This is a genomic window from Mycetocola reblochoni REB411 (genome assembly GCF_900163835.1).
Lineage (GTDB): Bacteria > Actinomycetota > Actinomycetes > Actinomycetales > Microbacteriaceae > Mycetocola_B > Mycetocola_B reblochoni.
On sequence record NZ_FUKR01000051.1, the window covers coordinates 1 to 49155 of the forward strand.

The following is a 49155-nucleotide window of genomic DNA, read 5'->3' on the forward strand; positions in this document are numbered from 1 at the left end:
AGCCGTCCTCCACGCCTGCCTCACCTGGGCGACCCTATTAGGAGACACGCCCTAGCCGACGACGCCGCTGACGTCGGGAGCACCGAGACTGATAGTCGGTGCTGAGACCAAGCTGGCAGGATGAATACAATGAGGAGCCAGCGCGTGCGGATATCACGGCGGAGAACACGACGGCAGGTGATCGTCTGGACATCTGTCGCGGTGGTCATCGCGGTCTGCGCCGCGGTGCTGCCCTATCTTGAGATTCGCGGTGTTGCCGCGATTCCCGTGGCTCAGGCGCTCGTGCCCCTCGGAGCTCTCCTTCTCCTCCTGCTCGCGATCGCCTCGTTGATCTTTCGGGTGTGGGCCGCAGCGTTGGTGTTGATCATCGGCGCCGCGATCAGCGGCGTCCCGACCCTCACCCCGATTCACGTTGGAGAGGCCTGCGGGAGCGACGCACGAGTGACGGTGCTGTCGTTCAACGCGAAGCTTGCCGGTGCTGATCCTGCTGCACTAGCGGCACTCATCCGTACGACTGAGCCTGATGCCGTCATGTTGCTTGAGGCGGACGAGACGCTCGTTGACGCCGTGCTCACCGAAGAGGAACTCGCTGACGTCCTGCCCTATCGCACTCGCGAAGTCACCCCCGGACCGGCGAATGGAAGCGTGCTTCTTTCTGCAAACCCCCTGTCGGGGGAAGAGGACATCCCTGGGAGTGAGTTCGATCAGGTCAGCGCCGTTGCCACCCTGCCAGGGGCCGGCGCTGTGCGGCTCGCCGCCGTCCACCCGCCACCGCCCGTGTGGCAACCCAACGGCTGGCGTTCCGGTATCGACGACATCACCACGTGGGTACAGCAGACCCGGGACGACCGCCTCATCATCGCGGGCGACTTCAACGCCTCGCTCGCGCACCCGGCGCTTCGACGGTTGGCGTCAGATTTGCGCAGCGCCGCCGAAGCCGCAGGTGCCATCCCTTGGCCCACCTGGCCCGAACAGAAGCCCATTCCCGCTTTCACGGCGATCGATCATATCTTCGCGAGAGGCGCCACCCCGACCCACTGGGACAGCTTCTATGTCGAAGGCAGCGATCACCGTGCCGTCATCGCCACCTGGAATCTCTGCGCAATAGCTAAGTAACGTCACCTGATTGAGTTCCGGAGACGATCCGCGGTAGGGCGCTGGCGGTTCCGAGCGGCACTGGGGCCGGGTGAGAATCCGCGAGATACGCCCGCTTGGAAACAAACCCGCCGGAAATGTCTGCCAGAACTAGGTTCCGACAATCGTTTGCGGCAAGGTATTCCGGGTGATCCTTGGAACGACGCCGTAAACGATCGTTTCCGGTGGCAACTCTGTCCTGCTCGGCTCAGGCACGGTCGGGTCAGTGGAGAAATTGGCGATGCCCGGCGGACGGACCGTGGTCGCATCGTCGGGCATCTGCTCTCAGCTCAAATGTGATGGACACGCACGTCACTGTGGGCGCCCTACTGGAGAGGTGAGAACCACGCTACGTGCCGGCGAGTGCCCGTGGCTACCCCGGGGTGGAATTCCGCTTCGCCTCGTCGGCGTATTGGTGAGACGCGGCAGCACACTCTCGATCGCTGTGACGATCTGGAGCCTCAGAGGGATGGGAGGATGGTGGCATGACCCCGTCCCGTAGGCCAGCCGTTCTGCGCGGCTTCGCGGCGGCATCTCTGGCGACGTTCGCCGCGCTGGCGGGTCACGTTGCGGGTGGCGGACAGATGCCGGGACCGCTGGGCATCCTGGTGCCCTGGATCTTCTCGTTCATGGTCTGCGTGCTCCTGGCGGGACGAAAGCTCTCGGTGATCCGATTGAGCATCTCCGTTACCATCAGTCAGCTTCTGTTCCATGTGCTGTTCGTTCTAGGCACGATCGAGCCATCGGGGACCGCGGTCGGTCACGTGCACGGTGCTCCTCTCGTCTTGCCCGGCGGCTCCGGTGTGACGGAGGCCGTTGTGGCGGACGGCACGATGTGGGTCGGACATTTGCTGGCTGCGATCGTCACGGTTCTCGTCGCGCATCGTGGTGAGCGGATGCTGCTTGCCCTGCGTGAGCTCGCGATTCAGGTTGTTCGCTGGGTGCGTCGTCGAGTGGATGCTGCGTTGGGATCGCCCGCGCTGCTCTACGTTCGAGACCTCGGATTCACGGTCGACATCTGCCGTCCTCTTGCGTCAAGAATGCTGGCGACGCTTCGGGGCCGGGCTCCGCCTGCGGCTCACGCGATCTGATCCCCACCGGCTCCCGTCTGTCGCCGGTGTGTTCCCGCTCGGGTGCATCTGCGCGCTCCGGGCATTGTGAACGACCGTTGGCGTCGCCTGTCGGCGCCTGACGAGAGGCTTCCTCATGTCTGCACTGCGCCGTATCGGTGCGGGGCTGGCGTTGGCCCTGATCGCCGTCCTGGCGACCGCGGCACCGGCGTCCGCCCACGACCAACTGACCTCCAGCACACCCGCGGAGGACGAGGTTCTGGCGGCCGCTCCCGCGGAGGTCGTCATGACGTTCTCCGGCGATCTGATCGTCCTCGACGCATCGATGACAGGCGCGGTCGTCATGGTCGTCGATGCATCCGGTCACGACTGGGCGTCGGGAGAGATCGACGTCCAGGGCAACAGGATGACCGCGCAGCTCGAGCCGGGCATGCCTGTCGCGGGTTATCAGGTGCGGTGGCAGGTCGTCTCCGAGGACGGGCATCCGATCTCAGGCGTAATCCCGTTCACGATCGGCGACGCTGCTCCGATGGTCACGGCCGGGAACAGTGACGGTGCCGCGGACAGTGACGAAGTCACCACAGCGGGAGATCAGATCGCAGACGACTCGAGCAGCCCCGTTCGGGTGCTGCTCATCGGGGCGGGCGGCGCAGCGATCGCTGCGGCCGGCTTCGCCCTTTATCGATTCCTTCGTCGTCCCAAGGCGACAGCCGTACCGCCGGAGTCCGGCGATGACGCGGCAGAAACTCTGTGAAAGGCACTACACGATGAACACTTCCAAGACCCTCCCTCGCGCCGCGGCACTGCTCGCTGTCTCGCTTCTCGCACTGACCGGCTGCGCGTCTACGGCCGCTCCGGCGTCCGACGACTCGAAGCCCGCCGGCGATGTCGTGACGATCGAGGACGCGTGGGTGAAGTCCGCTCCGGACGGCATGTCCGCAGCGTTCGGGATGCTCGAGAACACCGGTGATGCGGATGTGACGGTCGTCTCCGTCGAATCCAATGTCTCCCCGATGATGGAGTTGCACGAGACGGTGGAGAACGAAGCCGGTGAGATGGTGATGCGTGAGATCGAGGGGGGATTCGTCATCCCCGCCGGGGGTGAGCTGGCGCTCGAGCCGGGTGCGAACCACATCATGCTGATGGGCCTCGAAAACCCGCTCGTCGCCGGGGATGAAGCGACCTTCACTCTGACGTTCTCCGACGACTCAACCTATGAATTCACCGCTCCGGTGAAGGACTACTCGGGTGCGAACGAGAACTACGAGGAGAGCGATGACGAAGGCATGGATCACTGATGCCCGCGCCCGCTGAGGGCGCGCCCACCGGTCCCGGTCGGTCGACCCGGCGACAGTTACTCCTCGGAGGGGCTGTTGCCGGGATCGGCGCGGCCGCAGCGATCGGCGCGGACTATGCGCTCAACCGCTCCAACACTGAGGAGAACACCGCACCCTCGACGCCTATGAACGGCGATGAGAAGGTCCCCTTCTTCGGAGCGCACCAAGCCGGCATCGACACCGCCGCACAAGCACACGGGGTCTTCGTCGGGCTGGATCTGAACGACGGTGTCGACGCGTCAGCCTTGGTTCGTCTCATGCGGATTCTCACCGACGATGCGGCACGGCTCACCCAGGGAACACCGGCGCTGGCCGACTCCGAACCGGAACTCGCACTGTCTCCCGCTCGCCTGACCGTGACCTTCGGGTTCGGCCCCGGGCTCGTCGCCCGAGCCGACAGCGCGGGGCCGGGGTGGCTCGCCCCGCTCCCCGCGTTCGGGATCGACCGGCTGCAGCCGGAGTTCTCCGACGGTGACCTGCTGCTGCAGGTCAACGGAGACGACCCTCTCACGGTGGCGCACGCGGCCCGCATGCTCCTGAAAGATGCACGCGGATTCGCGACGATCCGCTGGACCCAGCAGGGATTCCGGCGCGCCTATGGCACTGAGCGCCCCGGGACGACGATGCGGAACCTCTTCGGGCAAGTCGACGGGACGACCAACCCGGAACCGGGGACGAAGGACTTCGACCAGGTCGTCTGGGCGGAGGACGGATGGCTCGCCGGCGGCACTGGGGCCGTGATCCGACGCATCCGGATGGACCTGGACAAGTGGGACCGCCTCGACCGGAGCGGACGCGACGCGTCCGTCGGACGAAGCATCGCCAACGGGGCGCCGCTGACGGGAACCAAGGAATTCGACGAGCCGGACTTAGAGGCGAAGACCGCCATCGGGTTCCCGGTGATCCCGCAGTTCGCCCACATCCGTCGCGCGCGCGGTGATGACAGTGAACGCATCTTCCGCCGCGCCTACAACTATGACGAACGCCCCTTGGGCGCAGAGGTCTCCGAATCGGGGCTCATCTTCGTCTCCTACCAAGCCGACATCGAACGCCAGTTCATCCCGATGCAGCGAAGGCTCGACGAGCTCGACCTGCTCAACGAATGGACCGTGCCCATCGGCTCGGCCGTCTTCGCGATCCCGCCCGGATGCGCCGAAGACGGCTTCATCGGCGACTCCCTCCTCTCCTGAAAGCACCAACATGACTCTCACGGCATCCGAAACGACCCCGCACGACCCCCCCTCGCCACCATCCTCGCGACGACGAGGATGGTTCGCCCCTCTGCTGCTCCGACTGCACTTCTATGCCGGCATCCTCGTCGGGCCGTTCATCCTCATCGCCGCCATCAGCGGCGCGCTCTACGCCCTCACCCCGCAGCTCGAGCAGGCCGTCTACGCCGAGCAGCTCCACGCACCCAAGACGGAAACGACGCTCACCCTGGCAGCGCAGATCGAAGCTGCCGACGCCTACCGAGGGGATTCCTCCGGGCTGTTCGCTGTGCGCCCCGCGCCTGAGCCGGGCGACACGACCCGGATCATGTACGCCGAAGACGGCCTCGGACCGAGCGAATCCCGGGCCGTTTTCGTTGACCCCGGCACCGGCGAGATCCGCGGCGACCTCGTCGTGTACGGCACCAGCGGCTCCACGCCGCTGCGCACCTGGATCAGTAACCTGCACCGCAACCTCCACCTCGGAGACGCCGGACGCCTCTACAGCGAACTCGCCGCCTCCTGGCTCGGGATCGTCGCCATCGCCGGGCTCGCGCTCTGGATCATCCGCATCCGCAAAGCGCGAGCGAAGAAGGACTTCGTTCGCCCGAACCGCACCCACAAGGGCTACCGCGGCCTCTTCGGATGGCACACCAGCATCGGCATCTGGGTGATCCTCGGCGCCCTCTTCCTCTCTGCCACCGGCATCACCTGGTCACAGCACGCCGGCACCAACGTCAGCAACATGCGCGCCGCCCTCAACTGGGGCACTCCCTCCATCAACACCACCCTCGGAGGCGAAACACCAGCAGCCGACGATCACGCGCACCACCACGGTGCGGAGTCCGCACCGACCGGTGCCGCCAACCCCGCCACCTTCGATGCCATCCTCGCCATCGCACAACGAGAGAACGTAAATACCGGACAGGTCGAGATCAAACCCCCAGCCGAACCGGGCACTGCCTGGACGATCCGAGAGATCAAGAGCAGCTTCCCCACAGAAGGCGACTCCCTCGCAATCGACGGCACCACCATGCAAGTCATCGACCGGATCGACTTCGCAGAACTCTCCCTACCCGCGAAACTCGCCAGCTGGGGCATCAACATCCACATGGGAGTCATGTTCGGACTCGCCAACCAGATCGTCCTGTTCCTCATCGCCCTAGGGCTCGCCGCGATGGTTGTCCTCGGCTACCTAATGTGGTGGAAACGCCGCCCGACACGGGACACCAGCAGGATCGTGGGCACCGCCCCTCGCCGGGCGCTTGCGCGTGCACCGTGGTGGGGCATCGCGGCGACTGCCGCTGCAGCCGCGCTCATCGGCTGGTGGCTGCCTCTGGTCGGCTGGACGCTCCTCGGCTTCGTGATCATCGACGCCCTCGTCGGCCTGGCCGCGTCACCGCGCTTGCGAGCGAAGTAGCCGGACCCGCGTCTCTGCTCGCACGGCATCGACGTGCGAGCAGAGACGGTGTTCGCTGCCCGCTCGTCAACGACGCTGCACCTACTGGTGCACGTGGGCCCGCTGCCCGTCCCGGTCGAAGATCATGATGAGCTCGGCCTGCCCACCCATCGCGCTGATGGCGTGCGGGGTCATGGTCGAGAACTCCGCCGCCTCGCCACGGGCGACCTCGATGCGGCGCTCTCCCAGGAACAGCAGCACTCGACCTTCGAGTACGAGGAACCAATCGAAGCCCGGGTGCACCCGCTGCGCGGGCGGAGCGCGCTCAGGTTCAGGTTCGAGTCGCATCTTCACGGCCAGAGTCCTGCCGTCGCTGCGGCTCAGCGGCCAGGTCGTGCGGGTGCCGGAGCGGTGCTGCGCCGGTCGGATCACGACATCGCCGTCGTCATCGGCGGCGAAGAGCGCATCGAGGCTCACCCGCAGGGCGTTCGCGAGCGGTACGAGCACATCGATGCTGAGAGCGCGCTTGCCCGTCTCGATGCGGCTGATCGTCGAGGCGCTGAGCTGGGTGAGTTCTGCTATCTCGTCGAGCGAGTAGCCGAGGGTGGTGCGGATGCTGCGGAGCCGGCTGCGGGCTGCGCGCTCGACGTCGTCGCTGTGCACATCTCCAGCGTGGCACTATCTTGCGAATCCTGCAAGGCTTCTGGCGCTATCCGCATGCCCAGTCTACGCTCGGACCCATGAGCCACCATCACGCCACCCCTCCCTCTCTGACTCGCCACTGCGATGTCGCCGTCATCGGCGGCTCGGCCGCGGGGCTCGCCGGCGCCTTGCTGCTCGTCCGCCAGCGGCGCTCGGTGATCGTGGTCGACGACGGCAGTCCGCGCAACGCCCCCGCCGCGCACATGCACGGCTACCTCGGTCGCGAGGGCGCGGCGCCCGCCGAGCTGCAGGCGGTCGGCCGCGACGAGGTACGCGCATACGGGGGCGAGGTGTTGGACGGCCGGGTCCTCTCCGTACAGCGAGAGAAGACCGGGTTCCGCGTCGAGCTGTCCGGCGGCCATGCGCTGATCGCCCGGCGGGTGCTCGTGGCCACGGGCCTTGTCGACGAGCTGCCGCCATCGACGGCCTGCGCGAGCGCTGGGGTCGTGAGGTCTTCCACTGCCCGTTCTGCCATGGCTGGGAGGTGCGCGACCAGCGGGTCGTGCAGATAGTCACCTCCGCGATGGGCCTGCACCCGACGCCCCTGATGCGTCACCTGTGCGAAGAGCTCACGGTTGTACTGCACAACGCTCCCGGAGTGGATGCTGAGGCGGTTCGCGCTCTGCGCGAGTCCGGCGTGACCGTGATCGACGGCTCCGTCGGGCGGGTCATCGATCACGACGGCGCGCTGCTCGTCGAGCTCGCCGATGGCACCGCTCTGCCCGCCGACGCCATCCTCACCGGCTCGCGGGTGCATCCGCGCCTCGAAGCGCTCGAGCCGCTGGGCCTCGAGGTGGCAGCGCATCCGGCCGGTATCGGCGAGGTGCTCGTCGTCGACCCCACCGGTCGGACCAGCGTCGATGGCGTCTTCGCCGCGGGCAACGTGAGCGATGGCGGCGCGCAGGTGCTCCAGGCTGCGGCGAACGGCAGCCTGATCGGCGCCCAGATCGCCTTCAGCCTCGCCGGCGAGGACCTCCAGGCGGGGGCCCGCCCCTCCGGCGTGCAGGTCGAGTGGGATGCACGCTACGGCGACGGCGAGCCGATCTGGAGCGGCGCTCCGAACGGCTCCCTGGTGGTCGAGGCGGAGGGCATGCCGCCCGGTCGCGTACTCGACGTCGGCGCGGGCGAGGGCGGCGACGCGATCTGGTTCGCGGAGCGCGGCTGGACCGTGACCGCCGTCGACGTCTCTGCTCGTGCGCTCGCACGTCTGGGCGCCGAGGCTGAGCGGCGCGGCGTCGAGGTGCGGTCTCTCGTGCGGGATGCGAACGACCTCGTACCCTATGGCACCGATCGCTACGACCTGGTGTCGCTGCAGTACGGCTCGTTCCCGCGCACGCCCGAGCAGCGCGGGCTTCGCAGCCTGCTGGAGGCCGTCGCCGTGGGGGGAACGCTGCTGGTGGTCGGGCACGAACCCACCTGGACCCGCGAGACGGTCGATGTTGCCGCACAGACCCGCATGTACGACCCCGAAGCCTTCGTGGGAATCGACGAGATCGCGGCGACGCTGGTCGCAGACCCGGTGTGGCGGATCGAGCTGCATGAGACGCGCGATCGTCCTGCAGGGGCCTCCAGCGGTCATCACGTGCAAGACGTCGTCTTCCGCGCCGTACGCGTGAGCGACACGGACGCCGCGAGCTAGATCAGGCGGCCGCGTTCCAACCGGACGACGCGGTCGGCGAGCGCCACTGCAGCGTCGTCGTGAGTGACGGTGCACACGGCGACACCGCGCGCGGCCTCCTCACGCAAGATCAGTTGCATGCGCGCTGCGCTCTCCCGGTCGAGCCCGGCAGCCGCCTCGTCCAGGAGCAGGATGTCGGGTTCGCGCACGATCCCCTGCGCGAGGAACACGCGCTGGCGCTGTCCACCCGACAGCTCGGCGAGGGGGCGGGCGGCGAGTTCGCTCATGCCGACGCGCTCCAGGGCACGCTGGGTCGCTCGACGCGCGTCGGCTCTGGTCGCGCGGGCGCCATGCTTCCACGTGCCCATGCGCACCACATCGGATGCCGTGACGGGCAACGAGTCCGGCGCGGCCGGGCGCTGTACGACGAGCGCGAGATCTCCGTCGCGACGCACTCCGCCTCGTCGAGGCACCCTCACCCCGGCGAGGATCTCGATCAGGGTCGACTTGCCGGAGCCGTTGCTGCCCGCCAAAGCGACCACCTCGCCTGGCTGCACCTCGAGGTCGACGGAATGTAGCACGTCGTCGTCGGCGTAGCCGAAGCAGATGTCACGCGCTGACAGGGCGGGGAGCGAAGCCATCTCCCCATGGTAGCAATTGATAATCATTCTCATTCTCATGTAGGGTCGCTTCTCGTGCCCTCCCTCCTCGAGCCCTTCACCGTCGAGTTCTTCGTTCGCGCCCTCAGCGGCGGAGTGCTCGTCGCCGTCATCTGCGGCGTCGTGGGCACCTGGGTCGTGATCAGGGGCATGGCGTTCCTCGGCGAGGCGATCGGCCACGGGATGCTGCCCGGCGTCGCTCTCGCCACCGTGCTCGGCGCACCCGTGCTGCTCGGGGCGGCGCTGAGCGCCGCCGCCATGAGCGCGGCGATCGGTCTGCTGCAGCGCCGCGGCCGACTCTCCTATGACACCAGCATCGGCCTGCTCTTCGTCGCCATGCTCGCGCTCGGCGTGATAATCGTCTCGCACTCGCGCAGCTTCGCCACCGACGCCACCGCCCTGCTGTTCGGCGACATCCTCGCCATCCGGCCCGACGACATCGCGGTGCTGGCGATCGCCATGATCGTCACGGTCGGCGTCTCGGCCGGCTTCCATCGATCGTTCGTGGCCACTGCCTTCGACGTGCGCATCGCCCGCACCCTCGGTCTCCGCCCTCAGCTCGCGCACGTGGTGCTCGTCGCGCTCGTGACGCTCGCCGTCGTGGCATCGTTTCAGGCGGTCGGCACCCTCCTGGTCGTCGGCCTGCTGCTCGCGCCCGCCGTCGCGGCGCGCGCGTGGACGACCCGCATCCCCACCACCATGGTCGTCGCGGCCGTCTTCGGCGCTGCGGCGGTGATGGTCGGTCTGCTCGCGTCGTGGCACTTCGCCACCGCCGCCGGCGCATCGATCGCCGCCGCGGCGGTGCTGCTCGCGGCCGTCTCAGCGATCACCCGCTCCGTGCTCACCCGCGCCTCCCGACGGCGCCACCCCGTCGACCACCGCGACGTCGGCTTCCCGAAATCTGGTCCCGTCGCGCTCCCCGAAAGGAACCGATGAACTCCCGCGCCCTGCTGCTCCTCCCCGCGGCTCTGACGATCGCCGCACTCAGCGCCTGCACCCCCGCTCCGGGCGCCGCACCGTCGACACCCCCGGAGTCCGGAGACGGTCACGGCGCGATCGCGGGCGCCGCGGAGGTCGCCGAGCCGCCGCTCGGCCTGCTCTCGCTCGATGCCGAGGGAAACGCCGCGGTGCTCGATCTGCTCAGCGACGAGACCGCCGACCTCGGCGCCACCGCCGCACCACCCGCGGCCCTCGTTAGCGACGGACGCTACGGCTTCGTCACCACGGCCGAGGGTGTGGAGGTCATCGACTCGGGCCGGTGGAGCTGGGACCACGGAGACCACTTCCATTACTACCTCGCCGAGCCCGGCATTCTCGGCACCGTCGCAGGCGAGGGCCCCGTGACCGTCACGTCCGGCGCGCTGTCGACCGCTGGCACCACGGGGGTCTTCTTCGCCGGCTCCGGCGAAGCCGTCCTGCTCGACAACAAGGCGCTCTCCGAGGGTCGGATAGAGGAACTGCTCCGCGTCGAGACGGGGGCGGATGCCGGACTCGTCGCCCCGGTCGGCGATGGCGCACTCGTGACCGAGGGCGACGCGCTCGTCTACCACGACGACGACGGCAGCCCGGCCGGCACCCCGGTCGAGTGCGTCGACCCCGCGGGTGCGATCACGACCCGGGTGGGCCTCGTCGTCGGCTGCGCCGACGGCGCGGTGCTTGCGACCTGGCAGAACGGCGAGCTCGCCACCGAGCGCATCCCTTACCCGGCCGAGGCGTCCGATCGCGCCCTCTCATTCGACGGACGCAAGGGCCGCCCGACTGTCGCTTCCGTGGCCGGGACCACCGGATTCTGGTTGCTCGACTCCCGCGAGCGCACCTGGACACTGGTGTCGACCGAGCGGCCGCTCGCTCGCGTGGTCGCGGTGGACGACGCCGAGGGTCATGTCGTCGCGATCGACGTGGACGGTCGCGTCGTCGTGTATCTCGCCGACGGCGGCACCCTCGTCGGCGCCACTGAGCCGATACTCGCCGAGGGCGGCAGCGCCTCGTCGCTCGTCGTCGACGAGCAGCGCGCCTACGTGAGCGACCCGGGAGCGGGACTCGTGCACGAGATCGATTACGCCGACGGCGCCCGAATCGCTCGATCGCTCGAGACCCCGACAGCGCCGACGTTCGTCACGGAGGTCGGACGATGAGGATGCTCCGCACGTGCGCCCTGCTCTCCGCGACCGTCGTGCTCGGCGTCGGGGTCGCCGGATGCACCGGTTCCGCGGAGGCGGATCGACCGCAGATCGTCGTCACGACGAACATCCTCGGCGATGTGGTCGAGAACGTCGTCGGCGACGCCGCCGAGGTCACGACCCTGATGAAGCCGAACGCCGATCCGCACTCGTTCGAGATCTCCGCACAGGAGGCGGCACGGATGGACGCCGCCGACCTGCTCGTGACGAACGGCCTCGGGCTCGAAGAGGGTCTGCAGCAGCACATCGATCGCACGTCCTCTGCGGGTGTGCCCACCCTCATCGCAGGCGACGTGATCGAGGTACTCCCCTACACCTCGGAGGATGCCGCCGGCGCCGACGACCCGCACTTCTGGACGGATCCCTCCCGCATGGTCGACGTGGTGGATGCTCTCGAAGACGCCCTGGCTGACATCGACGGGATCGACGTCGAGCAGATCCGCGACAACTCCGCCGCCTACCGCGGCGACCTCGCCGAGCTCGACGAGGAGATGTCCGCGTCCTTCGCCGCAATCCCCGCCGACCGACGGGCGCTCGTGACGAATCACCATGTCTTCGGCTACCTCGCAGATCGCTTCGACTTCCGGCTCGTCGGCACCGTCATCCCCGGCGGCACGACGCTCGCGGCTCCGAGCGCTGCCGACCTGCGCGATCTCACCGACGCGATCGACGAGGCGGGGGTCCCCACGATCTTCGCCGAGTCGTCGCAGCCCGACCGGCTCATCCAGGTGCTGGCATCGGAGGCCGGCATCGAGGTCGACGTCGTCGAGCTGTTCACCGAGTCCCTCACCGAACCGGGCGAGGGCGCCGATACCTACCTGACGATGATGCGCGCCAACACCGAGCGCATCGCCGACGGGCTGACCCCATGACAGGACCCCGACCGGGGCCCGACACGAGAGGAAACAAAATGAAGCGACACATGAGAATGAGTGCCGCTGTGGCGGCACTGGCGGGCGTCTCGCTGCTCGCCACCGCCTGCGCAGGCGGCGCGGGGAGTTCCGCGCCCGCCGATGAGGAGTCGCCGGCCGCCGCGACCGAGACGGGCCGCGTCGCGATCTCCTACCCCGGTGGGATCGCCGTGCTCGATCCGGAGACACTCGAGGTCGTCGACGAGTTCGAGACCGAGGAATTCACGCGCCTCAACGCCTTCGGCGACGGCCGCACGATCGCCGTCACCACGTCCGAGGGCTTCCAGATGCTCGACACCGGCGAAGCCGTCCTCACCGACGCGCTGTTCGAGGGGACCACGCCCGGTCACGTCGTCATCCACGGCGAGAACACGGTGCTGTTCGACGACCGCACCGGCACCACCACGATCGTGCCGACCGACGGCTTCGCCGACGGCTACGACGCGCTGCCTGAGACCACGACCTACACCGCAGACGCCCCGCATCACGGGGTCTCTATCGTGCTGGAGAACGGCTCGCTGATCACCACCGTCGGCGACGAGACCGCTCGCACCGGCGCCAAGGCTCTGCACCCGCACGAAGACCACTGGGACGAGGCCGCGGCGAGCGCCGAATGCCCCGGCATCCACGGCGAGGGCACGGCAGCCGACGAGGCCGTGATCTTCGGCTGCGAGAACGGCGCCCTGCTGTTCAAGGACGAGGCGTTCACCAAGCTCGCGGCACCGGATGCCTACGGACGCATGGGCAACGCGTTCGTCTCGGAGACCAGCCCGATCGTCGTCGGCGACTACAAGAACGACCCCGACGCCGAGGGCTACCTGCTGAACGCGGTGGCGCTGATCGACACCGCGGCCGAGACCCTGGAGGTCGTGGAGCTCCCCGCCGAGGTCCAGTACACGTTCCGCGACATCGCCCGCGGCCCCGAGGATCTCGCGTACATCCTGTCGACCGACGGCCACATCCACGTGCTCGACCCCGCGACCGGTGAGCTGACCGAGTCGTACCCGGTCATCGACCCGTGGAAGGGCCCGGCCGAATGGCAGGACGCCCACCCCGCGATCAAGGTCGACGGCGAAATCGCCTACGTGACCGAGCCCGCCGCGAACAGCGTGCACGCGGTCGACCTGACCACCGGCGAGGTCATCGCCTCGGTCGAGCTCGACTACACGCCGAACGAACTCGCGGTCGCGATCGGTTGATCGACGGTATTCGCACGGGAGCGGGCAGGGCGTCGTCAGTGACGCCCTGCCCGCTTCGTTCATCCCCGGTCTTCTCCCTGGAGGCCGGACCCCGTCAGCTGCGCAGCGAGCCCGGTGATGGTGGTGTCGACGACGAAGCGATAGTAGGCCTCGCGCTGTGTGACAGCCGCATCCCCTCCGCGGAGGAACGGATCGATGAGGGTGCGGGTGAGCAGCTGCAGCCCTGGACTACCCTCCGACGCATCACGGAACTCGGCCATCATCGACGCATGGTCGCGGGGTCCGTCCTCTTCGTGCAGCAGACGGTCGTCGCCGATCGTGATCGTGAGCAAGGCCGTGTTCAGCAGCGTCGCGTATGCGAGACCCGCCTGATCGCCGAAGCCGGCGCGCAGAAGAGCGGCGATCCCACGGTCGAGGATCGGCAGCGCCGCAGGGAACGTCGGGCCATGCATGAGCAGCCACTTCGCCACCCCCGGGTGCGCCGCGACGATCGGGTACGCCGCGAAGAGCAGGTTCCGGAAGTACTCGTCCCACGGCAGGTCGGCCGAGGGCGCCCCGAGTCCGTCGAGCACTCGCTCGACCACGCGCCGGGCGATGAGGTCTTTTCCCCCGACGTGGTGGTAGATGACGGATGCTGTGACGTCGAGACGCCGCGCAAGGTCACGTATCGACCAGCCGAGGAGGTGCGAGTGCTCGGTGAGCTCGAGCGCGGTATCGACGACGAGCTCCGGGGTGAGCCCCACGTGAAATGGTGCGTCGTTCGTCATCCGTTCCTCCCTCGGCGATCTCCAGTCTCGACGATCGATCCGTCGAAAGCGATTGTGGTAAGGCTTACCTAACTAGTATCCTGCACAGGATTAGAACACTGTTCTAATCCTGTGCGATAATCATTCTCAATAACCAGTCCGCGGATCCAGGAGACGAAATGCAGGCCCCGTTCACGCGTTCGACACCGAAACCACCGTCCCCCGAAGCGGGTGTGCTCTCATCCGTCCGCGGAAGCCTCGCCGGCATCGTGGTCCTGAGCGTGATCGGCGCGGCTGGCAGCGTGGTGCCTTTCATCGCGATCGTCGAGCTCGCGAGAGCGCTGATGCCGGCGATCGACGGAGCCCCTGTGGACGCAGCCCGTGTGTGGCTGATCGTGTCGATCGCGATCGCCGCGCTCATCGTGAGCGTGGGCACTGCGTTCCTCTCCGGCGTCGTCGGTCACTTCGCCGATGCCGAGATGCAGCACTCGCTGCGTCAGCGGATCATCCGCCACCTGCAGCGCCTCCCGTTGGGATGGTTCGATCGACGCAGCTCCGGCGCCGTGCGCAAGCTGGTCGAGAACGACGTGGTCGCCCTCCACCAGCTGGTCGCCCACTCGATCCAGGACGTCTTGACGGCGATCACCGTTCCTGTGATCAGCCTCGTGTACCTCTTCATCGTCGAGTGGCGGATGGCGCTGGCGGCACTGGTCCCGCTCGTCGCGATCCTGCTGGTCTACCCGTTGATGATGCGGGGAGCGGGCGAGAAGTACCGTCAGTACGACCAGGCCACGCAGGCGCTGTCCGGCGCGACGGTCGAGTTCGTCCAGGGCATCGCTGTGGTCAAGCGCTTCGGGCAGGTCGGACGCAGCCACCGCCGGTACAGTGATGCGACACGCGAGTACGTACGGTTCGTCGGGGAATGGACGCGAGAGACCGCCGTGAGCTTCACGATCGTGGAACTGCTCGCTTCTCCCATCGTGGTCCTGGCCTGGCTCCTCGCCGCCGCGGTCTGGCTGGTCGGGAATGCGGGTGTTGCCCCGGTCGACATCCTCCCCGGCATCCTTCTCGGCCTCGGCCTCACCGCTCCGCTGATGAAGCTCGGCGCGTCGGGGCAGTTCCTGCGCAACGCGACGAAGGCGCGGCAGTCCCTCTCGGAATTCTTCGGGCTGGCTCCTGTGTCCGCCCCCGACCGGCCCGAGACTCCGGAGGGCCACAGTGTCGCGCTCGACGACGTGTCGTTCGGGTACCTCGACTCGCACCGCGTGCTCGAGGACATCTCCCTCGCCTGCGCGCCGGGCACCGTCACCGCACTCGTCGGAGCCTCCGGATCGGGCAAGTCGACCCTGGCCAAGCTGGTGCCGCGCTTCTACGACGTCGACGAGGGATCCATGACCATCGGCGGGACGGACGTACGACGCATCCCTTCGAACGAGTTGTACCGCCGGGTCGGCTTCGTGTTCCAGGACGTGCAGCTGTTGCGGGCGAGCCTGCGCGACAACATCCGGCTCACTCGCCCCGACGCAACCGATGCCGAGGTCGAGGCCGCCGCCCGTGCCGCGCAGATCCATGACCGGATCCTGCAGTTCGCGCGAGGGTACGACGCCGTCGTCGGGGAGGACGCGAACCTGTCCGGCGGCGAAGCGCAGCGGGTCACCATCGCCAGATCCTTGCTGGCTGACGCGCCCATCCTGGTGCTCGACGAGGCCACGGCCTTCGCCGATCCCGATTCCGAGGCCTCGATCCAGCGCGCTCTGAGTACGCTCGCCGCCTCACGCACGGTCCTCGTGATCGCCCACCGCCTGCACACGATCGTCCGAGCCGATCAGATCCTCGTGCTCGACAACGGTCACATCGTCGAACGTGGCACTCACGAAGAGCTGGTCGCCTCCGACGGCCGATTCGCCGCCATGTGGTCCGACTACCAGAGGAACCATGCCCGCTCTCTCCCGGAAGGAGCCGGCGCGTGATCCGTCGTCTGCTGCACTACTGCTCGCCCCGCGCGCGGCGTCTCGTGATCGCCGAACTCGCGTGCGTCGTGATCGCGGCCGTTCTTCAGGGGATCGCCTTCCTGCTGCTCGTCCCTCTGCTGAGGTCGCTGTTCACCGGTGAGGTCGAAGCGGCGTCCGGCTGGTTGCTCGTCGTCCTCGCCTCAGCCGTCGGATACGTCATCGCCTCCTGGTTCGCGAGCCAGATCGGCATGAAGGCGGCGACGTCCGTGCTCGACTCCCTCCTCGAGCGCCTCGGCGAGAGCGTCGTCTCACTCCCGGTCTCGTGGTACTCCACCGACCGCACCGGACTCATCACGGGGCTCGCCACACAAGGCGCGATGTTCGTCTCGACCATGCCGTATGCGATTCTGCGTCAGATCCTCGCCGGATTCATCGCTCCCGGAACCGTACTGATCGGCATGTACGCCTTCGACTGGCGCCTCGCCCTCTCGATGACGGTGATGGTTCCCATCATCGCCCTCGGCTATCGCTGGCTCAGTCGGGGGATCGGGCGCGGCGACAGAGCGCATTCGATCGCCGTCGCCGAGTCGTCGAATCGCGTCGTCGAGTTCGCGCGCGCTCAGCCGGCGTTGCGCACGGCCGGTGAGGGATCGATCGCCGACCGGCTCGTCAGTCAGGCACTCGATCGCCAGCATCAGGAGTACCGCGGTCTGCTGATCACCGGTGGCTCGGCGATCGCTCTGTTCGCCGGCCTCGTCCAGCTCTCGCTCACCGTGCTGCTCGTCGTCGGGGCGTTCCTCGCGATCGGCGGGACCGTCGACATCGCGACCCTCATCGCGCTGCTCGTGCTCGGTGTGCGTTTCAACGAACCGCTCGTCACAGCCGGCGATCTGGGCGGGGGTGTCGCCGTCGCCCGGACGACCATCGACCGTCTCGATGAGTTCGCCCGCACGGCCCGGCTTCCGGAACCCGCGGAGCCCGCGGAGCCCGCAGGCTTCGCCGTCGAGTTCCGCGATGTGACCTTCGGCTACGGCGCCGACCCCGTGCTGCGCGACCTGTCGTTCACTGCTCCATCCGGCGGCATGACAGCGATCGTCGGTCCATCGGGTTCGGGCAAGACCACCATCACCAAGCTCGTCGCGCGCTTCTACGACCCCGAGCAGGGAACGGTGCTGATCGGTGGAGTCCCTGTGCCCGACCTCGGCACCGCAGTCGTGGAAGCGGCGGTGGCCCCCGTCTTCCAAGACGTCTATCTCTTCGACGACACCATTGTGAACAACGTCTGGATCGGCAACCCCGACCTCAGCAGGGATGAGGTGATCGCGGCGGCCACCCGCGCACGTGTCGACGAGATCGTCGCACGCCTTCCCGGCGGATGGGACGCGCGCGTCGGCGAAGGCGGGTCGAATCTGTCCGGCGGAGAGCGCCAGCGGGTGTCCATCGCCCGCGCACTGCTGAAGAACGCGCCGATCGTGCTGCTCGATGAGGCGACCTCGGCGCTCGACATCGGCAACGAGATCGCCATCGGCGACGCGATCGACCAGATCCGCGCCGATCGCACCCTCATCGTCGTCGCGCACCGACTGCAGACCATCATGACCGCCGACCGCATCGTCATGCTCGACGGGGACGGCGGCATCCGCGAATCCGGAACGCACGCCGAACTTCTCGCGAGTGGCGGGGCGTACTCCCGCTACTGGCGCGAGCGCGTCGACGCGGCCGGCTGGCAGCTCTCCTCCACCGACTGACTTCTTCCACCTGAACTCCCCCACCCGAATCCGAGAGGAACCACCATGTCCGATACTGCCCCCGCGCCCGCAACCGCCGCGCCGACTCCCCCGAAGCGCTCACTGCGCTTCAGCCCCCGCGACATCATCAACGTCGCGATCTTCGCCGTCATCTACTTCATCGTCGTGTTCGCCGTCGCGATGCTCGGCGTCATCAGCCCATTCGTGATGATCGTGACGTTGCCGCTCACTCCGATCGTCGCCGGCATCCCCTACATGCTGTTCCTCACCCGTGTACGCCACGCGGGCATGGTGGCGCTGATGGGTGTCGCGCTCGCGGCCCTCGATCTCGTGATCGGCCACCCGTGGCAGTCGGCGCTCATCATCATCGTGCTCTCGCTCATCGGCGAGGCCATCATGGCTGCCGGAAAGTACCGCAGCACGTGGGCTGCGATCTGGACCTACACGGTGTTCTCCGCGTGGTTCATCGGCCCGTGGGTGCCGTTCCTCCTGGACCCTGCCGGATACATCGCGAGCTACGGCCTCGAGGCCTATGGCGAGGAGTACGCACAGTCGTTCCGTGAGCTCGTGACGGTGCCGACGATCCTGCTCATGGTGCTGTCGACCGTGGTCTGCGGCTTCCTCGGCGGACTCCTCGGCTCGCGGCTGCTCTCCAAGCACTTCCGCAAGGCCGGCCTGGCGTGACCCCGATCGACGTCGACGGCACCCGCCGCGCGAGCGCGCTCGCCGTCGGCGTCGAGGCGCCACCTCGCCCACGCGGCCTCGACCCGCGTGCGGCCATCGTGCTCATCGTCGCCACGAGCGTGGTGATCATGCAGGTCGACGGAGTGCGATGGATGCCGGCGGCGCTGGTGCTGGTCATCGCACTGACCATGTGGGAGGGGGCGTGGCGCCGCCTCGTCTCTGAGCTCGTGACCGTCGCCGTGCTCGCCGCGTTCGCGTTCTGGCTGCCGGTCGTCTGGCAGCATCCCGTTTCGGCGACCCTCGGCGTCGGCGCGGCCTACATGCTGAGATTCGTCCTCGTCGCCGCCGTCGCGGCACACCTCGTCGCCACGACGACGCCGACGCGCATGAGCGCCGCGCTGCGCGCGTGGCACGTGCCCCGGCCCGTCGCGGTGATGCTCGGCGTCATGCTGCGCTTCTTCCCGGTCGTCGCGAACGAAGCGCGCGCCGTACTCGACGCCATGAGACTGCGCGGTCTCGTCGGCGCGCGCGGCGTCACGCGGCATCCGCTGCGGGCGGTCGAGCGATTCGTCGTCCCGATGATCGCCGCAAGCCTGCGCGGGAGCGAGGATCTGTCGGCCGCGGCGATCCTGCGAGGTCTCGGCTCGCACCGCGTGCCGGTGCCGCTCGTACCGCCCCGCTTCGGCGCGGGTGACCTGCTCGTCCTCCTGCTCGTCGTCGCCCTTGTCACGGCCACGCTGCTCCTGAAGGGCCTGTGATGACCGACATCATCCGCATCGAAGACGTGACCTGGACCTACCCGCACGCCGATGAGCCTTCGCTGCGAGGCCTCGACTTGTCGATCGGCGAGGGCGAAGTCGTCGTGCTGTGCGGTGCCTCGGGCTCAGGCAAGTCCACGGCACTCCGGCTGCTCAACGGTCTCGTGCCGCAATTCCACGACGAGGGCGTGTTGACCGGCGCAGTCACGGTCGCGGGTCTCGTGACGACCGCTGTCGAACTCGACGCGCTCGGCGCCGTCACGGGAACGGTGTTGCAGCACCCGCGCCGGCAGTTCTTCACCGACTCCGCCCGTGACGAAGTGGCGTTCGCGATGGAGAACCTCGGATTCGAGCGCGAACACACCCGCTCGCGTGTTGACGCGACGCTCGCCGAGCTCTCCCTCTACGTCCCACTCGGGCAGTCGCTGCAACGACTGTCGGGCGGCCAGCAGCAGCAGATCGCGATCGCATCGGCCGCGGCGCACGAGCCGCGAATACTGCTCCTCGACGAACCGTCGTCGAACCTGTCGGTCGATGCCATCGCGAGGCTCACCGCGACGCTCATAGCGCTCAAAGCCGCCGGAATGACGATCGTCGTCGCCGAGCATCGCCTGCGCTACCTGCAGGACGTGCTCGACCGCGTGGTCGTCATGCGAGGCGGCGAGATCGACGTCGTCTGGACGGCCGATGAGTTCCGCGAGATCCCCGACGAGACCCTCGCGGCCGAGGGTCTGCGCGGCGTCGTGAGGCCGACGACGCTGCCCGAGATCGCCGCGGCAGGAGCGAGTGCGGCATCACCCGCCGCGTCGGTGCCCCCTGCGGCACTCGTGCTCGACGGCGTCCGCTGCACGCTCGGCGGCCGTAGGGTGATCGACCTCGACCGCGCCGCATTCGCGTCGGGAGAGGTGACGGCCATTCGCGGCACGAACGGGGCGGGGAAATCGACCCTCGCCCGCATCATCACCGGCCTGCAGCGCAGTGTCGGGAGTGTGCGCCTTGACGGCGTCACGCTCTCCCCGCGCGCGCGACAGCGATCGAGCGCCGTGGTCATGCAGGACGTGCAGCGCCAGCTGTTCACGGAAACCGTGTCGGCGGAGATCGCCCTTGCGGGCACCGATTCGCCCGTGACCGACTCCGACGCGGTTCTCGCTTCGCTCGATCTCGACCATCTCGCCGATCGTCACCCGCTGTCGATGTCCGGAGGTCAGCAGCAACGACTCGTCGTCGCGGCCGTGCGCGTCGCACGCCGGCGAATCGTCGTGTTCGACGAGCCGTCGTCCGGCGTCGACCGTCGGCATCTCCAGTCGATCGCCGAACAGATCCGGCGTGTCGCCGCGGACGGCGCCGTGGTCCTGCTCATCAGCCACGACGAGGATCTGGTCGCCCTTGCCGCCGACCGCCAGCTCTCCCTCGTGAACCCGTCCTCAGCGACCGTCCCGGCAGCGGCGCACGAATCCGTGAAGGAGTCGACATGACAGCGTCACCGGCCGCTCAGCAGACCATCCAGGCTACCCAGATCCCGCTCGTTCTGGGCTCGGTGCTCCTCGTCTACCTCGCGCAGATGACCCTCAATCCGATCATCGCGCCATTGTCGCGCGAGGTGGGTCTGGCGGAATGGCAGATCGGAGCCACGATCAGCACCGCGGCGGTGATGGTCGTGATCACCAGCCAGGCATGGGGGCGTCGCTCGCAGTCGCGGGGACGCAAGCCCGTGCTGGTGTCCGCCTTCGCTCTCGCGACGCTCACGATGCTGCTGTTCAGCGTCGTCGCCTGGGCCGGGATGGCAGGCATGATCACCGGCACCGCCCTGTTCGTCCTTTTCCTGCTGCTCCGAGGCATCGGCTTCGGCGCAGCGATCGCCGCGGTCCCGCCGACGGCGCAGGCCTACATCGCCGACGACGCCCCGGATGAGAAATCCAGGGTCAAGGGCATGGCCGGAGTCGGCGCCGTGCAGGGAGTGGCGATGGTGGGCGGCTCCGTGCTCGGTGGCGTCCTCTCAGCCTTCGGTCTGCTCACGCCCCTGCTCGTGATCCCCGTACTCCTCGGGGCCGGCATGTTGCTGCTCATCCTCCGGCTTCGCCGTGAGCCGCGTCACGACCTGGTCGCCTCGCCGGTGCGTGTGCGCCCGACAGACCGGCGCGTGTGGCCGTTCCTGGTGGCGGGGTTCGGAATGTTCACGTCGCTCGGATTCATCCAGGTGATCGTCGGCTTCATCGTGCAGGACCGCCTCGGCCTCGATGCATCACTCACCGGAGTCGTCACCGGTGGCGCGCTGTTCGCCGCAGGGGCGGGGATGATCGTCGCCCAGGCGGTCATCGTGCCGCTTAGCGGCTGGTCGCCGGCGACGCTCCTGCGCGTCGGGGGGGGCGACGGCGGTGTTCGGGTTCCTGCTGCTGATCGTCGATGCCGGGGCGGTGCTGCTGTTCGGGTCCATTCTGCTGATCGGCCTCGGCATGGGACTGGCGATGCCCGGCTTCACCGCCGGGCCGACCCTGCTCGTCGATCGCGACGAGCAGGGCGGCCTCGCCGGCCTCATCAGCGCCACGACGGGGCTGACGTTCGTGGTCGCACCCACGGCGGCGACTGCGCTCTACGGCGTCTGGCCCCTTCTGCCCGTCATCATCGGCGCCGGGATCATGGCGGCGATCACGGTGTTCGTGTTCACGCATCCGCGATTCCGGTCTCAGCCATCGTCCGGGTTACGAGACTCCGGTTCGAACTCCTGAGAACGGACGGTCGGTCGCCTCAGTGCTCGTCGTAGTGCGCGCCGTGCGGCGCGTGCTTGTGACCGTCGTGCACGTAGTCGACGTGGTCGCCGTGATCGACGGGCTCGTGACCGCAATCGGCCCCGTGCTCGTGCTCGGCGATCGAGTGCTCGGCGACCGACTCGTGCTCGTCGTAGTGGTCGCCGTGCGCGGCGTGGTGGTGGGTGCCGTGCACGTAGTCGACGTGGTCGCCGTGCTCGACGGCCTCGTGACCGCAGTCGGCCCCGTGCTCGTGCTCGGCGATCGAGTGCTCGGCGTGGATCTCGGTGGTGGTCATGGTCGCTCCTCGGTTGCGATGAGGTCGCCGGGCTCGGCGACGCGCGGTTCACGGACGTGAGCGAGGGCGTCGGCCACCACGTGTGACACGTGCAGGTCGGCGAGGTGGTAGACGATCTCCTTGCCGGAGCGGCTCGTCTTCACCAGCCCCGCCTGACGCAGCGAGCGCAGGTGCTGCGACGTCAGCGGCTGGGACATGCCCATCGCCTCCGCCAGCGCACTCACGGTGCGGGATTGCTCTTCGATGCGTCGCAGCAGCCCCAATCGTGAGGCGCTGCTGAGCACCTTGAACAGCTCCGCCGCTTCGACCAGGCCGGGCTCCTCGTTCACGTATCCACCCCATCACACATATAAATGCTTTGCAATGTGATTATACAATCGCGAACCGTTCTCAGCCGCGGGCGCGCGCGACTCACTCCGTTTCCGGGCCTGCTCTCCTGATGACCGCGACACCGCTATCGAGCACGTCGAGCCGCAGGACCGTGCCGCGCAACTCCTCCGCGATGTCGTCGGCCGACAATCTCTCCCAGCGGCCGACGGATGTCTCGGCCCGAAGCCGCACGCCGCCCGACCAGACCTCGTACCGGGAACGGAAGACGCCCTCGGCATCGGCGGCGACGTACACCGCCCGATATTCATACTGTCCCACCCGTCGGCGGACGGTGACATCACGCGGCGCGTCCGGAGCGGGATCGACTCGTTCCTGCGTCGTGACGAGGCACCCGCCGCTCGCCGTGAGATGCTCGCCCAGCCACCCAAAGAGCTCGCGCCGGTCGTCGCGAATCACATGCCCGAGCATGTGGGCGCACACCACGCCGTCGATGCCGCCGGGCAGCATCGACAACCCCTCGGGGATCGCGCCGGCGACGACCGTCACACGATCTCGCAGGCTCGGGTCATCACTCACCCGCGCGAGCAGCACGGCGCGCCCGACGAGTCCGGGCTCGACCGCCCAGACCCGAGCCCGCGACTCCGCGGCGATCACGCGGGTTCCTACCCCGCTTCCGGCGCCGAGCTCGACGATCACCCCTCCGGCGCCTAGAGCGCCGAACACCGATCGCACGGTCGGACGCAGACGCTCCCACGTATCGTCCATGAACAGATCATGAAACTCAGCGAGCTGCTCGTAGACTGTCTCGTCCGCCGGCGGCGACTCGTCGCTGTCATCGGTCACGGATCCTTCTCCCTTCATGGTGACGCGGTCGCCGCCGCATAGTGCCCGGCGACGTCGGCGACGCGGTTGTTGTAGTCGATCGACGGATTGTAGGCGTGTACGGCGGCTATCCAGGCGGACGGGTCGGTGAGGTCGCCGCCGGCGAAGCACAGGTAGCGCGCGGCGGCGAGCGCGCTGTCGTCGATGTTCTGCGGGTCGCTCACCCGGTCGCCGTTGCCGTCGGCGCCCCATTGCGACCATGTCTCGGGGATGAACTGCATCGGTCCGACTGCGCGGTCCCAGATCGTGTCGCCATCGAGTTCTCCGCCGTCGGTGTCGCGGATCGCCAGACTCGATTCTCCGGTCAGCGCGATGCCGATGATGTCGGGGCGGGCGATGCCGTCCGCCCCGATCTCGGAGCCGTGGATCGTGCCGTGCTCCGACTCGACGAAGCCGATGCCCGCGAGTGTGTTCCAGCCGATCCCGCATTTCGGGCTCTCCTCCGACGCTCTGATCGCCGCCCCAGCATAGGCGCGCAGCGGCCTCTCGGGTATCCCCGTGCGCGAGGAGAGGTCGTTCACCCAATCGCTGTCGGGGAGCTCGCTGATCGGGCGCGAGCGAGATGCGGTGCCGGGCGTCGTGACCGGCTCGACGGTCTCACGCGGGCCGGAGCACGGGTGGCCGAGGGTGCAGGTGCCGTCGACGTCTCCGCCGGTGGTGCGAGTGCGGCGACCGCGACCGCCGTACCGGAGACGAGGAGGCCGACGACGATGCTCAGCGCCGGGACCCAGACCCATCCGTCGAGCCGTCGACGACGCGGCGGCGTGCGCCACCGATGCTGCTCGGCTCGCTCGCCGTCGCTCAGCAGAAGGCCGAACTCGTCATCGTCCGAGCCTCGTCGGTCATTCATCGGGGCTCGATCCCAGAACTTCCCGCGCATCCAGACGCAGGCGGCGCAGGTACCACGCGGTCATCCCGCTCACTCCGCCGACGACGAGCATCCCCCCTGCCGCGAGCGCGATGACGATGGCGGTGTCGTCGGCGTCGTCCCCCTCGTTCACAAGCGAAGCCTCCTGGTCATCGTCGTCACCGCGCGCCGTCCGTCCGTCGAGTTCGTCGAGCGATGCCTCCTCGTTCTCTTTCGCGGCCTCTGCCTGCGCCGCCGCGACGGCCTGCGCCAGGGCATATCAATCAGTGCTCACGGCGAGGTGGTTGGTCTCGTCGGTCCGAACGGCAGCGGCAAATCCACCATCCTGCGCACCGTGTACCGGATGCTGCGACCCGCCACAGGCAGCGTTCGCGCCTCAGGCAATGACGTATGGGCGACGAGCGCACGCAACGCTGCACGGGTTCTTGCCGCTGTCATACAGGCTGCACCCAGCGATCTCGAACTCACCGTCGCCGAGTGGTCGCTACGGGCCAGGTCGCTCACGGAAGGATGCTCGGCGGCGACCGCCCGGAAATTGCATGGTTCGCATGCATTAGGTCCCGGCTCTTGTTAGTCGCCGACAACTTCGTCAGGGGTGTACGCGGGGTTTATGAGAGGCTCATCCAAAACGGGCGCGCCTGACGATAACGTACGTTCCCGATCGCTTTTCTGTTATGTCGAACGTTGATGCACCTACAGATAGGGACGGACAGCTAGCCTGTCGCGCCGGCGGACGCGTCCAGTTGGAATGGGTGAATAGGAACTGCTCAGAGAGGCTCTGAACCAGCGCCGAAGGGCCGACGTGTTCAGGCTCCCGAGGGTTGAGCCCGAGTCCGCCGGCGGCTGAGCGGACCGCAGGGGTGGTATCTCGATGCATCAGGCAGGCGGCGTGACGAGCACAAGAGTTGCCGGATCTACGTCATCGCGGACACGCAGTTCGGGCAGCTCCGATCCGTCGAGGGCAGCCGCCAGCATCCGAACCTTCGCCTGCTCGAGTGCGGATGCGAGGGACTGCGCCGAGGCGATGGCCGAGTAGAACGCGGACGCGAACACGATCGCGGATGTGTCATCGATACTGTCTGACATTCCGATCACTGCCGGCACCGTCTGCAGCATGTCATCGGCACCCGCGAGACTTTCGCAGGCGTTCAGCACGAGCAGGCGCGGCGGCTCATCGGTCGCGCCGAGCACGCGCGCGAGGAGTTCGAAGGTGACGTCGGCGCCGTCTTCATCGCCCGCGTCGTTCTCCATGAGTAGGCCATGCGGGCCCGCATGGCCGGAGAAGTGGACGATGTGCGGTCGATGGTCGTTCAGCCCGTCGAGGAGGTCGTTGACTGTCGCGGCTGGCGCATGGTCGACTTGCACGAGATCACGGTACTTGGAGCCGCGCAGTGCCTGTCGCACTTGGCGAACTTCCTGGTCGACGCGAAGCCAGGTACCGAAGCGTTGCTCGGTACCGTCTGGAGTGGTGATCGTCTCCTCCGTCGCCTCCGGGTTGGCCGTGATGTACAGCACCCGCAGCTTTTCCGGCTCAGGTGGTCGCACTTCGACATAGCGGATCTGCACGGGAGGGGTCGCGAGGCGGGCGATCTCGCGCGCGTGGGTTCGCTCTTCTTGTCGGCGACGCGAGTCGACCTGCTTCTGCTTGCTCTCTGCTGAGCGACGTTCGCTGTTGTCAGCAGACCGGAGTGATGTGGTCTTTGTGGCGATCGACTTGTCAACCGAGGCGAGGTCCTTTCGCGCCTTCGCGATCTTGGACTCCGCTGCTGCGCCCTTCTTATCCTCACGCTCGGCAGCGGAAAGTGAGGTCCGAATCGTTGACGCGCTCTTCGACCGGGCGGCTTGCTCGCGCTTCTTTCGCGCGCTTTCGCGTGCAGAGGCGGCGTCCTTTTCGGCCTTTGCGATGTCGCCTGTCAGCGTTGCCTTGCGACTCTGGAGGCGCACGAGCTCCGAACGGAGTGTGTCACTTCGAGCCATGGTTTCCCTCCGTCTCCTCGTAATGCTCTGGACGATGCGCGCCCGCTCTTGACACTGATGGGCGCACGCACGTTGGGCGGATACCAGCTGATCTTTTCAAGCTTTCGATCGTTTCGGATGCTGCCTGAGATGAACGGTGCCTATGTGGTGAGGTCCGGCGCGGTGATGGCGTCGTGGCGAATAACAAGATTCCCGCCTATTCACTTTTGCGATGGCTCAACGCTTGAGCGTTAGTGAGGTTGATGATCTCCTGTTGGATCAGGACAGGGATGTCCATTCCTTCGATATTCTGACGCGCAAGCCAGTCGCGGCTCTCGGACGAAGTCCAGTTGTCGACGGTGACGTATTGCGAGAGAGCAATAGTTGCCGTTCGCGAAAGCCCTAAAGCCATCAGGACGACCTCGCTCGGTCGGGAAACTCCTAGTTCGAGAAGCATGGTGATGTCCTGGCCGTGCCCGACGTCGTGGATGCCTCTCTCTGCAGCGTAGGCAGCGAGAACGTCCGAGTAGCACGACAAATATTTCGGCGCTTGGAATCGAGCGACTGTCTCGATGTCCGCCATCACGTCCCTGATCGCCTTCGCGATTGGCGTCTTTCCGGTAGCACGCTGCTCGATCAGTCGGGCAAGGGGCATGCCCTTCATCCAGTTGACGATCAAGTTTGCGAGCTGCCACTTTCGCCTGTCAGTCTCCCCGGGACCTGACGGGAGACCAAACGCCGCCGTCATCGTCGCCCCAATGAGCACGAGGGCGTCCTGGTAACGCTGCCGTGAGTCCGGCTCCTCGGGCAACGGCAATGTGAAGTCATGAGGATCGTTGCCGGTCGCCCTGAAATGCTCCAGGAGACGTTGCATAGCGATCGGGGATATGCCTGCATGTCGAGGGATAAGGTCTAGCGGGAACTGGGCGTCTTCGACGGCGCGCACGAGAGCGCGTTCCACTTCAGTTCGCTCGGCCGGAACCGTGATGCGCTGCAGGTGGTGAGTGATGTCTCGCCCTGACGACTGCTGCGCCGCCAGATAGGAGAATAGGTTTTCGGAAGCTGAATCTGATCCGACTGCGAAGTCGCTGCGTATGTATGAGATCAGCGGAGCCACGTCTTGGAGCCCGTGGTGAGTGGCAACCTTCAAATTCGATCGGCGTCGAACCGTGGGCAGATTCGGCCACAGGCTCTCGTCGTCGGTGTCGATACAGACGATGTTGCCCTGGAACTCTTTGCCCCATCGGCCTGCCCGACCCGCGAGGTTCCAGAAGTCGGCTTCAGTGAGTGGGCGGCCGCGTCCTTTTTGTGGATTGCGCATGAAGATCGTTCGGCATGGGAGGTTGACACCTTCGAGGAGGGTGGAGGTGCAGACGAGGAACTCAATCTTGCCGTCTCCAAAGAGCCGCTCGATTTCAGACCTGATGGCAAGTGGCATGTTGCCGTAGTGGAACGCCACACGTTTCGCGAGCGCGTCAGCAAGGCTGTACTTCGGGTGGACGGCAGTACGCACCAGGTCTTGGAGATTGCTGATGTCTTCGTCATCCTCTGCTTCGGACAGAAGATCGGAGATGTTCTTGGCAACCTTCTCCGCGTCATCAGCACCGTTTACGTAGACGATGTTGCCGCCATCGCTACCTCCGAGTGCATGTGCGACATATGCGATTCGCATCGGTACTCGAGTGGCACGTTGCTGCAGCTCGAAGCTGGCGACTTGGAGAACCTGCCCTTCATCCACCAGCGATACGATTCTTTTCGCGGGTGCGCGATACACGCCCTCGACCCGGATGAGGTTCTGGTTGACAGTGACCGCTTCGGAAGTCGTTGCCCTCGAACGAGCCGCAGCTGGCTTGTCGCTCAGCAATATCGTCGGGTTCGCACTGAGCGGGCTCGCGAAAATGACTTGCAAGCCTGGTCGATCCTCGACAGCACGGTCTAGCACTTGCTGAAGCAACACACCGCGTTCCGCGTTACCAAGTCCTTGAGCCTCGTCGACGAACAGAAGGTCGATATCGAACGGATGGCGTGACTGCTGAATGAGATGGAGTCTCTCTTGCGTCACGACAAGGACGCGGCGTTGCGTCTGGTCGAGCTCGGGATCCCAGGGCATCACAACGATGCTGGTATCTGTCGGGGCCGCTTCTCGAAAGTCTGCTGATACTTCTTCGACGAGGGCTCGGGTGGGCGCAAGGTAGACGGCCGTGAATCTATCGTTCTGACGGAGTTTTTCTAGGAACCATTCACGCACGATTCGAGATTTTCCGGCAGACGTCGGTGCGGACACGCTCACCCAGTCGAAGTCCGCCGCGTCCTTCCACAGTTCACTCTGGAATGAGTTCACCGCGAGGTTCTCGCCGCTCGACAGCGGGATGGAAAGCTGGAGGCGCTTCTTGATCGTCTCCAAGCGAAGCAAGGGTGGAAACTGTTTCCACAAGCCTGGTTGTACGAGATCTCGTGATTCCGCGAGCTCCACTGACCTGTGGTTTCCTACGCGATCGAGGATGGCCGTGGCTGCGCTCTTGTGAGTGTCGTCGGTGTCGCTAAGAGCCAGACAAGCTGCCGCGACCCTAAGGACGGTGTTCTGTGCGCGCTCGGTCGGGACAGCTGATAGCGCACTCGCGCACAGCAGCGCGTAGTTCCAGTCGATCTCGGTGGGCGGTCTGTCCATCTCGATCATCGGGAATTCAGCCTGAAGTGTGCGCAGACGGATCGACTGAAGAATGCCGCGAAACTTCTGCGAGTCAAAGACGACCTGGGACAGATCCGTCATGCCACACCGAGTTTCTTTCTGACGGCTTTCCGCATGGCATCTACATCCGGGAAAGGAACGCAGAATACGTCGATATTCACTTCAAGGAGCACATTCTTTTCAAGCCTGGCTCGGATGGATGTCTGCCATCGTTTGACGGCTTTGGCGATCTCGATTTCTTGTGCATCGGCAAGCTTCGTCATGTCTGGGTATGCCGCGTAATCAAACCCGATTAGGCATACCCCGTTCCAACGCACCTGGAGCGCCTTCGAGTTGGTCTCGTCGAAGTACTGAAGTAGATGCGCGGCCAGCTCGTCCTGCTGAACATTTAGGTTTTCGCGTACTAGTAGGAGATCGCGACGACGAGTATCACCATCGGCGCCGAGGAACGGACCGATGCTGTCGAAGCAGTCGGTGAAGGCATCTGAACTTGACTTGTAGAGTTTCGACTCGCCCCAGTAAAGATCGAGCACACCGTCTTCACCGAGCTTTGCGTGCACTCCGTCCGACCCGTGTACGTGAACGTTGTTGTTCGTCTTCAACGACATCTTGGCCAACAGCTGTGGGAGCTGGAGCACCTGCTCCATTAGGAGGAACAGGAGAAGCTCGCCTCCCTCACCAGTTCCATCTCCGTCCACGAAAAGCTCTCTCGCTTGCTGCTCGAGACGGGAGAATTGGCTGGTGGATCCAGTCTCCTGGAGGTGCTTGAGGGCTTGCTCGATACGCGAACGTGGAATACAGAAATCCATCGCTGCCCTTGCCATTGCAGTAGCGAGAAGGTCGATCGCCGGCTGACCGTTCGCGTCCACCGAGACAAAATGAGTCCGAACAGTGGCCATCGAGTCCTGAAGGCGCAGCGGGACGTCGTACGCGCTCAATAGGTGCAGAAACTCGTTGGGGTCTCCTCGCACAAGACTGTCCAGCATCTCAGCGAATGAGTCCTTGGCAACTTCGATGTCGCTCATTCCAGTACTCCCGGTTTTAGGTGCAGACCTATGATTCAGCGCCCAGCAGCGGCCTAGGCTCGGCCTCTGCGCGCCGGGCTCTTGCGTTCTTATGGAGATTGACTGGTGTGGCGTCGATAACGCGGCGGATCATTTCTGCGATGAAACGATCCGGTCGAAGGTCGACGGGGACTCGCTCCCATGGGAGCTCGACAACGGGAAGGGTGGCCAACGCGATGTCGATCTCCGACTGTTCGATGTACTCCTCTTGGCCCCCGTCTGCTTCATCTGTTTCGATTACACCGGCCTCGACCAGTGGGTCCTCGCCGTCGCCCTCATCGTCCGCGGTTTCGTCAACGGCGAGGTGGGGGCCATACTCGATGACGATGAGCGATACAGCGTGGTATGCGTCGTCTTCGCGTCCGAGCTTCTGGAGGAGGTCGATGAGCCATTCCGCCTTGTCGGGCGACTCGTCAAAGATGGTGGATCGGAGCCCGTAGACGAAGCCGAGCGCGGCAAGGGGGTGGCGGAGGCGGAGGTTCTTCGCATCGCCGTAAGATTCCTCGACCCGGTTGGCAGCGTTCTTACCGAAGCTGGAGTCCATCCGTTTTGTGCTGATGAGGAGCTCTGGTCCTGCCGCCCAGTTCGACATGACGACGTCGACTTGTTTGAGGTAGTTCTTACCAAGGATGTTCGCCGAGGAGGCGGCTGCTCCGGAGGGCGGCGTCTTTGCCTGAAGTCTCTTCCAGAGCGCATCGCGTTCCTTGGCCGTGACCTTGTTGAGCAGGCTCACGATGGGGCCAGGCAAGATCCGCGGTGCAGACGGGCGTGGCCAGACGGCATCGGCGTCGAGCCCAGAGCGACGGAGCTCATACGAAAGCCAGACGTCCAACGCGAGAGCGGGTACGCCCGTCGTGGTTGGGGCTTTCAGGTAGAGCGGGACTCCGAGAAGCTTGATGAGCGTGTCATAGTCGGGCTCGTAAGAGAGAGCTCCACTCTCGTCTTTAACCCAAGGGTTGCTGTGCTCGCCGTTGGGGGCGGCATCAGCGACGATGCGATCAAAGATCGCCCATGCTTTCGACTTTGTCGATGGTTCAGCGGCCACTTCGTCCCCTTGTTTGGCGTCGGCCAGCCAGGGCGGCGTGGGCGTCTCGCACATGGTCGAGTTCGGATTCTGCAACAAGCTCGGGGTCGATGAGCAGTACGTCGTCGACGAGCTTGACTGCTGCGATGAGGTCTCCTTGTTGGAGGAGCTTCGTGACGTCTTGTTTGATGAGACGCAGTTGCTCGGCGCAAGCTTGTACATGGGCGGGTGAGGGCATTGCCCAGACATCGGCCTCGCGCGGCTCGAGCTTGAGGATCCCTCCTCCATACGCGCGTCCCACCATTTCGGCGTTGAGAAGAGTGACCGAGTTGAGGCTTGCGATGGGCAGAAGGTCGCGGCCCAGCTCCCGATTTTGCTCGTAGAGGTAGACGCCGTGGACAGAGTTGAGGTGGTGCGCGCCCGCTGTGTTTGTCGTGAGTCTCGGGGTGTCGGCGTTCATGCATGTCAGCATCAAGTCGGCGGGTGGCAGAAGCGGCACTCGGTACCATGGCTTCCGTACCCGGCACTTGTATGCTTCGTCGACACCCGCGAGGTGTCCGGTGTCGATGTACGCCTGCGCAGCTGGGGACGGCCTGTCGGCTGGGCGGAACAGCCAGGTGGATTTGCCTTGTTGCCCGAGCTTGATCATCGCGCTGCTGGAGAGTTCAAGTCCTCGGAGATGGGAACTGCCAGGCGGTGAGAGCCGAACAAGGTCTTTGCGAGGCAGACCGAGTTCCTTGACTCGTGCCGGTGAGAGGGCGAAGTAACGATTATTCCCGGTGACCATTCCAAGCGTGGTGTCGCCCCAGGTGTCGAGGCTTGTGAAGTGGCCTTCTGCTCGGAGCGTGCGAAGGGGCTCCACCGCGTCAGGGTCTACCAGTAGTCCTGTCCATTTCGCTGACGGGTCGGCGGGCTTCCAAGTAAGCGAACCGGTAATCGATGCGAGAGCATTGGCGTCTTGAGCCTGGTAGATCGTCGCGTGATCGGTTGGCCCCTCGTTGAACCCATCTGCGAGGAGCAGCACGACATCAGCTTCTGCTTCGGGGAAAACCTGTTCGGCGAATAGGACGAGTTCAACGCTGCGGAATCGGTCGAAGAGGAACTGTCGAACAGCCGCCGCATAGTTCACGCTGAGGAGCTCCGCGGGGAGCACAAGCCCCATCCGCCCGCCGTCCTTCAAGAAGAGAGCGGAGTGGACCGTGAACGCAGCCCAGCTTGATGCCAGCGCGGTCAGAGAGACTCCGGCTTTCAGGGCTGCTGCGCGTGACCTGATTCGAGACTCGCCGGTGAAGTCCTGGTAGCGGATGTAGGGCGGATTGCCGACTACGACGGAGTAACGGGCTTCTGGCTCGACGAGGAAGAAGTCGCTCACCGTGATGTTCGGGCTGCCCCCGGCGTCCTCAACCCGACGGTGCGCGACTGCGGCACTGTGCTCGTGGATCTCGACACCGTCCACGGCGGGCGTGCCAGCGCCGTGCTCGTGGAGGCGGCGCACTGCTTGGACGAGGAACGCCGCATCACCAGCGGAGGGTTCGAGGACGGTGTCCGTTGAGCTTCGGACCGCCCAGTCGGTCATGTAGCGCGTTATCGCATCGGGCGTGAAGAACGCGCCGCGAGCCTTGCGCAGTTCTGCCGTGTCAGCAGGAGTTGCGGCGGTTTCAAGCATGTCTCCATTCTGTCGTACACCCCCGACCGACACGGGGATGCTGCTCAGCATGGCGTGCTCTCCCCCGCAGAAACCGCCAGGTCGCGTGACGAAACACGCCGTCTCGCGCCCTGGCCGCGGTCTGCCTCACCATCACGCTGGTCTTCCGAACGCTTGCTCCAGGAAGTCCGCTGTGACCGGGTCCACGGTCTCGTTGCGGCGGATGTAGTGATCCCGGGTGATCGAGGGGTCGCTGTGTCCGAGGAGTTCGGAGGCGAGCTGCAGTCCCCCGACCTCATTGATCGCGGTCGCGGCGGTGCGGCGGAACCGGTGCGGGGTGACTTCAGGAACGCCGGCTTCCTGCATCACGTCACGGAGCTGCCTGCGGATGTTGTTCGTCGTGTGCGGTGTCCCGACGCGTGTGGAGAACAGCAACGTGTCCGGGTGGGTGAAACGGATCTTCTCCAGTCGCGCCTGGATCGCTCGGAGCGCAAACCCTGGCAGCGCGAGGCGGCGGACCGAGCGTGCTGTCTTCGGATGGTCCTGCCGGTGCGTGGGTTCGCCCTTGCGGCTCACGATCGTTCCCGAGATCCGCGCCGAGGGTATCGGCGCGTCGAGGTCGAGGTCGCCAAGGCGGATCGCGAGGACTTCCCCGATGCGCCCGGAGGTGCCGAGCATGACTTCCACGACCTGTCCGAGCTGCCCGTCGGGTTTCGGGCCTGCCTTGATCGGTCGCTGCTCCCACGCGCTGATTCCTGCGCGGATGGCTTTGAGTTCATCCGCGGAGTAAATGTCCGGGGTGCGGGCGGGGCGGCGGAGACGGGACACGTGATCCATCGGGTTGCGTGGAAGGATCTCGTGCCGCACCGCGAGTCCAAGCGCGAGGCGGAGGACGACTCTGGCTTGTCGTGCCCGGTTGTAGCTCTTCTTCGCGAGCTGCTTGAGGAAGAAGTCGCAGCGCGCCACCCCGATCTCCCTGAGTGTGACTTCTTTGAAGAACGGGAGGACGAGGGTGCGCATGTTCCGCTCATACAAGAGACGCGTCGTCTGCGAGAGACGGTCCTCGAGATCCATGTCTTCGAACCAGTACGACACAAGCGCGGGGAACGAACTGTCAGCGCTCATCCCCGAGAACCCCGGGTGGAACAGGTCACGCTCGGAGAGCTTCTTCTTCAGGGAACGTTCGGCTGCGGGTCGGGTGGTGCCGGTGGTTGGACGTGCCGGCTCTTGCCGTCCCAGTCTCGGTACCGGGTGCGAGCGACGTAGCGTCCACCGTTGCTGCGCCGGATGGTGATAGTGCCGAAGGTCCCGATCGGGGTTCGGGGCCTAGCCACGAGCGGTCCGCTCCCCCATGCTACGGAGTAGATCGGTCGTGGTCCACGGAGGTGTCAGTCCGGGTGAATGAGGATGGTGTGGAGAGAGCATCCCTTCAGTCTGCGCGCCGACGCAGAACCTCCGAACGCGTCTGTGTCACCACTGCGGCTCCTGAACCCGCGTCCGGGCATTCAGCCAGTTAGTTGTTCGCAGACCTTTGGGCACTGCCCTGCTTAGGTTCGGGCAGGACTGGCTGGTCCGTGCACCCGGCGCTCGCGAAGTCGCTCGCGCACTAACAGCACCACGCTCCACGGCCCGAAGAGGAGGAACTTCAGTCCGTTCCACAGTGCCCAGAAGAAAGCAATGTAGAGCCATTCGCTCCAGCCCTGCTCGATGAGGCCGGTGCAGGTGGCGGCGATGAGGATGTAGACGACGCCGAGGAGCATCGCTGGCATGCCCCACTTCAGTCCGGTCCTGGTGCGGAGCCGGTCGAGGAGGATGTTGGTAGGCATCCAGCGTCGCAGGAAGATGCGGGTGTGGATGCTGGCGTTCCAGAGCCGGTTCAGAAGCATGATGTGGGCCTCGCTTTCGCACGCAGGACTATCGCGGTGTGGCTGGTCCTGAGTGGTTGAGTGCCCGAGATGCTTCTCGAACGGTCTGCGTCACCCCTGAACGATGTCCGGGGCTCGGCGTGTGGTTGCTCCTGCCACCACCAGGATACCGGCGGCCCTGCAGCAAAGGAAGAGCAATCCCTTGCCGGGCGACCCTTGGCGCTCACAGGGTGCGGCTGCTGCGCCGTTGCTGTGCTCCAGGCGCCGTATCCTGCTGGTCAGGCTGATGGCTGGCGAGGAGCCCGCGGGCGCGTTCGTAGTCGATCCTCTGCGCGTCATCGTCGGGGACGGGGCCGAGAGGGCTGGTCGAGGTGACGCCCCACCTGTCCCGGTACGCGGCAACCACTCGCACCACGGTCACTCGTGCGTCCGGGTCGAGATCGTCGAAGGTTCTCATCCACGGCTCGGGCCGTTCAATGGCTGTGGTGGTGAGGGCGTCGAGGCGTTGCCGCATGAGCTGCTCCCGCTCCTGGAGCACTTGCTGCATGGCCGGGTCGGTGACGCCCGTCGCGCGCGGGAGGAGGCCGGCGATCAGCGACACCCGACGTGCCGAGGGCCGGTAGGTGGCCGCGACTTTCTGGACCCGGTAGCGCAGCAGCGACCCGAGATCATCCACCCCGTCCAGGCCACCGGCGCGGATGATGCGTGGGAGGAGGTCGTCGATGTCGTGCCCGTCTGCTTCGAGGCGGCGCAGTTCGGTGGTGAGGATCCCGAACGACTCCGTCTCGACAAGTTCGTCGATCGCCTGTGGGGTGAGGCCGCCGTGTTCGAGGAGAGTGACCCACCGGTCCTGCTGCGCGTCCTGGGCGATGGTGTCGTACTCGGCAGCCAGCTGCGCGAGCGAGCCCCACATGTCCTGCTCGGTCGTGATGGTCTCGTTTGCGGATTGCTCGGCCCCGACCTGCTGCAGGATGCCGTAGAGGATGCTCCGAGCGGTCATCTGCAGGTCATCCCGGTGCTGGTGCTCTTCCAGGTGATGTTCATCGGTCGCGATGTAGGCGCGGTTGGATTCCCGGCCGCGGGTCATGGCGACGTAGAGGGACTCGCGGGTCATCTCGGGTGAGTGAACGATCGCGTGCGCGGTATCGACGGTGGAGCCTTGGGCGCGGTGGGCCGTGATGGCATACCCGAGTTCGACATGCTCGCTGACGTACACGGCAGGGAGTGCGATTGTTGTGCGCCATTTGGAGTGTGCGCGGCGGACGGTGAGGGATCCGTCGTCGTGAGCTTGGGTAACGGTCCACCGGTCGCCGTTCTTCACCCACCCGCAGCCCAGCGCGAGACGTCGGTCGTTCTTGCGGGTGATGACCAGGTCGCCACGGGATGTCTCGTTCCCGTCATGGAGCCGGACGCCATCGAGGGCGACGTCGCCTGCGAGGATCCGGTCGGTGCGGGCGCGGGTGTTGAGTTCAGAAACGGTGTCGAGGGTCTCGGCAATCAACACCGACGACTTCCCCTCTGCTTGATCGCTACGCCACGCCTGATATGCCTGCTCGAGGATGTCCTCGTAGCCGCCTGGGGTGATGCGGTCGTGGTCGAGGTAGGTGTCGATGACGTCGGTGTCGCCGATCCGCAGGCCAAGGGAGGCGTGTTTCTCCCACTCGTTGCGGAACCGGCGCACATCAGTCAGCTCCGGGGCATCGTCCCGGTCGCGGACGACCATTCCGAACGCCCCACCCGCATCCACGGCCGCGAGCTGCGCCCAGTCGCCGACAAGGAGTACCTTCGCGCCGGCCTCGGTGGCGTGGGTGGTGATGGTGTCGAGGGCGAGGGTTCCTGCGAGTGAGGCTTCGTCGATGATGACGAGTTGGCCGGGTGTGAGGTTCCAGTTGCCGTGGCGGTGTTCGTGGAGCCACTTCGCCGTGTTCTCCGTCGAGATCCCCAGATCCCCTGCCAGGCCATCCGCTGCGGCAGCAGACGGTGCGAGGCCGATCACTGAGCCGGTACCGTGGTGTTTCTCCCACGCTCGCCGCAACGCGGACATCGTCGTGGTCTTCCCCGTCCCGGCGGGGCCGACAAGGACGTCGAGGGTGCGGGCGGAGACACCGATCTTCGCGATCGCCCGCTCCTGATCCGGTGACAACACATGCCCGTCGCGGTTCTTCGTGCGTGCTGCCTGCTCAACCCATGCCAGCGGCACCGTCGGCGCGCTCCTGTCGTTCGACGCGGCGAGGAGACGATCCTCCGCCGCGATCACCCGTTCAGACGAGAACACGGTCGCGGCTTTCGGGCGGAACACGCTGGACCCGTCTGGGCGGCGGAATGACGGCGGGCTCGACGCCAACTCCGGCGGGGTCAATTGCAGCGAGACGCGTTCGGCGGCGTCGACGATTTGCTGGGTGATCGTATCGCGGTCGTTCGCGGACGCGAACCGGAGTGCCATCGTCTGCCGGACGGCCTCGGCGTGGAGGTTCCATCGTTTCCACGTCGCTCGCCGATCACCCACCCGCGCCACCACCACTTCGGCGACCTGATCGAGATCGGCGAGGGGGATGTCGTCGGCGCGCAACAACGGCTCCCCGGCGCTTCCGGCCAGGAGCGTTGTGGCCCACGTCGGAGCATCCTCCCCAAGAAGTTCGGTGGCGCGTTCCCGCCACCTGGTGGTGAGGTCGCTCAGCGAGTGGTGCTGCTTCGGGGGTCGAGTCTCCAAGGTGGCTTGTTGCCGGAACTGCCACAACAACTTCGGTGACGGCTGCCTCCCATGCCTGGTCACGTAGTCGGCGACGAGGCGGTCCTTGACCTGCTCAATATCGCGCGTGCGGGAGGAGAACTCATCCATCAGTTCCTGCGGCACCCCGGTGATCTCCCACGCCGTCGACCTGCCCGCACCACGCTCGCGCGCCTCCCACCCGACGCCGAGCACCTGGGTGAGGTGGTCGGAGAGGACTGCGTTGTAATGCTCCGACAACCCCGTCACCGCCGCATGGATCGCACGGGAGTCGAGGGTGCGCCACTTCCCGTCGTGGACGGCTTGGACTCGGTTCGCGACCACGACATGAGTGTGCAGTTGCGGGTCCGAGGCTCGAGAGTCGTAGTGGTCATAGGCAGCCGCGATCACCCCTTGTACCTCGACTTGAGCGACTGCGCCCCGCGGCCCTTTCGCGCCGATCCGGGTCATCGCGACATTGCGCTCGAACAGGTCGATCACGTCCTGGATCGCGGCGTGGTGCGCCCGGGCGATCAGCGCCTGCGTGCCCCCGTCGGCAACCGCCCAGAGCGTCGAGACGGACTTCGGGACCGAGAAGGTCAAATCGAACCCCGCCACCGGAGCACCCATCGGCTTCGCTGCTTCCTCGGCCTCGATCAGCGCGGTCTGGGTCGCACGCTCCTCGCCGATGAGCGTGTCAGGGAGTTTCTCGAGGCGACGATCGACACGTTCCGCGGCGGTCGCGAACTTCCGGTACGGGCGACCCAGCGGCTCGCCGCTGTTCGGGTCCCGCCCGAACCCCATCAACCGTCGCAACTGCTCCTCACTTACCAGGCCACCATCGGCCACACCGCGTGAGAGACCGTCAAGCCCGGATCCTGCCCAGGTGCCCGGTGGTGTTCCGGACTCAAGGTAGTACCTCGTGAGTGCGGCCGGGGCGTCGCGGGCGCCATCGCCGGCAACGACAGAACTCAGCAGATACCGGTACCCGTCACCTGCCGTCATCACCCTGATCGACACCGTCACACCCAACAGGTACGCGACGTCCCTTCCGCCGGACTACACCGCGGACGGGGTTCCTGGCTCGAAGTCCCAACGAGTCAATGTGAGTCATTGCCTTCCCTTCGGTCAACGCAGTCCCAGATCCACCGTTTCCATGACACTCCCGTCAATGTGGACGTGGCGTCGCAAATGACGACGGAGTCCAGCAGCTACTGACTATCCGCGCCCAGGTAGGGCCGTGACGCGCGGTCCACCGTCCGGCCGTGACAGGGGGTGATGGATGGAACCAACTGGCAGCGCGCGCCGTCGTCCGGTACGGTGGGTGGTATGCATTTGTACTTCCTGTGACGGCTGGGCAGGCCTACCGCGCTCGTTGAGTATCTCCGAGCCCGCGGCGGCTGCTCGTTCTGACCCTGCTGGGTCGCCGTCATTTGCGTACCCGTTTGCCTCTCGGCTTGTGGTGCGTCGTTTCGAAGGATTCGAATGCTCACCCCTACCCACGTTCATCCGGCGCGCCATCGCGCGCAGCTCACCGCTTCCGATGTTTCCCTCATGCGAGGAGCGACATCCGTTCTCAACCACGTCGATGTCGTCCTTACTGCCCGTTCTCGAGTCGCGATCGTTGGCGAGAACGGGCGCGGAAAATCAAGCCTCCTTCATGTGCTCGCTGGCACGCTTTTGCCAGACAGCGGGGTGGTCCAGCGCATCGGCACGCTCGGCCTCGCCGAACAAGAAATGACCGCTTCCGATAGCCGAACCGTTGGGCAGGCTGTTGCCGAAGCGATCGCCGAGCCACTCGCCGCGCTGGCGGCACTCGACGTCGCCGCTCAGGCTCTCGCCGACAGGAAGGATGGGGCCGCAACGGAGTATGCGGCCATGTTGGAGCTTGCTGGAGCGCTCGATGCCTGGGATGCCGAGCGCCGTGTGCAGATCGCACTCGACGCGCTCAACGCAGTGACAGAAATGGCGAGGTTACTCGCTGATCTTTCCGTGGGGCAGCGCTACCGGGTGCGGTTGGCCTGTCTCCTGGGAGCTGAGGACGACTTTTTGCTGCTCGATGAGCCCACCAACCACCTCGACCGCAGCGGACTCGAGTTCTTGACCGCGCAGCTCCGAGCGCGCAGTGGTGGCGTCGTCATCGTCAGCCACGATCGAGCGCTCCTGTCCGATGTCGCGGACACCATCATCGACCTTGACCCGACCCCCGACGATCGCCCGCGTGTCTACGGCAGCGGCTATACGGGATATCGGGAGGGGCGTCTCGCAGAAAGGGAGCGTTGGGAACAGGACTACGAGCGTCAGCAGGCGGAACACGCGCGGCTTCAAGACAGTCTCAGCGCCGCACAGAACCGACTCGTGTCGGGGTGGCGTCCGGAGAAAGGCACCAACAAGCACGGCCGGGCCACCCGGGCGGGCGGACTGGTACAGAATGTGCATCGGCGTCAGGAAGCGCTCGAAGCGCACGCGGTGACCGTGCCGGAACCGCCGCAGCTCTTCCGCTTTTCCGACCTTCCCACCCGAACCGGTGCGGCACTACTGAGCGTCGATCGTGTCAGTGTTGCCGGGCGGTTGGCCGGGCCGGTGTCATTCACGCTGTCACACCGTGGTCGACTTGTCGTAACTGGCCCGAACGGAGCGGGGAAGTCGACGCTGCTGGGCGTGGTCAGCGGCGAACTCGCACCGGACACGGGCGCGGCTCGACTGCCAGGGGGCACCCGCATCGGATTCCTCCACCAAGAAACCGCACTGCCCTTGGACCGGCGGGCGAGCGAGCTCTATGCCGCACATACCGGCGCGCTCGTCTCGGAAGGCGTTCTGGAGTCATCCGAGGCGGTCGGGCTCTCTCAACTTGGTCTCTTACGACCCCGTGAGGCAGGCAAGCAGGTAGGAGAACTATCGATGGGCCAACAGCGCCGCCTCGACCTCGCGCTCGTGCTCTCGACACGCCCTCACGTACTACTCCTGGACGAACCCACCAATCACCTCTCCATCGCTCTCGTCGACGAACTCACGGCGGCGCTCGGAGCAACCCCAGCGGCCGTGCTGTTGTCCACCCACGACCGGCAACTCCTCCGCGACGTCGCCGGCTGGCCGCAGCTTCACCTGACTGCGACGACTCAGGGCGAGGTGCTGGTATGAGCAAGAAGAACCTCAATCGGATCCGTGCGCTTCGTCCCCTGGCCTCACGCGACTATCGTCTCGTGTTCGCCGCGGTCGGCATTGAAGTCTTCGGCACCGGTATGTGGACGATCGTCATGGTCTTTCAAGTGCTTGCGCTCGATGACAGTCCGCTCGCGCTTTCAGCGGTAGCAACTGGAATGAGCCTTGGCCTGTTCGCCTTCTCGATCCTGGGCGGTGTGGTCGCGGACCGTTTCTCCAAACGCCGCATCATCATCACCGTGCAAGGCTGCACCGCGGCAGCGATGACCGGGGTAGCAGTCTTGTCGCTCACCGGGTCCATCGAGTTGTGGCATGTCGGCGTCGCCTCGTTCGCAATGGGCGCAGGGAGCGCGTTCTTCTATCCGGCCTACAGTGCGTATCTGCCTCAAGTACTTCCTGCTGAGGAACTCTTGGCCGCGAACGGGCTCGAAGGAGCTCTCCGCCCATCGATGGGTCAGGGCCTCGGGCCAGCCCTCGGAGGAATCACCGTCGGCATGTTCTTTCCGGCGATCGGGGCGGCTATCGTCGCAGCCTCGTACACGACCGCGTTCGTCATCACGCTGTTCCTCAGCCGACGCCAGGAGCTGACCGCGCCCGCGCTGCGGGAGGAGCGCACGAGCGTGTGGGGAGACCTCCGAGCGGGAGTGCGCTATGTGGTTGGCACGCGGTGGCTGCTCTGGACATTGATCTTCGGTTCCTCCCTCGCCCTCATCGTTCAAGGTCCTATCGAGGTGCTCTTGCCCTTCCTCACCCGCGACCGCTTCGAGGACGCCGAAGCCACCTTCGGTTTCCTCCTAGCCGCATACGGGATCGGCGGGGCGATCGGATCGCTGGTGGTCTCATCGCTGAAACTCCCTCGCCGCTATCTCACGTTCATGATCGTCTGCTGGGGCGGGGGAACACTCCCGCTCGTGGTCATTGGCGTTGCGGACAACCTGATCCTGATGCTCGCAGCACTGTTTATGGTCGGAGCACTCACTGGAGCGGGCGTCGTCATCTGGGGCACGCTATTGCAACGGCTGGTGCCGCTCGACATGATCGGTCGAGTCGCGAGCCTCGACTTCTTCGTCTCGATCGCGTTCATGCCCGTCTCGATCGTCATCGCGGGGCCACTTTCCTTGGTCGTGCCCATTCCCGTGATATTCGTGATCGCGGGAATCATCCCCCCAGCTCTCGCCGTGATCGCGATGCTGGCGGGACGCATGCGCGAAAGTGAGGAGCATCACCCCATGGACGCTCCCTAAACGACATGGCTTTCGACACGGCGCAGACGTTCCGCTTCGAGCCTGTGACGGTTCGAAGCGGAACAGTCTGCTCGGCCGTCGCCGCAGACGCACATGACTTCGTGAAATTGATCGTCGTGCTCGCCGGATCAATTGTGTTGAACAGCGAGTCCGGCGAGCGCCGTGTGAACTTCGGAGACACCGTTGTTTCCACGTCCAGCATCTTGCACGGATCTGCGTACTGCGCGAGCCAGTTGTCAGCCACGCAGCCGTTGACCGAAGCGTGGGACTGTGACTTTGGTTCCTGAAGCGTGCCTGTTTACCCCAGACAGGATCCCGCTATCGGTACGGGAGCAGACCGCGTACGGCGATTCGGGACCAGTGGTGGTGGCCTCAGTGAAGGTTGTGTTCACTATCTCTGGGTGGGCACGCGTTCACTCACCGGTGGGAGAGGTGCTCTTGGAACCGGGGAGCATCCTTACAATCCCGGCAGGTGTCGAGTGTCGAGGGTTCCCTGACGGTCATGCCCGTACGGTGACGTTCTACTTCCATCCTGAGTATCTGGCCGATCAAGTGCGCTGGCTGTCTGCGACACATCCCCTTGTGCAGCATCTACACCGCGCGCTGGAGGATCTGCCGCAACTGCACCAGTTGCAATTGGCAGCCTCAGCAATGCGCGACCTTGCACCAACATTGGTGCTCATAGCGCGTCAACGCTGGGGCAAGATCGGAAGCTTCGCAATGTTGTCGATGACTACGGACATATTCGAAGCAGTGGGACGTCTGGCCGGTATCGCATCGGAGACTGCCGAGGGATCAATGGTCGCGGGGCAAGCTCCGCGTCGGGAAGTTGTTCTGGCGATCGCACTGCTGCGCGCCGACCTGGGGCGTGACTGGCGGATCAATGAGTTGGCCAGCGAGGTCGCGTTGTCAGGCTCGCAACTAGCCCGATTGTTTCGCGCCCAGATTGGAGTGTCGCCGGCGGCGCTTCTTCGCCAGCTGCGAGCAGACCAGATGGCCGAGCTTCTCGCCACCACGAAACTCGGCGTGGCCGAAATCGCCACAGCCGTCGGGTGGAGCGACCCTGCCGTCGCATCGCGAGCCTTCAAGCAACGCTACGGGGCAGCCCCTCGCGCCTATGCGAGCTTTACACGCAACAAAATGCACGAACGAAACTCGCCACAGGAACCGATCCTATGAATTGCGCATGTCCATGGCCCTCGGCAGCAGGAGCCTCCACTCGTTGATTGCCGATCGTGTGTGGGAGAAATCTGGCAGTGGGAATCAGCGACGCCCAGGCACCTCGTGGAGCTCTGATCTGGCGCGTGGGCGCTGACTCTCGCGTGGCGTCCACGCTGGGGCTGTGTGGGCTCGACTTCGTCGGTGTGGCTCGTACCTGCCGGATGAGCTTGTTCGTCGCACACGAGCGCGGACAGGCCCCGAACAGCAGGGAGCCACCGTCATGCCCGACTCCACCCCGACGCCCGCCGCGCGCCTGACCGAACTACCCAAGCCGGTGTTCGCCGATGAACGGGCGACGCTCTATCTCGGTGACGCGGTCGAGCTCCTCCCGCTCCTGCCCGAAGGGAGCATCGACGCCCTGGTCACGGACCCGCCCTACGGGTTGAGCTTCAACGGGCAGGCATGGGATGACGCATCCGGGTTCCGGGAATCCCTTTCGCACATCGACACAAGTGAGATGAGTGCGCCGGAGGTGTTCGAGACGTGGTGCACGGCGTGGGCTGCAGGAGCATTGCATGCGTTGAAGCCGGGTGCGTATGTTGCAGCGTTCGGTGGTGCACGCACTTGGCACCGGATGGTGCGCGGGATCGAGAATGCGGGGTTCGAGATCCGCGACCAGATTGCATGGCTACACACCACCGGAATGCCCAAGAGCATGGACCTCTCGCACGCCATCGACAAGCACCAGGGCATGCAACGCACCGACCGGGTCGTGCAGACCACTGATCATGACGGGGTGCTCGGCGCGACCCGCACGGTCCTGTCCAAAGGCACTCCAGTGACCGAGGACGCGCAGCGGTGGGAGGGGTGGGGTACGGCGTTGCGGCCGGCATTCGAGCCGATCATCATCGCCCGCAAACCCCCGGAAGGAAACCTCGTCCGCAACGTCCTGCGGCACGGCGTCGGCGGGATCAACATCGACGACGGCAGGTTCGCTGACGGCCGGTGGCCGACGAACGTCGCGTTCGACGCTGGCCAGGCGGATGCGTTGGATGTGTTGACGGGGACGTGGCAGGGCGAGTCGCTGTCGCGGAAGTTCCCGATCTTCCGCTTCGACCACAAGCCCTCCACATTGGAACGACCCCGCGCGTTCGGGGTATCGCACACAACCGTGAAGCCGTTGGCGTTGATGCGCTGGCTCGTCACGCTGGTGGCCCCGCCGCACGGAGTGGTGCTGGAGCCATTCGCTGGATCCGGGGCGACGGTGGAAGCAGCGGTCAGCGATGGCTATCGCGTGCTGTGCTTCGAGAAGAATGCGTCGTATGTTCCGCTGGTCCAGTCACGGCTGGACCGGTAGCCGAGCCGTGGTCGGGGGGGGGTCTGGCGACGAACGACCTTGCACCATCTCATCTCCGTACTTTCGAACGGTGCCGTGTCGTAGTTGGATGTTCGGGGCTATTCTGAGGTCATGTCCGTCTCTGAGTTGTCCGCGAGCACCCAGAACTATTTGAAGGCTGTGTGGGGTCTGACGGAGTGGTCGTCGGTGCCGGTGACGCCGACGCTGATCGCGGAGCGAACAGGGTTGAAGCTCTCTTCGGTCTCGGATGCTGTCCGTAAGCTCTCTACGCAGGGTCTTGTCGAGCATGCTCCTTATGGTTCGGTGGAGCTGACGGAGACGGGGCGCTCCTACGCGCTGGCGATGGTGCGTCGGCACCGGCTGATTGAGTCGTTCCTCGTCAGTGTCTTGGGGTACTCGTGGGATCAGGTGCATGACGAGGCTGAGCACCTTGAGCATGCGGTGTCAGATTTCATGATCGACCGGATTGACGAGTTTTTGGAGTTCCCCGCCCGCGACCCTCATGGTGATCCGATCCCATCCGCTGACGGGACGGTGCATATCCCGGAGGCGACGCAGCTGACCGAAGTCGGGGCGGGGCACCGAGTGGTGGTCGAGCGCATTTCGGACTCGGACCCGGCGCTCCTGCAGTTCTTCGAAGAGCATGGTTTCGTAATCGGATCAACGCTGGAGATCGGCGAAGGTGCCCCGTTCTCGGACGCACTGGACGCGCGAGTTAAGGGATCGGACACCTCGGTAGCACTGGGGCGTTCGGCGACAGATGCACTCTATGTGTCTGTCGTGGCTAGTTGATGCTGTCACCGCGCAGCTTCGTCGTGGAGTGATGCATGGAGCACGCCTGCTCCGGCAGGGAGCAGCGTGCCATGCCATTCCGCCGTGCGGACCTCGATGATGTCGACTTCCGCTGTGCAGGCCTGGATGCGTAGCCATGTGCCGGGGCGAAGGTGTCGCTCGTCGAGGAAGACCAGTGTTTCGAGTGGCGCGTCGGCGACGCGCGTGATCCTCACGGGAGCCCATCGCGGGCGTGCGAGTTCCCGCAGACGGGCATCTCGGCGGGATTCGATGTGACCGTCTGGGGTGGGGATGGGTTGCCCGTAGGGGTCGTGGGTGGGCTGGTCGAGGGAAGCCTCGATCCGTTGGAGGAAGCGCGGTGAGCTGCTCGCTTCCAATGCGTCGGCATTGGTGGCGAGTTCACTCCAGGGCAGGTCGAGGACGTCGTGGAGGAAGCATCGAAGTATCCGGTTCGCCCGCAGTGCCCGCATCGCTTCGAGGTGTCCCCAAGGGGTGAGGGAGATGCTCTTGTACCGTTCGTGGTCGACGAGGCCGTCATCGACGAGTCGCTTCACCTGTTCGGACACGCTCCCCGGCACGAACCGCAGCGCACGGGCAAGGCCCGTCACCGTAACCGGAGCGTCACTGTTCTCAGTCAGGGACCAGATCGCACGGAGATAGCGTGCTCTGGTCCTTGACCGGTCGCTCTTGCCGCGCATGCGGGATGCCACTACTGAGCGGAAGCGAGTGCCCGACGGCGACGTGTGCTCATGACCCGGGTTCCGATGAGACCGTGCCGGGGGCTGAAGAGGTAAACGAAGGCGAACACGGCTCCCTGGGCGAGGACGACCATGCCGCCGGAGGCGGTGTCGAGGTAGTAGCTCAAGTACAGGCCGATGACGGCGCAGGCTGCGGAGATCGCGGGGGCGATGACGAGCATGCGTCCGAAGCGGTCCGTGAGCAGGTATGCGGTCGCTCCCGGGATGATGAGCATCGCCACGACCAGGATGACGCCGACGGCCTGGAGGGCGACGACGGCGGTGAGGGCGAGGAGGCCGAGGAGCGCTGCACCGAGGATCTTCGGGTTCAGTCCGATCGCGTGGGCGTGGGTGGGGTCGAAGGCGTAGAGGGTGAAGTCGCGGCGTTTGGTGACGAGGATCGTGAAGGTGATCGCGCCGAGGATGATGACCTGGGTGAGGTCGGCCCAGGACACGCCGAGCAGGTTGCCGAAGATGATGTGGTTCAGGTCGGTCTGCGACGGGGTGACGGAGATCAGCACGAGCCCCAGAGCGAACAGGGTGCTGAACACGATCCCGATCGCGGCGTCCTCTTTCACCCGACTGGTGTCTCTGACCGCGCCGATGAGGGCGACGGCGAGGAACCCGAAGATCACCGCGCCGAGGGCGAAGGGGGCGCCGACGATGTAGGCCAGGACCACTCCGGGGAGGACGGCGTGGGAGACGGCGTCGCCCATGAGCGACCAGCCGATCAGGACGAGCCAGCAGGAGAGCACCGCGCACACGATCGAGGCGATCAGGGTGGTCGCGAGGGCGCGCACCATGAAGTCGTAGCTGAGGGGTTCGAGGAAGAAGTCGATCAGGTTCATCAGTTGTCGCCTCGGTTCAGGACGTCCAGGCCGAAGGCCAGGGCAAGGTTGTCGGGCTGGAGCACCTCGTTCGGGTCGCCGTGCATGAGCACGCGGCGCATGAGGAGCACGGCCTCGTCAGCAAGGCCTGGCAGGGCGTGGAGGTCGTGGGTGGAGACGAGGATCGTGGCCCCGTCGTCGGCAAGCTCGCGCAGCAGCCGGGTGATCGTGGCCTCGGAGCGTTTGTCGACCCCGGCGAACGGCTCATCCAACAGCAGAATGGTCGCCCCCTGGGCGATGCCCCGGGCGACGAAGGCGCGTTTCTTCTGGCCGCCGGAGAGCTGCCCGATCTGCCGGTTCGCGTACTCGGTGAGCTCCACCCGTTCCAGCGCGTGATCGACGGCGTCGTGGTCAGATCTTTTCGCGTGGCGGGTGAATCCCATGTGCCCGTAGCGGCCGGTCATGACGACATCGCGCACGGTCACCGGGAATGCCCAGTCGACGTCCTCGCTCTGCGGCACATAGCCGACGATCCCGGACTTGCGTGCCTTGGCCGGGTTCTGGCCGTTGACGCGCACGGTGCCGGAGTCAGGGCGCAGCAGCCCCATGATGGTCTTGAACAGGGTGGACTTCCCGGATCCGTTCATGCCGACGAGTCCGCACACGCGTCCTGCCTGGATGTCGAGGGTGGCGTGGTCGAGGGCGAGGACCTCGCCATAGTGCACGGTGACGTCGTGCACCGAGATCGCTGTCGTCATCAGTTGCGTGCCGTCAGCGCGTCGATGATGGTGGTCGCGTCATGGCGGATTAGTTCCAGGTAGGTCGGGACCGGGCCGTCCGCTTCGGAGAGGGAGTCGACGTACAGCACGCCGCCGAACTCGGCATCGGTTGCTTCGACGACCTGCTGCATCGGGGCGTCGGACACGGTGGACTCGCAGAACACCGCTGGCACGTCGTTGTCGCGTACGAACTCGATGGCAGAGGTGATCTGCTGGGGGGTGGCCTGCTGCTCGGCGTTGACTGCCCAGATGTACTTCTCTGTCAGCCCGGCGTCCCGGGCGAGGTAGGAGAACGCGCCTTCACAGGTGACCAGCGCCCGCTGGTTATCGGGCAGGACCGACAGCTCGTCGACCAGCTCGTCCTGCACGGTCTGTAGCTCGGCCTTGTACGCCTCGCCGTTGGCCTCGTATTCGCTCGCGTTGTCGGGGTCGAGGTCGCTGAACGCGTCGACCATGTTGTCGACGTAGATCTGCACGTTCACCGGGCTCATCCACGCGTGCGGGTTCGGCATCCCTGCGTAGGCGTCCTCGGTGATGTCGATGGCCTCGACTCCCTCGCTGACGACGACGTGAGGCACGTCCATGCCTTCGACGAACTGTCCGAACCACGCCTCGAGATTCATCCCGTTGTCGAGGATGAGGTCGGCCTCCGATGCTCTGCGGATGTCGCCGGGTGTGGGTTCGTAGCCGTGGATCTCCGCCCCGACCTTCGTGATCGACTCCACCCTCAGATGGTCGCCCGCGACGTTCTCGGCGATGTCCGCGAGAACGGTGAACGTCGTCAGCACCACGGGACGCTCATCGTCTGCTCCTGCATCGTTCTCGCCAGATGTTGCGCATCCAGCAAGAGACAGCGCGAGCACGGACGCTGCCAGCAGCGGCAGGGAACGGCGGGAGAAGAAGCGGGAGTTACGTGGCATGGATGGTTCCTTAGCTGAACGGGTGGCGAGATACGGGTGGAAGTTCACGTGAGTGGTGGAAACGGAGGGCTTGGGGGCGGGCCAGCGCGATGGGATGCGGCGATGAAGTGGTCGAGCTTGTCGGGTGCTTCTCCGCGCAGGTACACGCCGAGCATGCGCAGGAGGTTCAGCATCACCGCTTCGGGGTCAGAAGACGTTCGCAACAGGCGAGCCGCAGCGTCATGGTCGGCGTCTCGCACGGATTGAAACAAGGTGATGGCCTCCAGCCACGCACCCTCATTGCGCTCGTCCACGTGCGTTCGTCCCATGCCACACATCCTATTGTTCGGCCTACCGTAGTTTCCAACCTGGGCGTGGCGTAGACAAGTGAACCACATCGATGTTATTACTACATACGCCGCTCCAAACATCGGTGAGGCACAACATGTAGTGGTTGGTGGCGTGGCGCGTCACAGCCAGAGAGCGAGGAGGAACGCCATGCCAGCCCCCCACGAGCCCCGGCGCGCCGCGCTCTCAGTGCGCGAGTTCGCCGCCGCCCAGTCGCCTGATCTCGTGTTCTTCTCGAGCGTGTCGGAGAACACTCGCCGGTTCGTCGACCAGCTGGACCGGCCCGCGGTTCGTGTTCCGTTGCGGCCCCGGGTGGAGGGGCTGATCCGGGTCGCACGACCCTTCGTGCTCGTGGTGCCGACCTATGGCGGTGGGGCGCGCTCCGGGGCGGTGCCGAAGCAGGTGATCTCGTTCCTCAACGACCCGGCGAACCGTGCCCTCATTCGGGGTGTGATCACGGCGGGGAACACGA

At 65.8% G+C, this 49155-nt stretch carries 47 protein-coding genes; 26 read left to right on the top strand and 21 right to left on the bottom strand.

The window, feature by feature from the left end:
* Positions 1-177 precede the first annotated feature (177 nt).
* From FM119_RS08955 to FM119_RS08980, 6 genes are all read left to right on the top strand, one after another.
* On the top strand, positions 178-1116 hold the full coding sequence (locus tag FM119_RS08955) for an endonuclease/exonuclease/phosphatase family protein (protein ID WP_179205279.1): 939 nt from the start codon (positions 178-180) through the stop codon (positions 1114-1116).
* Positions 1117-1619: 503 nt separating this feature from the next.
* Positions 1620-2225, top strand: a complete 606-nt coding sequence (locus tag FM119_RS08960; protein ID WP_087137333.1) for a hypothetical protein — start codon at positions 1620-1622, stop codon at positions 2223-2225.
* Between the two features lie 115 nt (positions 2226-2340).
* Positions 2341-2958 carry a copper resistance CopC family protein gene (locus tag FM119_RS08965; RefSeq protein WP_087137334.1) on the top strand — a complete coding sequence of 206 codons (618 nt, stop codon included), beginning with the start codon at positions 2341-2343 and terminating at the stop codon, positions 2956-2958.
* Positions 2959-2971: 13 nt separating this feature from the next.
* Positions 2972-3502 carry a copper chaperone PCu(A)C gene (locus FM119_RS08970; protein WP_087137335.1) on the top strand — a complete coding sequence of 177 codons (531 nt, stop codon included), beginning with the start codon at positions 2972-2974 and terminating at the stop codon, positions 3500-3502.
* Positions 3502-4731: a Dyp-type peroxidase gene (locus tag FM119_RS08975; protein ID WP_087137336.1), complete on the top strand. Its 1230-nt coding sequence runs from the start codon at positions 3502-3504 to the stop codon at positions 4729-4731. Before FM119_RS08970 ends, FM119_RS08975 begins: the two co-directional genes overlap by 1 nt.
* Before the next feature lie 10 nt (positions 4732-4741).
* A complete protein-coding gene (locus tag FM119_RS08980; RefSeq protein WP_087137337.1) occupies positions 4742-6169 on the top strand; it encodes a PepSY-associated TM helix domain-containing protein in 1428 nt (475 codons plus the stop codon).
* 81 nt (positions 6170-6250) lie between these two features.
* On the opposite strand, the gene FM119_RS08985 is transcribed toward FM119_RS08980, so the two are convergent.
* The gene (locus FM119_RS08985; RefSeq protein ID WP_087137338.1) at positions 6251-6811 is read right to left on the bottom strand and encodes a helix-turn-helix transcriptional regulator; all 561 of its coding nucleotides are present in this window, start codon (positions 6809-6811) and stop codon (positions 6251-6253) included.
* Positions 6812-6888: 77 nt separating this feature from the next.
* Between FM119_RS08985 and FM119_RS14035 the strand changes: the two genes are divergently transcribed.
* Positions 6889-7362 carry an NAD(P)/FAD-dependent oxidoreductase gene (locus tag FM119_RS14035; protein WP_218778755.1) on the top strand — a complete coding sequence of 158 codons (474 nt, stop codon included), beginning with the start codon at positions 6889-6891 and terminating at the stop codon, positions 7360-7362.
* Entirely contained in the window at positions 7335-8489 is a 1155-nt protein-coding gene (locus FM119_RS08990; protein WP_218778756.1) for a methyltransferase domain-containing protein, read from the top strand. Before FM119_RS14035 ends, FM119_RS08990 begins: the two co-directional genes overlap by 28 nt.
* Here FM119_RS08990 and FM119_RS08995 read toward each other — a convergent pair.
* The gene (locus FM119_RS08995; protein WP_245827404.1) at positions 8486-9109 is read right to left on the bottom strand and encodes a metal ABC transporter ATP-binding protein; all 624 of its coding nucleotides are present in this window, start codon (positions 9107-9109) and stop codon (positions 8486-8488) included. The two genes, FM119_RS08990 and FM119_RS08995, sit on opposite strands and share 4 nt — an antisense overlap.
* A 54-nt stretch (positions 9110-9163) precedes the next feature.
* Here FM119_RS08995 and aztB point away from each other — a divergent pair, with 54 nt between their 5' ends.
* Genes aztB through aztD form a run of 4 tightly spaced genes read left to right on the top strand, consistent with a single transcriptional unit; the run spans position 9164 to position 13417 of the window.
* Positions 9164-10063: a zinc ABC transporter permease AztB gene (aztB, locus tag FM119_RS09000; RefSeq protein WP_087137340.1), complete on the top strand. Its 900-nt coding sequence runs from the start codon at positions 9164-9166 to the stop codon at positions 10061-10063.
* The gene (locus tag FM119_RS09005) at positions 10060-11262 is read left to right on the top strand and encodes an ABC transporter (RefSeq protein WP_087137341.1); all 1203 of its coding nucleotides are present in this window, start codon (positions 10060-10062) and stop codon (positions 11260-11262) included. Before aztB ends, FM119_RS09005 begins: the two co-directional genes overlap by 4 nt.
* Positions 11259-12179, top strand: a complete 921-nt coding sequence (gene aztC, locus FM119_RS09010; RefSeq protein WP_420845585.1) for a zinc ABC transporter substrate-binding protein AztC — start codon at positions 11259-11261, stop codon at positions 12177-12179. The genes FM119_RS09005 and aztC overlap by 4 nt, the downstream gene beginning before the upstream one ends.
* Before the next feature lie 50 nt (positions 12180-12229).
* Entirely contained in the window at positions 12230-13417 is a 1188-nt protein-coding gene (aztD, locus tag FM119_RS09015) for a zinc metallochaperone AztD (RefSeq protein ID WP_087137343.1), read from the top strand.
* A 59-nt stretch (positions 13418-13476) separates the two neighbouring features.
* On the opposite strand, the gene FM119_RS09020 is transcribed toward aztD, so the two are convergent.
* A complete protein-coding gene (locus tag FM119_RS09020; RefSeq protein ID WP_087137344.1) occupies positions 13477-14184 on the bottom strand; it encodes a TetR/AcrR family transcriptional regulator in 708 nt (235 codons plus the stop codon).
* Positions 14185-14396: 212 nt separating this feature from the next.
* Between FM119_RS09020 and FM119_RS09025 the strand changes: the two genes are divergently transcribed.
* The 6 genes from FM119_RS09025 to FM119_RS14445 are packed head-to-tail and all read left to right on the top strand — an operon-like array spanning position 14397 to position 22066.
* Positions 14397-16133 (top strand): ABC transporter ATP-binding protein, encoded by a 1737-nt coding sequence (locus FM119_RS09025; RefSeq protein WP_245827405.1) that lies wholly within the window; start codon positions 14397-14399, stop codon positions 16131-16133.
* Complete coding sequence (locus tag FM119_RS09030) at positions 16130-17863, top strand: ABC transporter ATP-binding protein (protein ID WP_087137346.1); 1734 nt, start codon at positions 16130-16132, stop codon at positions 17861-17863. Before FM119_RS09025 ends, FM119_RS09030 begins: the two co-directional genes overlap by 4 nt.
* A 45-nt stretch (positions 17864-17908) precedes the next feature.
* Positions 17909-18547: an MptD family putative ECF transporter S component gene (locus FM119_RS09035; protein WP_087137347.1), complete on the top strand. Its 639-nt coding sequence runs from the start codon at positions 17909-17911 to the stop codon at positions 18545-18547.
* Positions 18544-19305 (top strand): energy-coupling factor transporter transmembrane component T family protein, encoded by a 762-nt coding sequence (locus FM119_RS09040; protein ID WP_218778758.1) that lies wholly within the window; start codon positions 18544-18546, stop codon positions 19303-19305. The genes FM119_RS09035 and FM119_RS09040 overlap by 4 nt, the downstream gene beginning before the upstream one ends.
* Positions 19305-20780 carry an ATP-binding cassette domain-containing protein gene (locus FM119_RS09045; protein WP_245827406.1) on the top strand — a complete coding sequence of 492 codons (1476 nt, stop codon included), beginning with the start codon at positions 19305-19307 and terminating at the stop codon, positions 20778-20780. Before FM119_RS09040 ends, FM119_RS09045 begins: the two co-directional genes overlap by 1 nt.
* Positions 20777-22066, top strand: a complete 1290-nt coding sequence (locus FM119_RS14445) for an MFS transporter (protein ID WP_218778759.1) — start codon at positions 20777-20779, stop codon at positions 22064-22066. The genes FM119_RS09045 and FM119_RS14445 overlap by 4 nt, the downstream gene beginning before the upstream one ends.
* On the opposite strand, the gene FM119_RS09055 is transcribed toward FM119_RS14445, so the two are convergent.
* The 5 genes from FM119_RS09055 to FM119_RS14240 form a co-directional block, all read right to left on the bottom strand.
* Complete coding sequence (locus tag FM119_RS09055; RefSeq protein ID WP_087137348.1) at positions 22051-22347, bottom strand: hypothetical protein; 297 nt, start codon at positions 22345-22347, stop codon at positions 22051-22053. The genes FM119_RS14445 and FM119_RS09055 overlap by 16 nt on opposite strands.
* Positions 22344-22676 (bottom strand): ArsR/SmtB family transcription factor, encoded by a 333-nt coding sequence (locus FM119_RS09060; RefSeq protein ID WP_087137349.1) that lies wholly within the window; start codon positions 22674-22676, stop codon positions 22344-22346. The genes FM119_RS09055 and FM119_RS09060 overlap by 4 nt, the downstream gene beginning before the upstream one ends.
* Before the next feature lie 82 nt (positions 22677-22758).
* Positions 22759-23520, bottom strand: a complete 762-nt coding sequence (locus FM119_RS09065; protein ID WP_087137350.1) for a methyltransferase domain-containing protein — start codon at positions 23518-23520, stop codon at positions 22759-22761.
* A 14-nt stretch (positions 23521-23534) separates the two neighbouring features.
* Positions 23535-24080 (bottom strand): lytic transglycosylase domain-containing protein, encoded by a 546-nt coding sequence (locus FM119_RS09070; RefSeq protein ID WP_220700325.1) that lies wholly within the window; start codon positions 24078-24080, stop codon positions 23535-23537.
* 321 nt (positions 24081-24401) lie between these two features.
* Positions 24402-24560, bottom strand: a complete 159-nt coding sequence (locus FM119_RS14240; protein ID WP_245827412.1) for a hypothetical protein — start codon at positions 24558-24560, stop codon at positions 24402-24404.
* 147 nt (positions 24561-24707) lie between these two features.
* Between FM119_RS14240 and FM119_RS14245 the strand changes: the two genes are divergently transcribed.
* Entirely contained in the window at positions 24708-25001 is a 294-nt protein-coding gene (locus FM119_RS14245; protein ID WP_245827408.1) for an ATP-binding cassette domain-containing protein, read from the top strand.
* Positions 25002-25303: 302 nt separating this feature from the next.
* On the opposite strand, the gene FM119_RS09080 is transcribed toward FM119_RS14245, so the two are convergent.
* The 8 genes from FM119_RS09080 to mobF all read right to left on the bottom strand — a co-directional run bounded on the left by FM119_RS09080 (position 25304) and on the right by mobF (position 38403).
* Positions 25304-26404 (bottom strand): CHAT domain-containing protein, encoded by a 1101-nt coding sequence (locus tag FM119_RS09080; protein ID WP_087137353.1) that lies wholly within the window; start codon positions 26402-26404, stop codon positions 25304-25306.
* Positions 26405-26600: 196 nt separating this feature from the next.
* Entirely contained in the window at positions 26601-29153 is a 2553-nt protein-coding gene (locus tag FM119_RS09085) for a DEAD/DEAH box helicase (protein ID WP_087137354.1), read from the bottom strand.
* Positions 29150-30097: a HamA C-terminal domain-containing protein gene (locus tag FM119_RS09090; protein ID WP_087137355.1), complete on the bottom strand. Its 948-nt coding sequence runs from the start codon at positions 30095-30097 to the stop codon at positions 29150-29152. The genes FM119_RS09085 and FM119_RS09090 overlap by 4 nt, the downstream gene beginning before the upstream one ends.
* Before the next feature lie 28 nt (positions 30098-30125).
* On the bottom strand, positions 30126-31181 hold the full coding sequence (locus FM119_RS09095; protein WP_087137389.1) for a hypothetical protein: 1056 nt from the start codon (positions 31179-31181) through the stop codon (positions 30126-30128).
* Complete coding sequence (locus tag FM119_RS09100) at positions 31171-32826, bottom strand: HsdM family class I SAM-dependent methyltransferase (protein WP_087137356.1); 1656 nt, start codon at positions 32824-32826, stop codon at positions 31171-31173. The genes FM119_RS09095 and FM119_RS09100 overlap by 11 nt, the downstream gene beginning before the upstream one ends.
* A gap of 132 nt (positions 32827-32958) precedes the next feature.
* A complete protein-coding gene (locus FM119_RS09105; protein ID WP_246802455.1) occupies positions 32959-33930 on the bottom strand; it encodes a tyrosine-type recombinase/integrase in 972 nt (323 codons plus the stop codon).
* 422 nt (positions 33931-34352) lie between these two features.
* On the bottom strand, positions 34353-34691 hold the full coding sequence (locus FM119_RS09110) for a hypothetical protein (RefSeq protein ID WP_087137357.1): 339 nt from the start codon (positions 34689-34691) through the stop codon (positions 34353-34355).
* Between the two features lie 202 nt (positions 34692-34893).
* On the bottom strand, positions 34894-38403 hold the full coding sequence (gene mobF, locus FM119_RS09115; RefSeq protein ID WP_087137359.1) for a MobF family relaxase: 3510 nt from the start codon (positions 38401-38403) through the stop codon (positions 34894-34896).
* A 459-nt stretch (positions 38404-38862) separates the two neighbouring features.
* Here mobF and FM119_RS09120 point away from each other — a divergent pair, with 459 nt between their 5' ends.
* From FM119_RS09120 to FM119_RS09145, 6 genes are all read left to right on the top strand, one after another.
* A complete protein-coding gene (locus FM119_RS09120) occupies positions 38863-40518 on the top strand; it encodes an ABC-F family ATP-binding cassette domain-containing protein (protein ID WP_087137361.1) in 1656 nt (551 codons plus the stop codon).
* On the top strand, positions 40515-41783 hold the full coding sequence (locus FM119_RS09125; RefSeq protein WP_087137363.1) for an MFS transporter: 1269 nt from the start codon (positions 40515-40517) through the stop codon (positions 41781-41783). Before FM119_RS09120 ends, FM119_RS09125 begins: the two co-directional genes overlap by 4 nt.
* Before the next feature lie 5 nt (positions 41784-41788).
* Positions 41789-42070, top strand: a complete 282-nt coding sequence (locus FM119_RS09130) for a hypothetical protein (protein WP_087137365.1) — start codon at positions 41789-41791, stop codon at positions 42068-42070.
* 97 nt (positions 42071-42167) lie between these two features.
* Positions 42168-42962, top strand: a complete 795-nt coding sequence (locus tag FM119_RS09135) for an AraC family transcriptional regulator (RefSeq protein WP_276327883.1) — start codon at positions 42168-42170, stop codon at positions 42960-42962.
* A 262-nt stretch (positions 42963-43224) separates the two neighbouring features.
* The gene (locus FM119_RS09140) at positions 43225-44301 is read left to right on the top strand and encodes a DNA-methyltransferase (RefSeq protein WP_087137369.1); all 1077 of its coding nucleotides are present in this window, start codon (positions 43225-43227) and stop codon (positions 44299-44301) included.
* A gap of 111 nt (positions 44302-44412) precedes the next feature.
* Positions 44413-45093 (top strand): metal-dependent transcriptional regulator, encoded by a 681-nt coding sequence (locus FM119_RS09145; protein ID WP_087137371.1) that lies wholly within the window; start codon positions 44413-44415, stop codon positions 45091-45093.
* Positions 45094-45098: 5 nt separating this feature from the next.
* Here FM119_RS09145 and FM119_RS09150 read toward each other — a convergent pair whose 3' ends face one another.
* The 5 genes from FM119_RS09150 to FM119_RS09170 are packed head-to-tail and all read right to left on the bottom strand — an operon-like array spanning position 45099 to position 48664.
* A complete protein-coding gene (locus FM119_RS09150; RefSeq protein WP_087137374.1) occupies positions 45099-45791 on the bottom strand; it encodes a metal-dependent transcriptional regulator in 693 nt (230 codons plus the stop codon).
* Positions 45792-45802: 11 nt separating this feature from the next.
* A complete protein-coding gene (locus FM119_RS09155; protein ID WP_087137376.1) occupies positions 45803-46678 on the bottom strand; it encodes a metal ABC transporter permease in 876 nt (291 codons plus the stop codon).
* The gene (locus FM119_RS09160) at positions 46678-47418 is read right to left on the bottom strand and encodes a metal ABC transporter ATP-binding protein (RefSeq protein ID WP_218778760.1); all 741 of its coding nucleotides are present in this window, start codon (positions 47416-47418) and stop codon (positions 46678-46680) included. The genes FM119_RS09155 and FM119_RS09160 overlap by 1 nt, the downstream gene beginning before the upstream one ends.
* Entirely contained in the window at positions 47415-48356 is a 942-nt protein-coding gene (locus FM119_RS09165) for a metal ABC transporter substrate-binding protein (protein WP_087137380.1), read from the bottom strand. Before FM119_RS09165 ends, FM119_RS09160 begins: the two co-directional genes overlap by 4 nt.
* A gap of 44 nt (positions 48357-48400) precedes the next feature.
* Complete coding sequence (locus FM119_RS09170) at positions 48401-48664, bottom strand: hypothetical protein (protein ID WP_143822674.1); 264 nt, start codon at positions 48662-48664, stop codon at positions 48401-48403.
* A gap of 169 nt (positions 48665-48833) precedes the next feature.
* Here FM119_RS09170 and nrdI point away from each other — a divergent pair.
* A partial coding sequence (gene nrdI / locus FM119_RS09175; protein ID WP_087137391.1) for a class Ib ribonucleoside-diphosphate reductase assembly flavoprotein NrdI occupies positions 48834-49155 on the top strand: 322 nt, incomplete at its 3' end.

Coding starts and splice junctions, on each gene's coding strand:
- FM119_RS09100 (WP_087137356.1), bottom strand. CDS start 32,826: ATGCTTGAAACCGCCGCAACTCCTGCTGACACGGCAGAACTGCGCAAG.
- FM119_RS09140 (WP_087137369.1), top strand. CDS start 43,225: ATGCCCGACTCCACCCCGACGCCCGCCGCGCGCCTGACCGAACTACCC.
- FM119_RS09045 (WP_245827406.1), top strand. CDS start 19,305: ATGACCGACATCATCCGCATCGAAGACGTGACCTGGACCTACCCGCAC.
- FM119_RS09145 (WP_087137371.1), top strand. CDS start 44,413: ATGTCCGTCTCTGAGTTGTCCGCGAGCACCCAGAACTATTTGAAGGCT.
- FM119_RS08980 (WP_087137337.1), top strand. CDS start 4,742: ATGACTCTCACGGCATCCGAAACGACCCCGCACGACCCCCCCTCGCCA.
- FM119_RS09020 (WP_087137344.1), bottom strand. CDS start 14,184: ATGACGAACGACGCACCATTTCACGTGGGGCTCACCCCGGAGCTCGTC.
- FM119_RS09035 (WP_087137347.1), top strand. CDS start 17,909: ATGTCCGATACTGCCCCCGCGCCCGCAACCGCCGCGCCGACTCCCCCG.
- FM119_RS09170 (WP_143822674.1), bottom strand. CDS start 48,664: ATGGGACGAACGCACGTGGACGAGCGCAATGAGGGTGCGTGGCTGGAG.
- FM119_RS09005 (WP_087137341.1), top strand. CDS start 10,060: ATGAACTCCCGCGCCCTGCTGCTCCTCCCCGCGGCTCTGACGATCGCC.
- FM119_RS08995 (WP_245827404.1), bottom strand. CDS start 9,109: ATGGCTTCGCTCCCCGCCCTGTCAGCGCGTGACATCTGCTTCGGCTAC.
- FM119_RS09120 (WP_087137361.1), top strand. CDS start 38,863: ATGCTCACCCCTACCCACGTTCATCCGGCGCGCCATCGCGCGCAGCTC.
- FM119_RS09105 (WP_246802455.1), bottom strand. CDS start 33,930: ATGAGCGCTGACAGTTCGTTCCCCGCGCTTGTGTCGTACTGGTTCGAA.
- FM119_RS09130 (WP_087137365.1), top strand. CDS start 41,789: ATGGCTTTCGACACGGCGCAGACGTTCCGCTTCGAGCCTGTGACGGTT.
- aztD (WP_087137343.1), top strand. CDS start 12,230: ATGAGAATGAGTGCCGCTGTGGCGGCACTGGCGGGCGTCTCGCTGCTC.
- FM119_RS08970 (WP_087137335.1), top strand. CDS start 2,972: ATGAACACTTCCAAGACCCTCCCTCGCGCCGCGGCACTGCTCGCTGTC.
- FM119_RS09165 (WP_087137380.1), bottom strand. CDS start 48,356: ATGCCACGTAACTCCCGCTTCTTCTCCCGCCGTTCCCTGCCGCTGCTG.
- aztC (WP_420845585.1), top strand. CDS start 11,259: ATGAGGATGCTCCGCACGTGCGCCCTGCTCTCCGCGACCGTCGTGCTC.
- FM119_RS09085 (WP_087137354.1), bottom strand. CDS start 29,153: ATGACGGATCTGTCCCAGGTCGTCTTTGACTCGCAGAAGTTTCGCGGC.
- FM119_RS09125 (WP_087137363.1), top strand. CDS start 40,515: ATGAGCAAGAAGAACCTCAATCGGATCCGTGCGCTTCGTCCCCTGGCC.
- FM119_RS14445 (WP_218778759.1), top strand. CDS start 20,777: ATGACAGCGTCACCGGCCGCTCAGCAGACCATCCAGGCTACCCAGATC.
- FM119_RS09150 (WP_087137374.1), bottom strand. CDS start 45,791: ATGCGCGGCAAGAGCGACCGGTCAAGGACCAGAGCACGCTATCTCCGT.
- FM119_RS14035 (WP_218778755.1), top strand. CDS start 6,889: ATGAGCCACCATCACGCCACCCCTCCCTCTCTGACTCGCCACTGCGAT.
- FM119_RS09055 (WP_087137348.1), bottom strand. CDS start 22,347: ATGACCACCACCGAGATCCACGCCGAGCACTCGATCGCCGAGCACGAG.
- FM119_RS09110 (WP_087137357.1), bottom strand. CDS start 34,691: ATGCTTCTGAACCGGCTCTGGAACGCCAGCATCCACACCCGCATCTTC.
- FM119_RS09080 (WP_087137353.1), bottom strand. CDS start 26,404: ATGGCTCGAAGTGACACACTCCGTTCGGAGCTCGTGCGCCTCCAGAGT.
- FM119_RS09090 (WP_087137355.1), bottom strand. CDS start 30,097: ATGAGCGACATCGAAGTTGCCAAGGACTCATTCGCTGAGATGCTGGAC.
- FM119_RS08960 (WP_087137333.1), top strand. CDS start 1,620: ATGACCCCGTCCCGTAGGCCAGCCGTTCTGCGCGGCTTCGCGGCGGCA.
- FM119_RS08965 (WP_087137334.1), top strand. CDS start 2,341: ATGTCTGCACTGCGCCGTATCGGTGCGGGGCTGGCGTTGGCCCTGATC.
- FM119_RS09155 (WP_087137376.1), bottom strand. CDS start 46,678: ATGAACCTGATCGACTTCTTCCTCGAACCCCTCAGCTACGACTTCATG.
- FM119_RS08975 (WP_087137336.1), top strand. CDS start 3,502: ATGCCCGCGCCCGCTGAGGGCGCGCCCACCGGTCCCGGTCGGTCGACC.